The sequence below is a fragment of the Rhizobium sp. CIAT894 genome (assembly GCF_000172795.2).
Classification (GTDB): domain Bacteria; phylum Pseudomonadota; class Alphaproteobacteria; order Rhizobiales; family Rhizobiaceae; genus Rhizobium.
Window position 1 is genome coordinate 3,675,877 of sequence record NZ_CP020947.1, and the last position, 56,133, is coordinate 3,732,009.

The 56,133-nt window shown below is 61.6% G+C and carries 52 protein-coding genes and 1 pseudogene (1 of these 53 only partly in view); 34 read left to right on the top strand and 19 right to left on the bottom strand.

The genetic code is table 11. The features are described from left to right. The 6 genes from RHEC894_RS18170 to RHEC894_RS18195 all read right to left on the bottom strand — a co-directional run. Positions 1–756, bottom strand: the 5' end (the start) of a protein-coding gene (locus RHEC894_RS18170; RefSeq protein WP_085739038.1) for a methyl-accepting chemotaxis protein. Its footprint begins 1,053 nt before the window's first position; only the first 756 of its 1,809 coding nucleotides appear in the window; its start codon is at positions 754–756; its stop codon lies off the left edge, out of view. A gap of 249 nt (positions 757–1,005) precedes the next feature. Continuing rightward, entirely contained in the window at positions 1,006–2,703 is a 1,698-nt protein-coding gene (locus RHEC894_RS18175; protein ID WP_085738317.1) for a methyl-accepting chemotaxis protein, read from the bottom strand. Positions 2,704–2,734: 31 nt separating this feature from the next. Then, entirely contained in the window at positions 2,735–3,247 is a 513-nt protein-coding gene (locus tag RHEC894_RS18180; RefSeq protein ID WP_010066657.1) for a chemotaxis protein CheW, read from the bottom strand. Beyond that, a complete protein-coding gene (locus RHEC894_RS18185; protein WP_085738318.1) occupies positions 3,244–5,295 on the bottom strand; it encodes a chemotaxis protein CheA in 2,052 nt (683 codons plus the stop codon). The genes RHEC894_RS18180 and RHEC894_RS18185 overlap by 4 nt, the downstream gene beginning before the upstream one ends. After that, entirely contained in the window at positions 5,292–5,660 is a 369-nt protein-coding gene (locus tag RHEC894_RS18190) for a response regulator (RefSeq protein WP_010067413.1), read from the bottom strand. Before RHEC894_RS18190 ends, RHEC894_RS18185 begins: the two co-directional genes overlap by 4 nt. Continuing rightward, positions 5,657–5,986: an STAS domain-containing protein gene (locus RHEC894_RS18195; protein WP_085738319.1), complete on the bottom strand. Its 330-nt coding sequence runs from the start codon at positions 5,984–5,986 to the stop codon at positions 5,657–5,659. The genes RHEC894_RS18190 and RHEC894_RS18195 overlap by 4 nt, the downstream gene beginning before the upstream one ends. A 342-nt stretch (positions 5,987–6,328) precedes the next feature. Between RHEC894_RS18195 and RHEC894_RS18200 the strand changes: the two genes are divergently transcribed. Beyond that, complete coding sequence (locus RHEC894_RS18200; protein ID WP_206427927.1) at positions 6,329–8,071, top strand: chemotaxis protein; 1,743 nt, start codon at positions 6,329–6,331, stop codon at positions 8,069–8,071. A gap of 26 nt (positions 8,072–8,097) precedes the next feature. On the opposite strand, the gene RHEC894_RS18205 is transcribed toward RHEC894_RS18200, so the two are convergent. Further along, positions 8,098–9,180: a tetratricopeptide repeat protein gene (locus RHEC894_RS18205; protein WP_085738321.1), complete on the bottom strand. Its 1,083-nt coding sequence runs from the start codon at positions 9,178–9,180 to the stop codon at positions 8,098–8,100. Between the two features lie 10 nt (positions 9,181–9,190). Continuing rightward, positions 9,191–9,844, bottom strand: coding sequence for a thiamine phosphate synthase (locus tag RHEC894_RS18210; RefSeq protein ID WP_085738322.1), 654 nt, complete (start codon positions 9,842–9,844; stop codon positions 9,191–9,193). 107 nt (positions 9,845–9,951) lie between these two features. On the opposite strand from RHEC894_RS18210, the gene RHEC894_RS18215 reads away from it, so the two are divergent. Beyond that, complete coding sequence (locus RHEC894_RS18215) at positions 9,952–10,716, top strand: sulfite exporter TauE/SafE family protein (RefSeq protein WP_085739039.1); 765 nt, start codon at positions 9,952–9,954, stop codon at positions 10,714–10,716. A gap of 67 nt (positions 10,717–10,783) precedes the next feature. Continuing rightward, a complete protein-coding gene (locus RHEC894_RS18220; protein WP_085738323.1) occupies positions 10,784–11,044 on the top strand; it encodes a metalloregulator ArsR/SmtB family transcription factor in 261 nt (86 codons plus the stop codon). Between the two features lie 237 nt (positions 11,045–11,281). Here RHEC894_RS18220 and RHEC894_RS18225 read toward each other — a convergent pair whose 3' ends face one another. Next, complete coding sequence (locus tag RHEC894_RS18225) at positions 11,282–11,455, bottom strand: DUF465 domain-containing protein (RefSeq protein WP_085738324.1); 174 nt, start codon at positions 11,453–11,455, stop codon at positions 11,282–11,284. Between the two features lie 228 nt (positions 11,456–11,683). On the opposite strand from RHEC894_RS18225, the gene RHEC894_RS18230 reads away from it, so the two are divergent. The 8 genes from RHEC894_RS18230 (at position 11,684) to RHEC894_RS18265 (ending at position 18,591) form a co-directional block, all read left to right on the top strand. After that, on the top strand, positions 11,684–11,887 hold the full coding sequence (locus RHEC894_RS18230; RefSeq protein ID WP_003566445.1) for a YdcH family protein: 204 nt from the start codon (positions 11,684–11,686) through the stop codon (positions 11,885–11,887). 17 nt (positions 11,888–11,904) lie between these two features. After that, on the top strand, positions 11,905–12,399 hold the full coding sequence (gene purE / locus RHEC894_RS18235; RefSeq protein ID WP_085738325.1) for a 5-(carboxyamino)imidazole ribonucleotide mutase: 495 nt from the start codon (positions 11,905–11,907) through the stop codon (positions 12,397–12,399). Next, entirely contained in the window at positions 12,396–13,472 is a 1,077-nt protein-coding gene (locus RHEC894_RS18240; protein WP_085738326.1) for a 5-(carboxyamino)imidazole ribonucleotide synthase, read from the top strand. The genes purE and RHEC894_RS18240 overlap by 4 nt, the downstream gene beginning before the upstream one ends. Before the next feature lie 164 nt (positions 13,473–13,636). Then, the gene (gene ykgO / locus RHEC894_RS18245) at positions 13,637–13,762 is read left to right on the top strand and encodes a type B 50S ribosomal protein L36 (protein ID WP_003582204.1); all 126 of its coding nucleotides are present in this window, start codon (positions 13,637–13,639) and stop codon (positions 13,760–13,762) included. 111 nt (positions 13,763–13,873) lie between these two features. Beyond that, positions 13,874–14,482 (top strand): hypothetical protein, encoded by a 609-nt coding sequence (locus RHEC894_RS18250; RefSeq protein WP_085738327.1) that lies wholly within the window; start codon positions 13,874–13,876, stop codon positions 14,480–14,482. A 116-nt stretch (positions 14,483–14,598) separates the two neighbouring features. After that, complete coding sequence (locus RHEC894_RS18255) at positions 14,599–15,654, top strand: alpha/beta hydrolase (RefSeq protein ID WP_085739040.1); 1,056 nt, start codon at positions 14,599–14,601, stop codon at positions 15,652–15,654. Positions 15,655–15,756: 102 nt separating this feature from the next. Then, a complete protein-coding gene (gene ggt / locus RHEC894_RS18260) occupies positions 15,757–17,493 on the top strand; it encodes a gamma-glutamyltransferase (protein WP_085738328.1) in 1,737 nt (578 codons plus the stop codon). Between the two features lie 123 nt (positions 17,494–17,616). Further along, positions 17,617–18,591, top strand: a complete 975-nt coding sequence (locus RHEC894_RS18265) for a threonine/serine dehydratase (protein ID WP_085738329.1) — start codon at positions 17,617–17,619, stop codon at positions 18,589–18,591. A gap of 105 nt (positions 18,592–18,696) precedes the next feature. On the opposite strand, the gene RHEC894_RS18270 is transcribed toward RHEC894_RS18265, so the two are convergent. Both RHEC894_RS18270 and RHEC894_RS18275 read right to left on the bottom strand, forming a co-directional pair. Next, complete coding sequence (locus RHEC894_RS18270) at positions 18,697–19,503, bottom strand: phytanoyl-CoA dioxygenase family protein (RefSeq protein WP_085738330.1); 807 nt, start codon at positions 19,501–19,503, stop codon at positions 18,697–18,699. A 246-nt stretch (positions 19,504–19,749) separates the two neighbouring features. Further along, positions 19,750–20,637: a LysR substrate-binding domain-containing protein gene (locus RHEC894_RS18275; RefSeq protein ID WP_085739041.1), complete on the bottom strand. Its 888-nt coding sequence runs from the start codon at positions 20,635–20,637 to the stop codon at positions 19,750–19,752. Between the two features lie 117 nt (positions 20,638–20,754). Here RHEC894_RS18275 and RHEC894_RS18280 point away from each other — a divergent pair, with 117 nt between their 5' ends. From RHEC894_RS18280 to RHEC894_RS18290, 3 genes are read left to right on the top strand one after another with little or no spacing between them, the layout of a single operon-like run. Continuing rightward, on the top strand, positions 20,755–21,174 hold the full coding sequence (locus RHEC894_RS18280; RefSeq protein ID WP_085738331.1) for a tautomerase family protein: 420 nt from the start codon (positions 20,755–20,757) through the stop codon (positions 21,172–21,174). Continuing rightward, positions 21,171–21,575: a cupin domain-containing protein gene (locus RHEC894_RS18285; RefSeq protein WP_085738332.1), complete on the top strand. Its 405-nt coding sequence runs from the start codon at positions 21,171–21,173 to the stop codon at positions 21,573–21,575. Before RHEC894_RS18280 ends, RHEC894_RS18285 begins: the two co-directional genes overlap by 4 nt. Continuing rightward, positions 21,572–22,129, top strand: coding sequence for a DUF4865 family protein (locus RHEC894_RS18290; protein ID WP_085738333.1), 558 nt, complete (start codon positions 21,572–21,574; stop codon positions 22,127–22,129). The genes RHEC894_RS18285 and RHEC894_RS18290 overlap by 4 nt, the downstream gene beginning before the upstream one ends. A 2-nt stretch (positions 22,130–22,131) precedes the next feature. Here the strand turns inward: RHEC894_RS18290 and RHEC894_RS18295 are convergent. The 3 genes and pseudogenes from RHEC894_RS18295 to RHEC894_RS18305 form a co-directional block, all read right to left on the bottom strand. Further along, positions 22,132–22,766, bottom strand: a pseudogene (locus RHEC894_RS18295) (LysE family translocator). A 124-nt stretch (positions 22,767–22,890) separates the two neighbouring features. Beyond that, positions 22,891–24,330, bottom strand: a complete 1,440-nt coding sequence (pyk, locus tag RHEC894_RS18300) for a pyruvate kinase (RefSeq protein WP_085738334.1) — start codon at positions 24,328–24,330, stop codon at positions 22,891–22,893. Next, complete coding sequence (locus RHEC894_RS18305; RefSeq protein ID WP_089152718.1) at positions 24,330–24,815, bottom strand: DUF1036 domain-containing protein; 486 nt, start codon at positions 24,813–24,815, stop codon at positions 24,330–24,332. The genes pyk and RHEC894_RS18305 overlap by 1 nt, the downstream gene beginning before the upstream one ends. A gap of 202 nt (positions 24,816–25,017) precedes the next feature. Between RHEC894_RS18305 and RHEC894_RS18310 the strand changes: the two genes are divergently transcribed. From RHEC894_RS18310 to RHEC894_RS18320, 3 genes are all read left to right on the top strand, one after another. Next, positions 25,018–25,806: an N-formylglutamate amidohydrolase gene (locus tag RHEC894_RS18310; RefSeq protein ID WP_085738336.1), complete on the top strand. Its 789-nt coding sequence runs from the start codon at positions 25,018–25,020 to the stop codon at positions 25,804–25,806. A gap of 48 nt (positions 25,807–25,854) precedes the next feature. Next, entirely contained in the window at positions 25,855–26,160 is a 306-nt protein-coding gene (locus RHEC894_RS18315) for a DUF1244 domain-containing protein (RefSeq protein ID WP_010068865.1), read from the top strand. 89 nt (positions 26,161–26,249) lie between these two features. Next, positions 26,250–26,513, top strand: a complete 264-nt coding sequence (locus RHEC894_RS18320) for a DUF2312 domain-containing protein (protein ID WP_003585771.1) — start codon at positions 26,250–26,252, stop codon at positions 26,511–26,513. A 164-nt stretch (positions 26,514–26,677) separates the two neighbouring features. On the opposite strand, the gene RHEC894_RS18325 is transcribed toward RHEC894_RS18320, so the two are convergent. Together RHEC894_RS18325 and RHEC894_RS18330 are read right to left on the bottom strand one after the other, a co-directional pair. Further along, positions 26,678–28,519, bottom strand: coding sequence for a DUF882 domain-containing protein (locus RHEC894_RS18325; protein WP_085738337.1), 1,842 nt, complete (start codon positions 28,517–28,519; stop codon positions 26,678–26,680). Positions 28,520–28,697: 178 nt separating this feature from the next. Continuing rightward, positions 28,698–30,245 (bottom strand): sigma-54 dependent transcriptional regulator, encoded by a 1,548-nt coding sequence (locus RHEC894_RS18330; RefSeq protein WP_085738338.1) that lies wholly within the window; start codon positions 30,243–30,245, stop codon positions 28,698–28,700. 207 nt (positions 30,246–30,452) lie between these two features. Between RHEC894_RS18330 and RHEC894_RS18335 the strand changes: the two genes are divergently transcribed. From RHEC894_RS18335 to RHEC894_RS18390, 11 genes are all read left to right on the top strand, one after another. Continuing rightward, complete coding sequence (locus RHEC894_RS18335; protein ID WP_085738339.1) at positions 30,453–32,306, top strand: M3 family oligoendopeptidase; 1,854 nt, start codon at positions 30,453–30,455, stop codon at positions 32,304–32,306. A 377-nt stretch (positions 32,307–32,683) separates the two neighbouring features. Then, the gene (locus RHEC894_RS18345) at positions 32,684–33,838 is read left to right on the top strand and encodes an aminodeoxychorismate synthase component I (RefSeq protein WP_085738340.1); all 1,155 of its coding nucleotides are present in this window, start codon (positions 32,684–32,686) and stop codon (positions 33,836–33,838) included. Then, complete coding sequence (locus tag RHEC894_RS18350; protein ID WP_085739043.1) at positions 33,835–34,464, top strand: aminotransferase class IV family protein; 630 nt, start codon at positions 33,835–33,837, stop codon at positions 34,462–34,464. The genes RHEC894_RS18345 and RHEC894_RS18350 overlap by 4 nt, the downstream gene beginning before the upstream one ends. A 2-nt stretch (positions 34,465–34,466) precedes the next feature. Continuing rightward, positions 34,467–34,751 (top strand): YciI family protein, encoded by a 285-nt coding sequence (locus tag RHEC894_RS18355; RefSeq protein WP_085738341.1) that lies wholly within the window; start codon positions 34,467–34,469, stop codon positions 34,749–34,751. A gap of 174 nt (positions 34,752–34,925) precedes the next feature. Further along, positions 34,926–36,377 (top strand): homospermidine synthase, encoded by a 1,452-nt coding sequence (locus RHEC894_RS18360; protein ID WP_085738342.1) that lies wholly within the window; start codon positions 34,926–34,928, stop codon positions 36,375–36,377. A 168-nt stretch (positions 36,378–36,545) separates the two neighbouring features. After that, positions 36,546–36,920 carry a hypothetical protein gene (locus RHEC894_RS33425; RefSeq protein ID WP_085738343.1) on the top strand — a complete coding sequence of 125 codons (375 nt, stop codon included), beginning with the start codon at positions 36,546–36,548 and terminating at the stop codon, positions 36,918–36,920. 26 nt (positions 36,921–36,946) lie between these two features. Next, the gene (locus tag RHEC894_RS18370; protein WP_085738344.1) at positions 36,947–37,267 is read left to right on the top strand and encodes a hypothetical protein; all 321 of its coding nucleotides are present in this window, start codon (positions 36,947–36,949) and stop codon (positions 37,265–37,267) included. A gap of 170 nt (positions 37,268–37,437) precedes the next feature. Continuing rightward, positions 37,438–39,378: a bifunctional metallophosphatase/5'-nucleotidase gene (locus RHEC894_RS18375; RefSeq protein ID WP_085738345.1), complete on the top strand. Its 1,941-nt coding sequence runs from the start codon at positions 37,438–37,440 to the stop codon at positions 39,376–39,378. Between the two features lie 123 nt (positions 39,379–39,501). Next, positions 39,502–40,536, top strand: coding sequence for a ferrochelatase (gene hemH / locus RHEC894_RS18380; protein WP_085738346.1), 1,035 nt, complete (start codon positions 39,502–39,504; stop codon positions 40,534–40,536). 184 nt (positions 40,537–40,720) lie between these two features. Then, positions 40,721–41,755: an SPFH domain-containing protein gene (locus tag RHEC894_RS18385; RefSeq protein ID WP_085738347.1), complete on the top strand. Its 1,035-nt coding sequence runs from the start codon at positions 40,721–40,723 to the stop codon at positions 41,753–41,755. Between the two features lie 3 nt (positions 41,756–41,758). Next, a complete protein-coding gene (locus RHEC894_RS18390) occupies positions 41,759–42,214 on the top strand; it encodes an NfeD family protein (protein WP_085738348.1) in 456 nt (151 codons plus the stop codon). Between the two features lie 14 nt (positions 42,215–42,228). On the opposite strand, the gene RHEC894_RS18395 is transcribed toward RHEC894_RS18390, so the two are convergent. Continuing rightward, positions 42,229–43,224 (bottom strand): KpsF/GutQ family sugar-phosphate isomerase, encoded by a 996-nt coding sequence (locus RHEC894_RS18395; protein WP_085738349.1) that lies wholly within the window; start codon positions 43,222–43,224, stop codon positions 42,229–42,231. A gap of 143 nt (positions 43,225–43,367) precedes the next feature. Here RHEC894_RS18395 and RHEC894_RS18400 point away from each other — a divergent pair, with 143 nt between their 5' ends. Next, complete coding sequence (locus RHEC894_RS18400) at positions 43,368–44,906, top strand: outer membrane beta-barrel protein (RefSeq protein ID WP_085738350.1); 1,539 nt, start codon at positions 43,368–43,370, stop codon at positions 44,904–44,906. A gap of 184 nt (positions 44,907–45,090) precedes the next feature. Here RHEC894_RS18400 and RHEC894_RS18405 read toward each other — a convergent pair whose 3' ends face one another. Beyond that, positions 45,091–45,942, bottom strand: a complete 852-nt coding sequence (locus RHEC894_RS18405; protein ID WP_010066723.1) for a LysR family transcriptional regulator — start codon at positions 45,940–45,942, stop codon at positions 45,091–45,093. A 133-nt stretch (positions 45,943–46,075) separates the two neighbouring features. On the opposite strand from RHEC894_RS18405, the gene RHEC894_RS18410 reads away from it, so the two are divergent. From RHEC894_RS18410 to RHEC894_RS18420, 3 genes are all read left to right on the top strand, one after another. Further along, positions 46,076–48,526 carry an FAD-dependent oxidoreductase gene (locus tag RHEC894_RS18410; RefSeq protein ID WP_085738351.1) on the top strand — a complete coding sequence of 817 codons (2,451 nt, stop codon included), beginning with the start codon at positions 46,076–46,078 and terminating at the stop codon, positions 48,524–48,526. Further along, on the top strand, positions 48,523–50,976 hold the full coding sequence (locus RHEC894_RS18415) for an FAD-dependent oxidoreductase (RefSeq protein WP_085738352.1): 2,454 nt from the start codon (positions 48,523–48,525) through the stop codon (positions 50,974–50,976). Before RHEC894_RS18410 ends, RHEC894_RS18415 begins: the two co-directional genes overlap by 4 nt. 162 nt (positions 50,977–51,138) lie before the next feature. Further along, entirely contained in the window at positions 51,139–52,374 is a 1,236-nt protein-coding gene (locus RHEC894_RS18420; RefSeq protein ID WP_085738353.1) for an aromatic ring-hydroxylating dioxygenase subunit alpha, read from the top strand. 70 nt (positions 52,375–52,444) lie between these two features. On the opposite strand, the gene galU is transcribed toward RHEC894_RS18420, so the two are convergent. Continuing rightward, complete coding sequence (gene galU / locus RHEC894_RS18425) at positions 52,445–53,332, bottom strand: UTP--glucose-1-phosphate uridylyltransferase GalU (protein WP_085739044.1); 888 nt, start codon at positions 53,330–53,332, stop codon at positions 52,445–52,447. 202 nt (positions 53,333–53,534) lie between these two features. Between galU and RHEC894_RS18430 the strand changes: the two genes are divergently transcribed. Continuing rightward, entirely contained in the window at positions 53,535–54,758 is a 1,224-nt protein-coding gene (locus RHEC894_RS18430; RefSeq protein ID WP_085738354.1) for a lytic murein transglycosylase, read from the top strand. Positions 54,759–54,897: 139 nt separating this feature from the next. Beyond that, positions 54,898–56,130 carry a DUF459 domain-containing protein gene (locus tag RHEC894_RS18435; protein ID WP_206427872.1) on the top strand — a complete coding sequence of 411 codons (1,233 nt, stop codon included), beginning with the start codon at positions 54,898–54,900 and terminating at the stop codon, positions 56,128–56,130. Positions 56,131–56,133: the final 3 nt, after the last annotated feature.

Here is a 56,133-nt window from a genome sequence, read left to right on the forward strand (position 1 = left end):
CGTCATGGTGTTGATCATGTCGACCAGATCCTTGATCTCGTCATTGCTCTTGATCTCGACCTTCTGATTCAGGTCGCCGATCGCGACAGCGCTGGCGACATTCATGATCTTGCGCAGGCCGCTGTTGACGCCGAGCGCGATCCACAGCGCAGCCGCAAAAGCGATGACGGAAGCGCCGATCGCCATGCCGATCAACATGTTCTTGGTCGAACTATACAGAACATCGGTGTCGCTATCGGCCTGCGCCATCGACTTCTGTTGAAGCGCGACGAGTCTTCCAAAAACGTCCTCCATTTCCACGACAAGGGCGCGAACCTCCCCCGAGGAAAGCGCCACGGCGCCTGCTCTGTCACCGCTCTCCTGTATGGAGGCGACTTTGTTGGAGCCTTCGTCGAAGCGTTTTGCAAGCTCGACCAGCCTATCCCAGCTGGGCTTTCCCTCGGCGGTTGCGAGCTGCAGGCCGCTCGTTACGAGGGTAAGCATTTCATCCACGCTTTTCGCCGAATTCTGATAGTCCTTCCTGGCGATTTCGGGATCCGCTTCCAGAAGGGCGTTCTTCTGCCAGCGGACGGCATCGAGCTCGGCAGTTTGCGCTTCCAGAGCCAATTCCAGCCTCTTTGCAGGGCCAGCGATAACGTCGCTGACAGCGTCGTTCAGCGAACTGAGGCTGATGATTCCATAAACCGCGCTGCCCACCAGCAATAATATGACAAAGCCGAAGGCGGCTGCGAGTTTAAGTTTGATTGTAATACGCATCTCAATATCCTCTCTGAGAGCGAAGCAATAAATATGGTCCAGGCGGCGCAGCATCATGCGGCAAATAAATTCCGGTAGGCGAAAACATGCCGCGGAAGGAAGTAAATATACTTCAGTGCCGGCTCCCCCGAGCCGGAAGTCTATGTCGCGGGCCAGGCTGGCCGGCCCGCGACGGTTGCAAACGGGATCGGAGAAAGACGTCCCGTCCCCATGAGGGAGAAAGCGGTCGAGCACCTCAGCCGCGGAGCATTATGCGCTCTCCCTGAAATCGTCGTCACCAGCGTCAGGGCCGCCCATCGACATGTCGAGAGCAAAGCCCTTGAGACGCTGCTGCTGAGCCGAAACCGTCTGGCCGCGGCCCTGCGGCGCCGGTTTGCGGGCAACGGCCGGGGCCCTGAGCCCCTTAGCCGCAGTTTTTGGCTGCACCATGTGAGCGACGGGCCGCGTGCTGCCTGCCGTATCGACCTTGAAGAAGGCAATCGAGGCCTGCAGCTCTTCGGCCTGGGCGGCGAGTTCCTCGGAGGTTGCCGACATCTGTTCGGAGGCGCCGGCATTCTGCTGCGTCACCTTGTCGAGCTGCTGGATCGCTTCGTTGATCTGCGAGGCGCCGATATCCTGTTCGCGGCAGGCAGCGCTGATTTCGGAGACCAGCTCGGCCGTCTTGCGGATGTCGGGCACCAGCCGGCCGAGCATGTCGCCGGCGTCCTGGGCGGCCTTGACCGTATCACCCGACATCGAGCTGATTTCGGCGGCGGCCGACTGGCTGCGTTCAGCAAGCTTGCGCACTTCCGAAGCGACCACCGCAAAGCCCTTGCCGTGTTCGCCGGCACGCGCCGCTTCGACAGCCGCATTCAGCGCCAGCAGGTCCGTCTGGCGGGCGATTTCCTGGACGATACCGATCTTCTGGGCGATCGTGCGCATGGCATCGACAGCACGCGTCACAGCCTCGCCGCTGATTTCGGCATCCTTGGCCGACTGCCGGGCGATCTTCTCCGTCTGGGCGGCATTGTCGGCATTCTGCTTGATGTTGGCGGCCATCTGCTCCATCGAAGCGGAAGCCTCTTCAGCGGAGGCTGCCTGTTCGGTCGCGCCCTGGGATACCTGTTCCGAACTTGCAGAAAGCTGCTGGCTGCCGGAAGAGACATTGTCGGCGGCCGACAAGGCGTCGGCAACAACACCGCGCAGGCGTTCGATCATGGTGTTGACGTTGCCCAGAAGCTCGCCGATTTCGTCGTGGCTGGTGATCTCGGCCATCTTCGTCAGATCGCCTTCGGAGACTTCGCGAACCACGGTGTTGGCGCGGCCAAGCCCCTTGCTGATCGTGTTAGCGATCCAGAAAGCGGTGAGAGCAGCGATCAGCAGGGCGGCGGCGGCGACCGCAACCATCGTCGTGCGCGTCGTCTCGTACTGGTTCTGGGCGCCATCGTCGGCAGCCTTCATGCGCTGCTTTTCAAGCGCCAGGATTTCGCTGAGCGTCGCGTCGATGTCGTTGGCAGCCGCCCGCGCGGTCGTGACGGAAATGGTGTTTGCGCCTTCGGCATTACCGGCCTTCACGAAATCGCGGATCTGATCGTCGGCAGCATCGAAGGTCTTGGAAAGTTCGGCAATGCGCGCCCAGCGCGACTTGCCTTCTTCCGTTGCCAGCGCCAGCACCTGGCTGAACGCACTGGCGAAGTCCTTGCGCGCCTGGTCGCCCTTCGTGATCGCGCGGGTCGTTTCGTCTGCGCTGCGCGCCGTAAGCAGGTTCTTCTGCTGGCGGATCGCCTCAAGCTGGGCAATATTGATCTGCTGCGCGAGATCGAGGCGGGCCGCCGGGCCGGCGAGAAGCCTGTCGATGGTGTCGTTCAGCGATCCAAGGCTGAAAACACCGTAAGCGGCAGTGCCCACGAGCATCAGAATGATGAAGGTGAACGCGGTCACCAGTTTCGTCTTGATTGTCAGTCGCATCGTCAAACCCCCATTTTGAATTCGTCCAGCGTCAGGTCACGGCTCCCGCCGCTTTGTGCCTGGATGAAAAAATTGCGTGCAGATTGGGGAGAATGATGAACTCTCCGCCCCTCTTCACCAGGCAGTTGATGTAGTCGGCGCGCCAGCGCATGCCGACGCTCGGCGGTGCCTCGCTCGCGGATTTTGCCAGCGTCGTTACCTCGTTCACCTTGTCGGTTCTGAGCCCGACGAGCGTCCGCTCGCCCTGTAGATCGATCTCGATGACGATGAAGCGGCTGTCGATCGTGGCCTCCGCCGCCTCCATCCCGAAGGCAAGACGCAGGTCGGCCAGCGGAATGACCTTGCCGCGGAAGTTGATGACGCTGGCGACGAAAGGCTGGCTTCCCGGCACCGCGGTCTCCGGAAGCAGGTCCAGGATTTCCTGGACGATGACCGCTTCCAGCGCGAAAGTCTCGCCGTTGAGATCGAAGGTCAGCACCTCGACTTCCTCGGCATGGCTCCAATGGTTGTCGAATCGTTCGACTGTTGCTGCTTTTGCACTCATCCTGCTACCCGCAATTGCGCCTCCTGCTGCTGACCCGCGGCAACCAGGTGCCCGACGTCGAGAATGAGGGCGACGCTGCCGTCGCCGAGAATGGTGGCGCCCGAAAAGGTCGCGACGTCGTTGTGCAGTTTCGACATCGACTTGATGACCGTCTGGTGGTCGCCGATGATCTGGTCGACGACGAGGCCGACACGCTCCGTGCCCGTGGAGATGACGACGACCTTCTGGTGCACGTCGGGCTTGGTGCCAGTGCGGAAGAGGTCGCGCAGGCGAAGGAACGGCACCAGGCTGTCACGCAGCGAGATGAAGCTGCGGCCGCGCGAGCGCAGATCCTCTTCCAGCGACAATTCGAGGCATTCCTCGACCGCCGAGAGCGGGATGACGTAGCGGCCGGAACCGACACGCACGAGCAGCCCGTCGATGATGGCAAGCGTCAGCGGGATGCGCAGCGACACTTCCGAACCCTGTCCCGGCACGCTGACGATGTCGATCGCGCCGCGAAGCTCTTCGACCGTCTTCTTGACCACGTCCATACCGACGCCGCGGCCGGACAGATTGGTGATCGCCGCAGCCGTCGAGAAACCGGGGGCGAAGATCAGCTGCAGCAGCTCGGAATCGGAAAGAGGCTGGCCGGGATGGATGAGACCGGAAGATTCCGCCTTGGCGCGAACACGTTCGCGATCGATGCCGCGACCGTCGTCCTTGATCGAGATAATAACCTCGCCGCCGGCCTGGCGGGCCGAAAGCGTCACGGTGCCGGCTTCGGTCTTGCCGGCGGCAAGACGGTCGCCAGGCATCTCGAGGCCATGATCGATTGAGTTGCGCACCAGATGCACCAGCGGATCGGCCAGCCGCTCGATGACCGTCTTGTCGACTTCGGTGGTCTCCCCCTCCATCACCAGTTCGATCACCTTGCCGGTCTCACGGGCGAGATCGTGGACGAGGCGGCGGAAGCGGGAGAAGAGGGTTGCCACCGGCACCATGCGCAGCACCATCATCGTGTCGCGCAATTCACCGGAGAGGCGCTCGATTTCTTCCGAAACGGAGCGCAGCGCGATATCGGCGCTGGCGCTGGCAAGCTGACTGAGGCGCGATTGCGCGATGACAAGCTCGCCGACACGGTCCATCAGTTCGTCGAGACGCTCGGCCGGAACGCGGACATTCTCGGCCGACTTCGCCTGGCTGGCCGGCGCGGACGCCTCGCGCCTGGCCGGAACCGCCTCGACGGGACGAAACTGCGGGACGGCAGCCAGCGGAACCGGCACGGCTGATACGGCGGCGATGGGAACAGGTGTCGGCTTTACTTCGACCGGAGCGGCGGTTGCCCCTGCCGCGCAGCCGATCTCCTCGACACTGATTTCCATATCGTCGAGCACGAAGATGAAGACGTCGTCGATCGCCGAGCGGTCCTGCTCGCTGGTCAGCGTCACATCCCAGGTAATGTGGAGTTCCGTCGGAGTGAGCTCGTCGAGAGGCGGAATGGCTGATGTATTGGCGCGCACGGTGCATTCGCCGAGGTCGCGCAGCTCGTCCAGCAGGCCGAGCGGATTGGTGCCGTTGGCCATCGAATTGGCCGGCAGGCTGAAGCGGATGCGCCAGCTGTTCTTTTTCTTTGCCGGGGCTTCGCGCACGACCGCGGGTGCGGAAACAGCTGCCAACGCTGGAGCGGGCGCCTTGCCGCCGACGGCGGCCTGCAACTGCGCCAGAAGTTTCTGGCCGGTATCGCCATGATCGGCATCCGGCTGGTCGACGAGGGCGCGCATGTGGTCCTGGGTGGCGAGAACGGCGGCGACCAGTTCGCTCGTCGCCGCGACCTCTCCCTTGCGGACGCGGTCGAAAGCCGTTTCGCAATGATGAGTGAAGGCTGCGAGCGCCTCGAAGCCGAACATCGCGCCGGAGCCCTTGAGCGTGTGCAGCCCGCGGAACACGGCATCGACGAGGTCCTTGTTGCCGAGATCGTGGGTCAGATCGAGAAGACCGGCCTCGATCGCTTCGAGGCATTCGGCTGCTTCCATGCGGAATACGGCGACCGGATCGAGCGTACTCATCTTCCGAGGACCTTTTTGACGATCTTCACCAGATTTTCCGGGTCGAAGGGCTTGGTCAGCCAGCCCGTTGCACCCGCTGCCTTGGCGCGAGCCTTGAGATCGGCGTCGGATTCCGTCGTCAGGAAGATGATCGGAACACCGGCCTGCCCGGGCAGCTTCCGCAGTTCCTCGATCATCGTCAGCCCGTCCATGACCGGCATGTTGAGATCGGTCACGATCAGATCGAAGCTGCTGCTCTTGGCCTTCGCGAGGCCTTCCGCCCCGTCGGCGGCCTCGGTGACGCTGTAACCGGCATTCGACAGCGTGACCTTGGTGGTCAGGCGGATGCTGGCGGAATCATCAACAGTCAGGATATTTGCACTCATAACGCTACCTCTTTATGCAACCAGAACTTGGCATCTTCTTGATCGAAGGATTCGATGAAACCTGCGCGCTCAAGTACCTTCAGGACCGAGCCGCGAGCAGGTGTAGAAAGCTTGAATGTCTTCCCGTCAGATTTTGCTTGGCGGCGCGATGACTCTATGAGTTGAACGAAACTCAGATCCGCTTCCGCACTTTCGGGAATGTCGATAACGATTGTATCGCGACCCTGAAATGCATCAGAAAACTTTAAATATAGTTCGGATACTGAGCGAATACTCAGCACGTCCGGCAAATTTATAGATTCGTGATATTGTTTAGGAGTATCCAACGCAGCCTCCCCGGCCAGAGAAATACTTGATGACCTTGAAAGGACTCTCACGGCAGCGTTAATGCAGGGTAAACAGCGGTTGTATGAAACTACCGTATAACGAGTCTCGAGACTCCCAATTCTCATGGGGAATAAGTTGTATTATTCTCTCAGAATTTAGAAATAAATAAAATAAAAGCAACAAGTTAAGCAAAATTAACCCTTGGCGGATCCGGCACGGCGCCCCATCCACATCTTTCGTTAATCACAACGCTGACGAGTCCGGCGCGTTTACCGGACGTTTCCATCCTGCCCGTAGAAATAGAGTCAGATTAGCCTATGTTTTAAGAAAAGGTACAAATGTTGGCACACGCTCTGGTATCGCCGAACGCTGCAGCCTACACATCCGGACGGGACATCGGCCGGACCCTGGAATCCGCCCGCAGCCGGGTCGAGGAACGTTTTCTCGAAGGTGGCACGGTGCTGCTCTCGGTGATGGATGTCCTCAACCGCCTGCTGAATTCTCTCGAGGGCGTCACCGCGGCGCTGGACAATGGAGAGTCGAGCGATACCGGTGCCGACCTCCGTGCCACGGTGGAGAGCCTGACGGCGCTGCCCGTCATCGAAGAAAATCGTCAGCAGGCACTCGTCTCGCTGGCGCAGACCGGCAGGGAGCTACGCAAGTACGTCTCCGACATGCAGGAGACGATGCGTTATCTCAGAACCTTCGCCGTCACCGTGAAGATCACCGGCGCCGGCCTTCCTGAATTCGCCGGCTTCGCCCAGGAGATTCTGGAACGAATCTATTCCGGCACCGATGAGGTCAACCGGTTCGCCACGCATCTCGATAGCCTCGACAAGGAGGTCAAACTCGCCGCCTCCTTCGGCGCCAGCGTCTCCAAGGGCTATGCCGATACCGTTCCGGCCGTCGCTGCCGCCCTGCGCGACGATGCCGCCAAGATCGCCCAACACCGCAAGAATCTCGGCGTCGTCGCCCGCGAGGTCGGTGCGATTGCCCGCGGCGTCCAGAGCAAGGCTGCCTCGACGCTGTCTGCCCTGCAGATCGGCGATATTACCCGCCAGCGCATCGAGCATGTGCAGGCCACCCTTTCGCTGCTTGAGGAATTCTTTGCCGGCGAAGACGGCGCAAAGCTCGATGCCGGTGCCCGCAAGCGCCTGCAGAACGTCATCCACCATCTGACCGCAGCGCAGATGAGCGATATGTGCGCCAATTTTCAGCGGGATTCGGAAAATGTCGTCACGACGATCGCCAGTTTCGATCACGACATGCGGGAGATCCTCAAGCTGCGCGACCGGATGAGCGGTGAGAGCGGCGAAGCCGGCGGCAATTTCATGCGGGCGCTGGAATCCAGCGTTTCGGCCGCCCACGAAATCGTCCAGCAAGTCGACACGGCAAGCCGGCAGGCCGACCAGGTGAGCCAGTCGACATCAGGGACGGCCGCCAAACTTTCCGAATCGATCGCCAACATCCGCGCCGTCAAAACCGACATTCATTACATGGCCTTGAACACCAACCTGCGCTGCAGCCGCCTCGGCGAGGAAGGCAGGTCGATCAACGTCGTCACCGCCGAGCTGCGCATCTTCGCCGGCAAGCTCGACGAATCCGCCGACGCCATCGTCACCGGCCTGCCGGCGCTCGAAGCCGCAGCCGGGTGCGTCGCCCCCGCCACCGATGTCGGGGCCGGCGGCCTTGGAGAAAGCCTGACGTCGGCCGTCGGCAACATCCGCTCCGCGGCCAACATGATGGAAAACGAGCTGAAGGTGCTCGCCGAGAACGGTCGTGAGGTCGCCACCAAGATCAGCCTGCTGATCGGCAAACTCGATTTTCAGCGCGATCTCGGTGAGGTCTTTGCCCGTTGCGCCGATCTGCTCGAAAGCGCCGCCGGCACCGAGGTCGCCGATATCTCGGATCTCGCCGAGGCAATCGCACCGCTCGACCGCAAGATCTTCAAGGCCTACACAATGGTCCAGGAGCGCAACATTCATCGCGACATCTTCCCGGCAAACGACGACAGCGCCCCCGCCCCTGTCGAGACCGCCAAACCCGAAAACGACGAGGACCTTTTCGCCGACGCGCTTTTTTAAAAGCGCTCGATGAGAACGCGCGGCGGCTATCGCCGCCGGAACTTGTTGGCGGCCTCGATTGCCGCCTTCTGTTGGTCGTCCTCAATGCCCAGGTAGAAATCCTCGAGCGACGGATCGGCAAGCCCGGCCCGGCGCGACAGCACATACCATTTCGCCGCCTCGACCGGGTCGGGCGGCGTGCCGATGGCGTTGATATAGAGATGGGCGAGCTTGTTCTGCGCTGCGACATTGCCGCCATTGGCGGCAAGTTTCAGCCATTCGAAGCCCTTGACGTAGTCCCTCGGCCCGCCGACGCCATTGACGAGCCAGATGCCGAGATCGAGCTGGGCCGTGTCGAAACCGGCGCGCGCAGCGCGCGCCATCCACTCGCGGGCGAGCTGCTTCTTTTCTTCCGGCAAGTCCTTCAGCGTCGCATAGATCTGCGCCACGGCATATTGCGAATCGGCAATGCCCTGCTCGGCCGATTTCTCGTAGAATGGCAGCGCGAGCTTCAGTCCCTTCTCGCCGGGATTGTCGGCGACGAGGAGTTGCGCCCAGTTGAATTCCGCCGAAGGATTGCCGGCCTCGGCCGCCTTGTGCATGAAGTCGTCGGCCTTGGCTTTGTCGCGCGGCACGCCCTCGCCTTCCATCAGCATCAGCGCATATTTGAACATTGCCGCCGCATCGCCGCCTTCGGCCGCCTTGCCGTACCAGAAGGCCGCATTTTTCACGTCTTTCTTGACGCCGAGACCTTGCGAGAGAATCTCGCCGATCAGCGTCTGCGCCGCGGCATCGCCGAGTTGGGCGCGCGGCAGCGCCTTGTCCATTGCCGTCAGGTAGTAACCGCGCTGGAAGGCGCCGTAAGCCTCGTCGACAGGTCCCTTGTAATCCTTTTCCGGCGGCAGATCCGGCAGCTTCGCACCCATGCGGTCGAACACGCCGACACCATCGGAGGGCCGCACGACCGGGCCGGAAGGCCGGTCGGTGCGGAAAGTCGAGGTCGGCCCGGAGCTTGGCTGGTTTATGACGCTATCGGTTGCTTGCGCCAAGGCGATATCCGGCCCGGCCGCGAAGAGGGCGGCCATGCTGGCAAGGGCAAATTTCAACAGGCGGGCGGTCTGGATCGGCATGAGCGCGATTTCAATCCTCAAACCGTGGCGCTTTTTCGTCAAGCAACGCGTTGATTTCGGCGACGATAGATGGCGCCCGGGCGGGCTCGCCGAAGACCGCCAGCCGCAGCGCCACGAACTCCGCTCCGGTCTCGGCGACGGCAAGCGCCGAGGCCGGATCGGTGCCGCCCATGACGATGCAGGGAATCTCGATCATCGAGGCCCACCATTCGCCGAGCGCAAGGTTCTTCGGATGCGCCTCGGGCTTGATATCGCCGTCGAGCTTGCCGAAGAAGATATAGTCCGGCCTGACTTCGCCGATCTCGAGCGCTTTGTGACGGTCGGCCGCGTTGCCGCCGCCGACGATCAGTTTCGGCGCGTGTTTATCGATCGCCTCCGAAAGCGCCTCCGCATTGCCGGAAAGATGCAGGCCATCGGCCTTCGCCCGGCCTGCAACACGGCTGTCGCCTGATATCAGCGCCGCCGCTCCGGCATCCTGGATCAGCGGCACCAGCTTCTCCGCATGTTTCTGGAAGGTGCCGTCGTCGAGCCCATATTGCGGCACGATCACCGAGGCGACATCGCCGCCCTTCAGCGCGTCGGCGACAATCCTCGTCTGTTGATCGGCATCGGCAATATCCGGTGCGATGAGCACAAGGCGGCAGCGGTTTTCCGGTTCGGTCATGAGGTCTTTCCGTTTCCTGCGAATTTCCCCTCGAAATGAGGGAGCCGCACTCGTTTTGTGTGAGTAGTTCCGTTAGACGAGGCTTGCAAGAGGAGGACGTCGAAAGCATGCCGCAGGATTTGTCATTCTACTACGCCGCCGTGCCTGCCGTTCTGCTGGTGGGCCTCGCAAAGGGCGGCATGGGCGACGCTTTGTCGCTGATCGGCCTGCCCTTCCTCGCCCTCGTCGTCTCGCCGGTCGAGGCGGCGGCGATCCTTCTGCCGATCCTGGTCTTCATGGACATGATCTCGCTCGTCATCTGGCGCAAGCACGGCGACTGGGCGACGCTGAAGATCATGCTGCCGGGCGCCGTCTTCGGCATCGCGCTGGGCTGGGCGACCTCGGCACTCGTTCCGGGCAATGTGCTGCGCATCGTCATCGGCGCGGTGACCATCCTCTTCTGCCTGCGCTATTTCTGGAACAATTACGGCCCGGGCGCCGACAAGATAGTCCCGCCGCGCGGCCAGCGACCGGTGGCCGCCGGCCTCTGGGGCACGTTTTCCGGTTACGGCAGCTTCGTCGCGCATGCGGGCGGCGCGCCCTTTCAGATCTATGCCCTGCCGCTGAAACTGCAGCCGCGCGAATATACCGGCACCAGCGTGCGCTTCTTTGCGATCCTCAACGCCATCAAGCTGATCCCCTATTTCGCGCTCGGCCAGCTCGATACCCAGAATCTTGCGACCTCCGCGACGCTTCTGCCCTTCGCTCCGCTCGCCACCCTCGCCGGCGCCTGGTGCGTGCGCCGCATGAGACCGGCGATCTTCTATCCGTTCATGTATGCGATGGCCCTGATCGCTGCGTTGCTGATCGTGCGCGAGGGCCTTGGCTGGTAAGGGCTCCAGCACGCTGCATTGCACAATTTCCTTGCTGCGGCGGCCGGTTTGACGTAGCGTTCCCGTTATGTCGAACACGGACCCTTTCTCTGCGATTGCCGATCCGAACCGGCGTTTTCTGCTGGAGGAGTTGCGCCGCGCACCACGGACGGTCAACGAACTCGCCGAGGGCCTGCCGATCAGCCGCCCCGCTGTTTCGCAGCACCTGAAGGCGCTGCTCGACAGCAACCTCGTCTCGGTGACATCGGAAGGCACGAAACGCATCTATACGGTCAACAACCGCGGTTTCGACGCCCTCAATTTATGGCTGGATCAGTTCTGGGCTTAAGGCCTGCCCGGCTAAAGCGCGTCGCGATCTTTCAGATTAGCTCCTTGCGCTTCAGATCGTTGCGCTTCAGGTCCTTGATTTACGCACATCCCTATCGCAAAAGCGCCAACCGCGATGCTGCAGGCATCGGGCTGGCGCAAATCTGGTGTGAAATCACCGGTTCTTGCTGATTTTAGGCGGAATGGATGGATTTACCTTTTCTTTCGCAAGACGATCGACCGGCGACCCTTGGGAAGATCAGTGGACGGATGACTTGAGACGCTGAATCTCGTCCTTGATGCGCAACTTGCGGCGCTTGCATTCGGCAATTTCCGTATCGGAGATAGAGGGAGCTGTTCTGAGCGTGTGCAACTCTTCCTCGAGAGCGACATGTTTTTTCTGGAGTGATTCAAGATGAGCTTCAACTGTCATTTGACCCTTCCTTCCTCTTACCCTCCCCGGCCATCAGCGTCGGGGATCAAGGTGTCAACGGCGGGGACTGTGACATATTTTTGACGGCTTGTCGAAGGCCAAAAGATGAAGACTGGATGGCAATTTCATGATCAAGACTAACTAGCCGTTACCTGTATTTGGTGATAGGAGCTTGCGGAAATCATCGGCAGATCGGACAAGATCCGAGGACGATAACGGGGAATGCATATGGCCGATCAGGAACAGGCGGAAATCAGGCTGACGGTAGCACGGCTGCGCCAGGAGCACGAGGATTTCGACGCCGCGATCAACGCCATGATCCAGATCGGATGCGATGCTCTGCGGATCCAGCGCATGAAGAAGAAGAAGCTCGTCATCAAGGACAGGCTCTCCAAGCTGGAAGATCAGATCATCCCTGACATCATCGCTTGAGAGGGGTAACGACAACGATGACAGACAGACCGTCCGTCGCCATCATCATGGGCAGCCAGTCCGACTGGGAGACCATGAAGAACGCCGCCGACACGCTGGAGGCGCTGGAGATCCCTTATGATGCGCGCATCATTTCGGCGCACCGCACAGTCGACCGGCTGGTCAATTTTGCCAAGGGCGCACGGGCGGAAGGCTTCAAGGTCATCATCGCCGGCGCCGGCGGCGCAGCCCATCTGCCTGGCATGACCGCATCGATGACGCCGCTGCCGGTTTTCGGCGTGCCGGTCCAGTCCAAAGCCCTCTCCGGCCAGGACAGCCTTCTTTCCATCGTGCAGATGCCGGCCGGCATTCCGGTGGGAACGCTCGCCATCGGCAAGGCCGGCGCGGTCAACGCCGCCCTTCTTGCCGCCGCTGTCCTTGCCCTCGCCGACGACGAAATCGCCGACCGGCTCGACGAGTGGCGCGAGCGCCAGAGTGCTGCCGTCGCCGAATACCCGATGGACGACCTATGACGGCAAGAACGATCGGCATCATCGGCGGCGGCCAGCTCGGCCGCATGCTGGCCATTGCCGCCGCAAGGTTGAATTTTCGCACGATCATTCTCGAGCCGCAGACCGACTGCCCGGCCGCCCAGCTCGCCAACCGGCAGATTGTCGCCGCCTATGACGATCCGGCGGCACTGGCCGAACTGGCGCATGCCTGCGATATCGTCACCTACGAATTCGAAAACGTGCCCGTCGCAGCCGCCGAAACGCTCTCTGCAAGCGTGCCCGTCTATCCGCCGCCGAAGGCGTTGGAAGCCGCTCAGGACCGCCTCGTCGAAAAACGCTTCCTCAATGGCTGCGGCATATCCACCGCCCGCTTCCACGCAATCGACAGCCAGGCCGATCTCGAAATGGCGCTTCAGGATTTCGGCGGCCAGGGTGTATTGAAGACCCGCCGTCTCGGTTATGACGGCAAGGGCCAGAAGGTTTTCCGTTCGGAGGCCGACAGCGCTGATGGCGCCTATGCCGCGCTCGGCGCCGTGCCGCTCATTCTCGAAAGCTTCATCGCCTTCGAGCGCGAAGTCTCGATTATTGCCGCCCGCGCCACGGATGGTACGGTCGTCTGCTTCGACCCCGCCGAGAATGTCCACCGCAACGGCATCCTCCACACCTCGACGGTTCCCGCCGCAATCTCCGCGCAGACAGCGGAAGCCGCACGCCGATCGGCCGAAACGATCCTCGCCGCGTTGAACTATGTGGGCGTCATCGGCATCGAATTCTTCGTGCTTGCCGACGGCGGCCTGATCGCCAACGAGATGGCGCCGCGTGTGCACAACTCCGGCCATTGGACGGAGGCGGCCTGCGTCGTCAGCCAGTTCGAACAGCATATCCGCGCCGTCGCCGGCCTGCCGCTCGGCAATGCCGATCGCCATTCCGACTGTGTCCTGCAGAACCTGATCGGTGACGATATCCTTGCCGTTCCCGACTGGCTTCAGCGCCCCGATACGCTGGTTCATCTCTACGGCAAGACCGAATGGCGCCCCGGCCGCAAGATGGGCCATGTCACCACCTTGGCGCCGAAATCCCCGGTTTCCAGGTGAGAAAACACCTCTGCGCCTTGGGAAAAACACCGTCATGTGGTTGACACGGTGGAGGTGACGGGGTATCTGCTCCCCCACCTAAAGAGCGCGCCCGACGGCGCGCTTTTGATTGTTAAAGATACGGGCGAATGTGAATTCCCCCATAGAGATCGCGGATCAGAAAAATGAAGATCAAGAATTCGCTCAAGTCGCTCAAGGCTCGTCACCGTGACAACCGTCTGGTTCGCCGCAAGGGCCGCATCTACATCATCAACAAGCTGAACCCGCGCTACAAGGCTCGTCAGGGCTGATTTCGCGCGTCCGGATCGCCTTGCCGCGCCACTTGCGCCGGCGAATATATCCGGGGGATCACTGCGGTGATCACGTCAAATTTGTTTGATCTTCGGCGTTGGCGGGCTAGTATGTCCGCCATGCGCTTTTTTGCTTTGACGTCAGCGGCGCTGCCGCTCATCTTTTTCATCCCCAGCTTTCCGGCCGTTGCGGCGGAAAAGGACGTTATCGTCGAGCAGGCGGATGTCAATTCTTCACCGAAGCAGCACCTCGACCAGCTCTTTGCCCAGCTGAAACGCGAGCGCGACCCCGACAAGGCCAGCAGCATCGCCAATGAGATTCGCACGGAATGGAACGATTCCGGTAGCGCCACCGTCAATCTGCTGATGCAGTGGGCCGACAAGGCGATCGAGGAAAAGCGCAATCCCGCCGCCCTTGATTTCCTTGACGAGGCGATCGCGCTGAAGCCCGATTATGCCGAGAGCTGGAACCGTCGCGCCACGCTGAACTTCGTCATGGGCAATTATCGCAAGTCGATGTCCGACATCGAACGTGTGCTCGATCTCGAGCCGCGCCATTTCGGCGCGCTCTCCGGCATGGCGGCGATCCTCAGCAATTCGGGCAACGACCAGCTGACCTTGAAGGCTTGGGAGCGTTTCCTCGATGTCTATCCCGCCGAACGCACCGCGCAGGAACAGGTCAACACGCTGTCGGAAAAACTCGCCGGCAACCGCACGTGATCCTCGGGGCGTGATCTTGATCTCCGGCAAAGCCGCGCAATTTAGAACTGTAGACGGGAAAAGACGCAGTGCGTCCGCTCTCGGCAAAACAGCCGCAACTATCGCCCGTTAAGATCATGCTTGCAGAAGTTTCCGCTCTTCTCGCTCCGCTCGCCGCCGCCATCGGTTACTCCTCCTACAAGGCGCGACAATTCGAACGAACCTATCCGAATATCGGCGAACTGACGGATGTCGGCGGTTACCGCATGAATGCCGTCCATATCGAGCGTCCCGAAAATGCCGATCTGCCGGCGCTCGTCTTCATTCATGGCGCCAGCGGCAATCTGCTCGACCAGGTCGTCGCCTTCCGCGCCGCGCTCGAGGGTCGGGCGGAAATGCTCTTCGTCGATCGTCCCGGTCACGGTTATTCCGAACGCGGCGGTCCCGATAATGCCGTTCCCTCCGGTCAGGCCGATGCGATCGCCAGGCTGATGGAAAAGCGCGGCATCGAAAAAGCTATCATCGTCGGCCATTCCTTCGGCGGCGCGATCACCGCCGCCTTCGGCCTGCGCCATCCCGAAAAGGCCGCCGGCCTGCTCTTTCTCGCACCCGCCACCCATCCCTGGCCGGGCGGCATCGACTGGTACTATCATGTCGCCACCGCACCGATCGTCGGCTGGCTGTTCAACCACGCGATCGTCGTGCCGCTCGGGCTGAGCCGGCTGGAACGCGGCACGCTGAATGTTTTCCGCCCCAATCCGCGTCCGGTCGATTATATCGAGAAAACAGGTCCGTCGCTGGTGCTGCGGCCGGGCGCCTTCCACAACAACGCCGCCGATTTCAAAAGGCTGCTCGCCTATGTGAAGGAACAGTCGCCGCTCTATGCGCAGATCACCGCACCGACCGTCATCATAACCGGCGATAGCGACGCGATCGTCTGGGAGCACCTGCATTCGCGCGGCCTGGCCCGCGACATAGCAGGCTCCGAGCTCATCACCGTTCGCGGCGTCGGCCACAAGCCGGATTATCTCGCAACCGATGTCGCCATCGCCGCCATCGAGAAGATATCAGGCAAACCGCGCGACCTGCAGGCAATTGCCCGCCGGGCCGAGGAGAGGCTCGCCGCCGCATCCTCTGATCGGACGGTCGCGACGGCGCCGTCGTTGCGGCCAGAGGCCCTGCACGGCGCATGACCTCGCGAGCTTCGGAACTCGTCACATAAAACCAATCCCTTGCATTGCCTGAGGCTGCCGCAGCCCCATATGTTTCCATCATTGTCCATAGGAGGGGAAATCATGGGCCGTCTGCATCTCGGGACGATCTCCGTCATAGCGGCGCTGTCGCTGAGCCTGACGTCGGCCTTCGCCGCCTCGCCCACCCCTGTCGAGGCAGAGCACGGCATGGTCGTCACCGCCCAGCATCTGGCGACCGATGTTGGCGTCGAGGTGCTGAAGAGCGGCGGCAATGCTGTCGATGCAGCCGTTGCCGTCGGTTATGCGCTGGCGGTCGTCTATCCCTCGGCCGGCAATCTCGGCGGCGGCGGGTTCATGACCATCCGCCTGAAAGACGGCACCAAGACCTTTCTCGATTTTCGCGAACGCGCGCCGCTGGCCGCCACCAAGACCATGTATCTCGATGCCAAGGGCGATATCGTGCCGCGCGCCAGCCTCGACGGCTATCTCGCCGTCGGCGTGCCCGGCTCGGTGATGGGCTTCGAAACCGCGCGCGAGAAATACGGCACGAAATCGCGCCAGGATCTCATCGCACCGGCACTCCGCTTCGCAAACGAAGGATTCACGCTGGAGCAGGGCGACGCCGCAAGCCTCGCCGGCAGCGCCAAGCGCCTCGCCAAAGACGAAACGGCAGCAAAGATCTTCCTGAAACCCGACGGCACTCCATATGCATCGGGCGAAAAGCTCCAGCAGCCCGACCTTGCCGCGGTCCTGGCAGGCATTTCCGAAAAGGGGCCTGACGCCTTCTACAAGGCCGCGCCCGCCGAGGCGATCGTCAAGGCGAGTCAGGCCAGAGGCGGCATTCTTGCCAAGGAGGATTTCGAGCAATATGCCGTGCGCGAATTGAAGCCGGTCGAGTGCAACTACCGCGGCTACGACATTATCTCCTCGCCGCCGCCTTCCTCCGGCGGCGTCATCATCTGCGAGATCCTCAACGTTCTCGAAGGCTATCCGCTTTCCTATCTGGGCTATGGTTCAGCCGACACCGTGCATGTGATGGTCGAGGCCATGCGCTATGCTTATGTCGATCGCAATGCTGCGCTCGGCGACCCCGACTTCGTCGACAATCCGGTGGCAAAGCTCATCGACAAAACCTACGCCAAAGAAATCGCAGCCAAGATCGATCCCTACAAGGCCGGCACGTCGGCAAACATGAAACCGCTCGGCGGCAAGGAAAGCACCGAGACGACGCATTATTCGATCATCGACGACGAGGGCAACGCCGTTGCCGTCACCTATACGCTGAACGGCCCCTTCGGAGCGGCCGTCGTGGCGCCGGGCACCGGGGTGCTGCTCAACAACGAGATGGATGATTTCACCTCCAAGCCCGGCGTGCCGAATCTCTACGGCCTCGTTCAGGGCGAGGCGAACGCCATCGCTCCGAAGAAGACACCGCTCTCCTCGATGAGCCCGACAATCGTCACCCGCGACGGCAAACCCTTCATGGTGATCGGCAGCCCCGGCGGCTCGCGCATCATCACGATCACGCTGGAGGCGATCCTCAATGTCGTCGACTTCGGTATGGACATCAGCCAGGCGGTCAATGCCCCGCGTATCCACCATCAATGGCAGCCCGATAAAATCTATCTCGAACCCTATGCGCTTTCGCCCGATACGGAAAAGACCCTCGCCGCCATGGGCTACAGCTTCGATGGCGGCAATGGCGGGCCGGTCTGGGGCCCGGCCGCCGGCATCCTCGTCGGCGGCAAAAGCCTTGCCGCCATCGAAAAGGGCGGCGGCGCCAGATACAACGGCGCCATGGACAGTCGCGCCACGGAAGGCTCGGCGAACGGTTATTGATGATTGGCTGCCTGCGGGCGGCATCCGCGACCTCCATTCATGTCACCGTGACAAAGTCGCCGTTCACAATTGTTTTGCCGCGCCCTATGCATGGACGAACCCCGCAAGCAGGACGATTCCCGAATGGCCAGCATTGAAATGATTGTCGCCGCCCGTGCCCGTCTGCGCGGTCATGCGAGACGCACGCCGCTTCTCTCGTCTCCCTTCCTCAACGAGATCGCCGGCCGGCGACTTTTCGTCAAGGCCGAATGCCTGCAGCATTCCGGCTCCTTCAAGTTTCGTGGCGGCTGGTCGGCCGTCTCCGGCCTCGATCCGGAGGTGCGCTCGAAAGGCGTCATCGCCTTCTCCTCCGGCAACCACGCCCAGGGTGTTGCGCTTGCAGCCAAGCTGCACAATGTCCCCTCCGTCATCATCATGCCGGGCGATGCGCCGAAGCTGAAGATCGCCAACACCCGCGCCTTCGGCGCCGAAGTGGTGCTCTACGACCGTGTCAACGAGGACCGCGACGCGATCGGCGCTAAGCTCTCGGCCGAGCGCGGCCTGACGCTGATCAAGCCCTTCGACGAACCGCTTGTCATTGCCGGTCAGGGCACGACCGGTCTCGAAATCTCCGAGCAGGCCGAAGAGGAAGGCGTGACATCGGCCGAAGTCCTCGTGCCCTGTGGCGGCGGCGGGTTGACCTCCGGCATTGCGCTCGCCCTCGAAGCCAGCGCCCCCGGCTTTCGCGTCCGCCCCTGCGAGCCGAAGGATTTCGACGACACCACCCGCTCGCTCGCCTCCGGCAGGATCGAACGCAACGTCTCGGTATCCGGCTCGATCTGCGATGCGATCGTCACGCCGCAGCCGGGCAACATCACCTTCCCGATCCTTAAGCGCCTTGCCGGCCCCGGCATCGTCGTCACCGACGAAGAGGCGCTGCGCGCCATGGCGCTCGCTTTCGTCAGGCTGAAGATCGTCGTCGAGCCCGGCGGTGCGGTGGCGCTCGCCGCCGCTCTCTTCCACGGCGAGACGCTGGAAAGCGACACGGTCGTCGCCATCACCTCGGGCGGCAACGTCGATGCCGATATTTTCGCCATGGCGCTCGAACGCTACGGCTGAGTGGACGAAGACTGGCCGGCACCACCGCCGGACAATCCCGTTATCCGCAGTAGACGCGGAGGTGAATGCACCCGGCCTGTGACGGCTGGATGCAATCTGTTCCCGCTACGTCTCCTGAAGCGCTCGGCGGATCGCGATCTCGACCGGCGAATAGGCGCCGTCTTCCCGTTCGAGCCGAAAAGGTTCGAAAGGAGCAAGACCGGGCTGCGCCATGAAGCGCGGCTGCGTACCGCGATGCATTTGCGCTGCATGGACGAGGAAAGGATGGCACAAATAGACGGTGCCCGCCTCCCCCGTCGCAAGTGTGCGCGGACGCTCTGCACCCATGGTTTCGAGATACATGCGCGATCGGCCCGCTTCGCCTGCGGGCGCGAGATAGCGCGCCATATCCATGTGCGAACCCACTCGAATGCGTGTCGGCGCATCTTCCTCGCCGACATCGGAAAACAAAAACAGCATCAGCAGCGCCCGGCCGCGGGAAGTAATGTTGACCCGCCAGGCGGAAAAATCCTGCTGTTCGTGCGGGTCGCAATCGTCGCCGGGAAAACTCAGATCGACATGCCAACCGGCATCGCCGGGATCATCGGGATGCGGAAATCGTACCGGGAAGCTGCCAAGCCCGTCGCGCGGCACCCAGCGCCCGACACCGACCAGTTGGTCGAAGGCCGCATGCAGGATCGGCGTATTGGCGGCTGCCGCAAACGGCCCTCCGCCGTAGCCGGCAAGCCAGACGACCGGCCGCGTCCATGTCGAGGGGTCGTCTGGAACACAAGGCATATCGCGCCACATGATGGCACGTGCCTCTTCGGCCAGCTCACTGGGAAAAGCATGGTCGATCCGGACGAATCCATTCTCGATGAATCCTTCGATCTCGGCTGCGGTCAGCGCCGGCGGATAATGTTCGTCAGTCATGAAATCTCTCTGTCGCAAACCCTTCCAGAGCCGGTTCCTGGACGGAGGGTTGTTTCGCTCCACGACCAAGCGCCAGCCGAAGGCTGGCATGCGGTCGCGTCTTCCATTGCCCGGGAAGGCACACGTGCCCCAGGCGCCGCCGTCAGCGGCTCAAGAAGAAGACCGAAGCGATATTGACAGTGAGCATCTTCATAATGGTCCAAGGCTACAGGCATGCAACCGAGGGGTCAATGCCGAGATATCAACCTACCCGCGCAGGGCGCCATGCACCGACTGCAGCACGAGCTCGCCGAGCCGCGCCGCGGCCGGCTGCAGTTCGGCTTCTGCCCGATGCAGGACCAGACCGAGCTTCGGCAAGTCGGGCAGGCCGAGCGCCTCGGGCGGAAGCGGCCGCAGTTTCGCCGGCAGACCGATCGGCGTGCGAATGGTCAGACCGAGACCTGCCGCGGTCGCCGCCCAGAGACCACCGAGGCTGGGGCTGACGAAAGCCAGCCGCCACGAGATTCCCGCCTCATCGAGTGCTTTGGTCGCCGCACTGCGCAGCAGGCACGGCGCCTCCAGCGAGGCGAGCGGCATCGGCTCGCCGCTTGTGGCGTGCCAGGCCGGCGGCCCCTCTGCAGGCCCGATCCAGCACATCGGCACGTCACCGATCCGCTCGCAATGCGCCGTCAGCATTCCGTCGCTCCAGGCAAGCGCCAGATCGAGCTTGCCCGAGGTGACGCGTTCGATGAGTTCGGCATTGCGAACCACCCGCGCCTCGATCCGGACCTTCGGATGGGCGCGCGCGAAGCGGCCGAGTACCTCCGGCAGAAGGGTCTCGCCGAAATCCTCCTGCAGGCCGAGCCTCACCCAGCCCTCCAGCTCGACACCGTGGACAGCGGCCGCCGCCTCGTCGTTGAGTTCCAGCAGCCGCCTGGCATAGGCAAGCATCGTCTCGCCGGCATCGGTCAGCGCCAGCCCACGTCCTGCCTTGCGGAAGATCGGCGTGCCGGCCTGCTCCTCCAGTTTCTTCAGCTGGGCGCTGACCGCCGAGGTCGAACGCCCGAGCTTCTCTGCCGCCTTGGCGAAATTGCCGAGTTCCATGCCGGTCGAAAAGGTGCGAAGCACATCGAGATCGAAGATCGTCCGTCGCATCATATAATCCTATTTTTCAGGATCATTAATCCATAAAATTCTGATTTTCAGCATAATCGTGCCGTGCGATGGTTCAACTGTCAAGGCCGGCGAACGGCCTGAACCATGGAGAACCCGATGCCCTTCGTTCGAATTTCCCTTCGCAAAGGCAAGTCGCAGGACTATCTCGGCGCGCTCGCCGACAACATCCAGCGCGCCTTGATCGAGACCTTTGACGTGCCCGAAAACGACCGTTTCCAGGCCATCCATCAGCACGATGAGAACGAGCTGATATTCGACCCCAGCTATCTCGCCGGCCCGCGCTCCGACGATTTTGTCTACATCTCGATCACCATAGGCAGACCGCGAACAGCGGAGATGAAGGCCGCGCTCTATCGCCGGCTCGTCGATCTTCTGGCGCAGTCGCCGGGTCTGCGGCCCGAAGACGTGATGATCGTCATCAGCACCAGCGCCCCGGAAGACTGGTCCTTCGGCAACGGCATCGCCCAGATGACCGACCCCGATTGGCGGCTGCGAGCGGCCGGAGGCCCGCTATGAGCGCGTCGAACCCGAAGGCAATGACCGTCAGGCGCCCCGGCACCGCGGTCCGCTCGCCGGAGGGCGTCGCAACGGCGCCCTTCTGGGTCGAGATACTGCTCGAAGGCGGCGCCGACGGCGAGAACACGGCCATGCGCGCCACGCTCGATCCCGGCACCATCACCCGCTGGCATACGCATCCGAAGGGCCAGTTACTCTATGTGCTTTCGGGTCATGGATTGGCGCAGAACGAGGGCGGCCCGATCGAAGAATTGCGTGCCGGCGACGCAGTCTGGTTTGCGCCCGGCGAGCGCCACTGGCATGGCGCCGCCGATGACAGCCCCTTCAGCTATATCAGCATCCAGGTGGCGGAAAACGACAGCATCGTCGAATGGCTGCATCAGGTGGAGGCACGCTTATGATCGCCATGCAATACAGCTTCACCCTGCCGGCCGATTACGACATGTCGATCATCGACCGCCGCATCCGCGACAAGGGTCCGCTACTCGACGGCTTTCCCAATCTCGGTTTCAAAGCCTATCTCAGCGCCCGCAAGGGAGAGTTCGGCAGCCGCGACAATCTCTATGCGCCCTTCTATCTCTGGCGGAAGCCGGAAGGAGCGAGCGACTTCCTCTGCAGCCCGGGATTCGATACGCTCGCCGGCGCCTTCGGCTGGCCGCAGGTGAGGACCTGGATCGTGTGGCAGGCAGAAGTCTCGGCCGATCTCGCCGCGGCCAGATTTGCCACGCGCGATATCCTGCAAATGCAGCCCTACGCGCCGCTCGCCGACATCCGCCGCGCCGACAGCGCGCAGACGGAAGCCGAGATTGCGGCGGGCGAGGCACTCGCCTCCGTCTGCGGTTTCGAGCCCACGACATGGACGCGGGTGCGCTTCAGGCTATGGCGAGAGCCTCCCGAAATCGACGCCGAGACGCAGGCCTATCGCGTCGGTCACCTGTCCCTGGCTCGACCTTGAACTCAAACCGTTGCCCGGCGATAGAAGGCGAGCGACCCGGCAAGCGCCAGCAGCGCCCCGCCGCAAGCCCGCTCCAGCCATAGGGCGCCTGAGGTCTTCAGAAAACGCACGGCCTGCGAGCCGAAGAAGGCGTAGCCAAACATGATGAGGAAATCGAGCGCGGCAAAAACCAGTGCCAGCAGCGCATATTGCGTTGCCTGCGGCAGGGTCGGGTCGATGAATTGCGGCAGGAAGGCTGAGAAGAACAGATAGCCCTTCGGGTTGGTCGCCGCGACCATGAAACTCTTCAGACCGATCGAGAAGGGCGATGTCGCGCCCGCAGGCGCCCCGGACTTCAGCGCCGCATCGATCGTGCCCTTCGAGCGCAGCAACATGATACCGAGAAAGGCGAGATAAGCGGCACCGGCCCATTTCAGCATCGAAAACCAGAATTCCGATGCCGCAAGCAGCGCTCCGAGCCCGATCGCCACAGCGCCGATCAGCACGAAATCGGAAAGCACCGCGCCGATCATGCCGGCAATCGCCCGGCGCAGGCCATGGCGCGAACAGTTGGTCAGCGCCAGCAGCACCGTCGGCCCGGCGTTGCAATGCCGACGAAGGAAACAGCTGCAAAAGCGGCAAGCGTGACGATATCCATGACGATCCCTCCCAATCCAAGGCTCGAAACTTGCACGCACAGCAGCCCTTGGCAATGCCGTTCCGTCAACGAAAAAGCCCGCCGCCTCTCTGAGGCGGCGGGCTTTTAAAGGGATGCGATCGGATCAGATGCCGCTCTGGCCGTCGGAGCCGATATAGGCGATGCGGATCATGTTGGTGGCGCCGGGCGTGCCGAGCGGCACGCCGGCCGAGATGATGATGCGATCGCCCGGCTTGCCGAAGCCTTCGTCGGCGACGATGCGGCAGGCGCGGTTGACCATATCGTCGAGATCGGTCGCGTCATGGGTAACGACGCAATGCAGGCCCCAGACGATGGCCAGGCGGCGCGCCGTCTTGATGATCGGCGACAGCGCCAGGATCGGCACCTGCGGACGCTCGCGCGAAGCGCGCAGGCCCGTCGTGCCCGACGAGGTGTAGCAGACGATTGCCGACAGCTTCAGCGTTTCGGCGATTTGACGGGCGGCAAGCGAGATCGCATCGGCACCGGTTGCTTCCGGCTGGGCGCGCTGGGCATAGATGATACCGGGATAATGCGGCTCGCGCTCGATGGCGGTGGCAATCGAGGCCATGGTCGAGACGGCTTCGACTGGATAATCGCCCGATGCCGATTCGGCCGAGAGCATGACGGCATCCGCGCCTTCGAAGACGGCGGTCGCGACGTCCGAGACTTCGGCGCGCGTCGGCACCGGCGCCGAAATCATCGATTCCAGCATCTGCGTGGCGACGACCACCGGCTTGCCCGAACGGCGGCAGGCACGGATCAGTTGCTTCTGGATGCCGGGAACCGATTCAAGCGGCATTTCGACGCCGAGATCGCCGCGGGCGACCATCAAGGCATCGGAAAGCTCGATGATTTCCTCGATGCGCTCGAGCGCCTGCGGCTTTTCGATTTTCGACATCAGGCCGACACGGCCACGGGCGATCTTGCGCACTTCCGCAAGGTCGTCGGGACGCTGGACGAAGGACAGTGCTACCCAGTCGACATCGTCGGTGGCGAGCACGGCGTCGAGATCGGCGCGGTCCTTATCCGTCAGCGCGCCGACGCCGAGCAGCGTGTCGGGAAGGCTGACGCCCTTGCGGTCGGAGATGCGCGTGCCGGAAATAACTGTCGTGACGATGCTCTTGCCGTCGCATTTTTCTGCGCGCAGGGCGAGTTTGCCGTCGTCGATCAGCAGGCGGTGGCCGGGCTGCACCGACTCCAGGATCTCCGGATGCGGCAGATAGACGCGGTTCTGATCGCCGAGCGCTTCGTTGTTGTCGAGCGTGAAAGTCTGGCCCGGTTTCAGATCGACCTTGCTGTCGACGAATTTGCCGACGCGCAGTTTCGGTCCCTGCAGGTCGGCGAGGATGCCGATCGGCCGGCCGGAGCGCGCTTCGACCGAGCGGATACGCTGGATCAGCGTGCGCATCACATCGTGGCTCGCATGGCTCATATTGATGCGGAAGACATCGGCACCGGCCTGGTGCAGCTTCTCGATCATCGATTCCTCGGCGGAGGCTGGCCCGAGGGTGGCGAGGATTTTAATTTTGCGATTACGCTTCATCAATTCTGGCTTTCTTGCGTCCCTGGGGTGTCGGAGAGTTGGACCATCCAGCTGCCCTGGCGGCCCGTGTCGTATTCCTTGAATCCCATCTTCTGGTAACCCCGGGCATAACAATCCTGCACACCCGTGATCTTGAACTCGTTTTCCGCCACGCACATCTGCACGTCACCCGTCCAACGTCCTCCCCGGGCAGCGTCCTCTGCGTAGAGGTAATAATAACGCGATTGCAATTCGCCCTCGATCAAGGTGGCGCAGGTCGTTGCCGGCACCTGCCACCAGCCTTCCGTCATCCAGCCATCCTTGGCTCGATAGCCGATCGCGACGCCGACGAGGTTTTGCGTTCCATTGCAGACGCGAAAATCGGCGCGTGCGGCATCTGCGATGAAAAACGGCATGATGGCTGCAAGAGCGAACAAAGCGAGACGGACCAGCGGTCCGGACCGCGTGAGGAAACTTGGCGCGGCTTGGATCAACACGGCTCCCAAATAGCTCCACGGTTATTCGTATCGGTGTCTTCTTGCGCCGCCGTCAAGCGAAAGTCAACGCAATGCTAATCGATTATATTTCCTTTCACAAACCACCCGCCGAGGGCGCGGCTCAACCTCTGTCCGCCTGCGGCGCTTGAACGTGGCGCAGACGCATGCGATCACTGCGCCGACTGCGCAAAATGATGAACGGCAATTCCTGATGGATGACTTCCAATCTTTCGAAATCCTATCCGGTAAACATGACAAAGGCATGGTGATCCTCGCAGATCACGCGATGAACCGCCTTCCCGCCCGATATGGCCGGCTCGGTCTGCCCGAGGCGGCCTTCACCCGCCACATCGCCTATGACATCGGCATCGAGGGTCTGACGCGGCAGCTCTCGGCAAAACTCGGCGTGCCCGCCGTGCTCGGCGGCTTTTCGCGCCTGCTGATCGACCCGAACCGCGGCGAAGACGATCCGACGCTGATCATGAAAATATCGGACGGCGCCATCATACCAGGCAATCATCCGATCACGCCGCAGGAGTGGAACGACCGCATCGAAACCTTCCACCGCCCCTATCACGAAGCCGTCGCCGCAACGATCGACAAGGTGGCCAACACCACCGGCCGGGCACCGCTGGTGCTGTCGCTCCACTCCTTCACCCCCGCCTGGAAAGGCACCCCCCGCCCCTGGCACGCCGCCGTGCTTTGGGATAGCGACCGTCGCGCCGTCGGTGCGCTGCTCGACGGCTTGCGCGCCGATCCCGATCTTGTCGTCGGCGACAACGAACCCTATGACGGCGCGCTGAAGGGCGATACCATGTACCGCCACTGCATGATGACAGGCATTCCGCATGCGCTGCTCGAGGTGCGGCAGGACCTGATCGCAGACGAGACCGGCATATCGGCATGGGCCGAACGCCTGGCGCCGATCTTTGCGGCGATGAATGCCGATACCGCCTTGCACGGATACGACGTCCACCTGTCACGCACCGGCCCCTATTGATTTGCAAGGCCCTACCGAAAGAAAGGGCCCCATTGAAAGGAAAGCGAGATGACCGAGCTCAGCAAGGAGCAGCAGACCGAATTCGAGGCCGCCGCTTTCCGCCGCCTCATCGCCCATCTTCGCGAACGCAGCGACGTTCAGAACATCGATCTGATGAACCTGGCCGGCTTCTGCCGCAACTGCCTGTCGAACTGGTACCGCGAAGCGGCCGAGGCCGAAGGCGTCGCCGTTACCAGGGACGAATCGCGCGAGATGGTCTACGGCATGCCTTATGAAGACTGGAAGAATCTTCACCAGAACGAGGCCTCGCCTGTGCAAAAGGCTGCTTTTGAACTGAACAACCCACACAAATAGCCTGGTTGACCGACAACAGGCTTGACCGTGACGCCGCTTCGCGGCAGTCACGTGCATTCAAAATTGACCATCCCAATCAGGAGAACACGATGTCTGATGCTCATGGCGTCGCCCGCGACCAGCTTCGCGCTTTCATCGAGCGCATTGAACGGCTGGAAGAAGAAAAGAAGACCATCGCCGACGACATCAAGGACGTCTATGGCGAAGCCAAGGGAATGGGCTTCGACACCAAGATCCTGAAGAAGGTCGTGGCGTTGCGCAAGAAGGACGAGCAGGAGCGCATGGAAGAGGAAGCCATCCTCGACACCTACCTCCACGCGCTCGGCATGATCGAATCGCCGCCGGAAGGCTGATCGGCCTGACGTACCGATGTCGACCAAGCCGCTGGAGCGATCCGGCGGCTTTTCTTTTGCATAGAACGCGCCTGGCCAAACGGCCACGTCGCCCGGTTCGAAGCGGTCAAAAGAAAAACCGCCGGATCGCTCCGGCGGTTTTCGATATTTTATGATCGGCCGCCTCAGTTCGTGTTGAACTTGCGCACTTCCATGAAATTGACTGCCGTGCCGCTGAAGCGGGCGGGATCGACCGAAGCGGTCTTGACGTTGAAGCCCTCGGCATAGACGGATGTCGGCTGGGCGCGCATCGTCTGGCTGACGAAACGCGGCGCCTTGACCTGCTTGGAGGCCATTTCGAGGCGGGCATTGGTCAGTGCCCACTGCGAAATCATCTTCTGCGTCAGTTTCGGCTCGGTCCGGACCGTCGTGCGGCTGGCATCGGCCGCGGCGGCTTCCTTCTGCGTCGGGCGGCCGCCCTTGGCAGGCAGGCCCTGGGCCACAGCACTTTCGGCCGCCGGTTCGTCGAAGCCGTCGCCAAAGCTTGCCGATTTGGTCGGCGCCAGGGCTGCGAGCTCAAGCGGCGGTTTTGCGGCAGGAGCTTTTTGCGGCATCGCGGCGTTGATCGCCTGCTCTACCGTCATCTCAGGCGCGTGCGAGGCGACCTGGTTTTCGACACCCTTGTTCTGCTGGTCGAGCGCCTCGGCAACCGCGGGAGACAGCGCGTCCTGATCGGCTTCGTCGGCCTCGGCTTCCGGATCGGCATCTGCCGCGGCAAGAAGGTTCTCGGCAACGGCAGGGCGTTCGATCGGCGTCGGAACCGGCATCCCCGCGCCCGCCAGCATGCTGGGATCGGCAGAGGCAAGTTCGGCGTCGCCGGGTGCGCGGCGCTGGCCGAGAAGCGAGGGAACCGGAATACTGTAGCCGCTGAGATCGGCAAATTGCTGCGGCTGGGCCTGATCGGCCGGAAGCGCTGCGGCAAGAGCCTGCTGCGCGGCATTACCCGAAGACGGCGCTACCAGCGCGCTCGCCATTTCGCTGCCGGCAGGCTGGTTGCTGAATGCCGGGCGAACCTGCGGCACCGGCGCGTTCACATCGGCAACTTCGGTCTGCTGCGGTTCGGCAGGCGCCGGCTCGGCCTTCGGCGGCGTTGCCTTGGCAACGGCGACAGGCGTCGAATCGTCGCTCTCGTCTTCCTGCTCGTCCGCTCCGCCGCCGAAGAGTGCTTCGAACAGCGTCTTATGCTTCGGCGTCGATTCGGACGCGCTGGCGATCTCGATCTGCGTGCCGCTGACACGGCGCTTGTAATCGGCCATCGCCTGCTGGTAGCCCGGCAGTGGCTTGCCGTCGGCCGGAATATGAATGGTGTTGCCGTTCGGGAAAAGCCGGACGAGTTCGTCGCGGCTCATGCGCGGCCAGGCGCGAACGCCGCCGACATCCATGTGCACGAAGGGCGAACCCGATTTCGGGTAGAAGCCGACGCCGCCGACCTGCATCTTCATGCCGATGCCGCGCAGCGTCGCCAGCTTCACGTCGGGGATGAAGAAATCCATCGCCTTGCCGAGCATGTGCTGGCTCTTTTCGGCGACGCCTGAGTTACGCGAGCGGCCGCGCAGCATCTCGTTGGTCCCCGGCGAACGGAAACCGCAGACGACGTTGATATAATCCTTTGAACCGCTCTGGCGGTAAACTTCCCAGATCAGGTCGAACAGGCGCGGATCCATCTTCGTCGGCTGGTTCTTGCGCCAGTCGCGGAGGAAGCGGTTCAACTGCTCCAGACCCTTGGGGTCGAACTTGCCGTTGCGCTTGTAGGTGATGACGGCTTTTTCGCCGGTATGGATGAAATAGAGCTTGAGGCTGCGGGTGTCGCCGGCTGCCTGGGAAGGTGTACTGACGAATACCGGTGAGGAAACCGCGAGCGCAAGAAGGGCGGCCGCTGCCGTCCTTACTGCCTTTCCGCAGATGTCGGCGCACAAAGAACGCCAGCTCAAGCGCGAAGGCTTGGAATTCCCATTCAGATTCGGCAACTCGATCCCCGTCAGACAGACAATGTCCCGTACTGTCTCAGATGACTGTCAAATGCGGTCACACGATGGCAAAAATGCCACACATGATCAACCTTTTCTTTACATAGTGAACGAGCCACTAACAAGTGGTTTATGATCAGTAACAAATCGTGGTTGCCTTAGTCTTAATAAAATGCGCTTAAGCCGCATCTTTCTGGGGATTGTCTGGGTCTATACCGTAGTCCTTGAGCTTGCGATAAAGTGTGGACCGGCCGATGCCAAGCTTGCGCGCCACTTGACTCATCTGTCCACGATAGAATTTGAGCGCGAATCGGATGAGTTCCTCCTCGACATCGGCAAGCTTGCGCACGTCGCCGGCCGGATTGACGCTGGCAATCGCATTTTCCGAAGATTCTGACAGGCGGTGATGGTGCACCTCTCCGGAGATCGACGCCCTGAAATCCTCACCATAATTGTCGTCGGGATCGAGTCCGGTATTGTCGGCAACGAGCGCCAGGTGATCCACGACTTCGTATTCCGGAAGCTGGGCGGCGATCTGCGGGAAATCTCCCTCGGTCAGCTCCGCTCCTTCGGCCAGAACGACCGCGCGGAAGATCGCATTTTCGAGCTGGCGGATATTGCCCGGCCAGTCATAGGCGGTCAGCAACGCCAGCGCGCCTGCATTCACCGTCATGCGCCGGCCGTTCTTCTGCTCGCTGGAGAAGCGGTCGGCAAAGACGCGCACCAGATGCGGAATGTCTTCCTTGCGTTTGCGAAGTGCGGGAATGGTGATCGGGAAGACGTTGAGGCGATAGTAGAGATCCTCGCGGAAATGGCCGTTTTTGACCTCCTCGATCAGATCCTTGTTGGTCGCCGAAATCAGCCGGACATTGACCTTGTGTGCGGTGCGCGCACCGACGGTCTCGATCTCGCCCTGCTGCACGGCGCGCAACAGCTTCACCTGCACCTCGAGCGGCAGATCGCCGATCTCGTCGAGGAAGATGGTGCCACCGTCGGCTTCCATGAATTTGCCGATATGGCGCTCGGTCGCGCCTGTGAACGCGCCCTTCTCGTGACCGAAGAGGATGCTCTCGACGAGATTATGCGGGATCGCCCCGCAATTGACCGTGACGAACGGCTTGTTCGAGCGGTCGCCACCGGACTGAATGGCGCGCGCCACCAGCTCCTTGCCGACGCCGGATTCACCTTCGAGCACGACGGGAATGTTGGACTGCGCCGCCCGCTGGGCGAGATCGATGACGCGGATCATCGCCGGGCTTGCCGAGACGATGTCATCGAAACCGACCGCGCCTGAGCGCGACCGGCGTCCGGCCCGCGCCTTCACCTCGCGCTGATCGAGCTTCATCGCGTTCGAGATCGAGGTGGCGATGCGTTCGGGCGAGACCGGCTTGACGACGAAATCGAAGGCGCCGGCGCGCATTGCCTGCACCACGGTCTCGATACCGCCCTGTCCCGTCTGCACGATAACCGGGATCTGCGTGCCGAATTCGTGAAGCGCCTCGAGGAATTCGAGGCCGGTCATCTCCGGCATCATCAGGTCGAGCACGATGACGTTGAAAAGGCCGCTGTCGCGTTTGACCATTTCAAGGCCGATCCGGCCGTTTTCCGCCTGGTGCACGACATGGCCGTGACGCTCGATTGCGTTCTTGAGCAGGCGGCGCTGCACCGGGTCGTCCTCGACCACGAGGATTTGCCCTGCTCCCTTGAGCTCATTGTAACCGGTCATTGTCGCTCCACTTCATGCGAAACCCTGGAGCGCACTCTGACAGAAAGGCTTGAACATCCAGTTTTGAGAAATAATTGCATTTTAACGATTGCGACAGGTCGTTTTCGTGCCGAAGCGACGCCTTTCATGCACGGAAAGACCCTTGATACGGGACCTTCTCACGCCTATTCAAACAGACCTGTTATAAAGTGGAGAGGAATTGTGCCCATGAAAATCAAGCTCCCGCATGCCGGCCTTCATTTGTCGCCAGCAGCGCCAGCTGGGGCCGCCGATCCGGCGCTCGGCGATCTGCCGGTCTGGAGGCTGCAGGATCTTTACCCCTCTGCCACCTCGACCGCCTTCGTCGCCGACATGGAAAAGGCCGGCAAGGCCGCGATCGCCTTCGAAGAAAAATGGAAGGGTAAACTCGCCGACGCGGCAACGAAGACCGGCGCCGATGGCATCGGCGCCGCGCTGAAGGAATATGAGGCGCTGGATGACATCATCGGCCGCCTCGGCTCCTTTGCCGGCTTGACCTATTTCTCCGACACCACCAATCCGGCGAACGGCAAGCTCTACGGCGACGTACAGGCCAAGATCACCGAATTTTCCGGCCACCTGCTGTTCTTCGCGCTCGAACTGAACCGCATCGACGACTCAGTGATCGATGCCTGCATGACCAATGATCCCGCTGCGGGACATTACCGCCCCTGGCTTATCGACCTCAGGAAAGACAAGCCTTACCAGCTCGACGACCGGCTGGAACAGCTCTTCCTCGAAAAGTCGATGACATCGGCCGCCGCCTTCAACCGCCTCTTCGATGAAACCATGGCGGAACTTCGCTATGACATCGATGGCGAGAAAGTGCCGCTCGAAGTAGCGCTGAACCGGCTGCAGGAAAAGGATCCGGAAGTCCGCCGCAAGGCGGCCATGGCGCTTGCCGAAACCTTCAAGGCCAATATCCGCACCTTCACGCTGATCACCAACACGCTTGCCAAAGACAAGGAGATCGCCGACCGCTGGCGCGGCTTCGAAGACATCGCCGACTCCCGACACCTGGCAAACCGCGTCGAGCGCGACGTCGTCGACGCGCTGGCAGCCGCCGTCCGCGAAGCCTATCCCCGCCTTTCGCACCGCTATTATAAAATGAAGGCGAAGTGGCTCGGCATGGAGCAGATGAATTTCTGGGACCGCAACGCGCCTCTTCCGGAAACCTCCAGCGCCGTCATCTCCTGGCCTGAGGCGAAGGATACGGTGCTTTCGGCCTACGGCAATTTCGCCCCCGAGATGGCTGATATTGCCAGGCGCTTCTTCGACGAGCAGTGGATCGACGCCCCGGTCCGCCCCGGCAAGGCGCCCGGCGCCTTCGCCCATCCGACGGTTCCCTCGGCCCACCCCTACGTGCTCGTCAACTACATGGGCAAGCCGCGCGACGTGATGACGCTCGCCCATGAGCTCGGCCATGGCGTGCATCAGGTTCTCGCCGGCGCGCAAGGTGCGCTGATGTGCCAGACGCCGCTGACGCTTGCCGAAACGGCATCCGTGTTCGGCGAGATGCTGACTTTCCGCGCCCTTCTGGAAAAGACCAGCGACAAGCGCGAGCGCAAGGCGATGCTCGCCCAGAAGGTCGAGGACATGATCAACACGGTCGTGCGCCAGATCGCCTTCTACGAATTCGAGCGCAAGCTGCACACCGCCCGCAAGGCAGGCGAACTCACCGCCGACGACATCGGCGAACTCTGGCTCTCCGTCCAGTCGGAAAGCCTCGGGCCGGCGATCAATATTTCCGAGGGTTACGAGACTTATTGGGCCTATATCCCCCACTTCATCCACTCGCCCTTCTATGTCTACGCCTATGCCTTCGGCGATTGCCTGGTAAATTCGCTCTATGCCGTCTACCAGAAGGCCGAGAAAGGCTTCCAGGAAAAGTATTTCGAGCTCCTGAAGGCCGGCGGCACCAAGCACCACTCGGAACTCTTGAAGCCTTTCGGCCTCGATGCCACCAATCCGTCGTTCTGGAGCCAGGGCCTGTCGATGATCGAAGGGCTGATTGATGAGTTGGAAGCGTTGGATAAGGCGTAAGGCTAGGCCAGACTTTAGAGCGCGTGCCATGGTGGGCTATTGACCCGCCAACGGCATTCTGCAACCTCCACGAGGAACCATGACGGCAGTCCCCTCTCCCTCATTCCTGTGCTCGTCACAGGAATCCAGCGCGCCCAAGTCCTTGGGCGCAGGAGACTTCTTATCTACTGGAAATGAGTCATTCACGGCGCAGAAGCGCCGTGGCTGGATTCCTGTGACATCCGTTGGGCGAAGCCCTGAGGCCACAGGAATGAGGGAGGTGGGTGTTGCTCCGGTCTCGGCCTGCCGCGAGGAAACCACGAGCTTCGCATCGCCCAGCGTTGCAGCCATCAAAACTATCGCAAGCGTCGGATAACCAAGCAAGATGCGGCGCAATCATGTCTGACCCCTACATTCTCTTCCACGACGACACATCAGGCGAGGTGATGCTTTTCGCCGAGCCGGCAGAGATCATCATCGCCAGGACACGCAGCGAATTCTTCGCCGGCCTTGCCCGTATGGAAGAGGCCAGGGCCGAGGGCAAATGGCTTGCCGGCTACATCGCCTACGAGGCCGGATATTTCTTCGAGGAAAAACTCGCTGCCTTTGCCGGGGAAGACCGCGAAACCCCGCTCCTCTGTTTTGGCGTTTTCGACGCTCCGCAGCCGGACACGAACCCACTCGCCCAGCCGAAACAGCGCCTTGAAAACGAGGAATTCCTTACCGCCCCGAAAGCGGCTTGGGATTTCCCTCTATATAAAGAACGCTTCGACCGCCTTCACAATCATCTGCGGCTCGGCGACGCCTATCAGGCCAACCTCACCATGCCGGTCGAGGCCCGCTGGAACGGCGATCCCCGCGCCGCCTTCTGGTCGCTGATCGAACGCCAGCCGGTTAAATACGGCGTGCTCGTCGATCTCGGCGGCCCGGTCATCCTGTCGCGATCGCCCGAACTCTTCTTCCGCACCGATGAAGACGGATGGATCGAGACCCATCCGATGAAAGGCACGGCAAAACGCGGCGCCACCGCCACTGAGGATGCCGAAATCATCGAGGCCATGCGCAGCGATATCAAGACGCAAGCCGAAAACCGCATGATCGTCGATCTCCTGCGCAACGATATTTCCCGCATCACCGAGGTCGGCACGCTCGACGTGCCGAAACTCTTCGACATCGAAACCTATCCGACCGTCCACCAGATGGTGAGCCATGTGCAGGCAAGGCTGCGCCCCGGCCTTTCGATCCGCGACATCTTTTCCGCCCTCTTTCCCTGCGGCTCGATCACCGGCGCGCCGAAGATAAGGGCAATGGAAATCCTCCATGCACTCGAAGATGTCCCGCGCGATGCCTATTGCGGCGCGATCGGCATGATTTCGCCGACCGGCGCCATGCGGTTTTCCGTCGCCATCCGCACCATCACGCTTTTCGAAGGCGGCAGGGCCGTCTTCAATGTCGGCGGCGGCATCGTCTTCGATTCCACCGCCGAGGCCGAATATGAGGAGTGCCTGCTCAAGGCCCGCTTCGCCGTCGGCGACCAATGGATCGCACGATGATCGATTTTTCGCTGATCGAGACGCTGCGCTGGCAGCCCGGCGAAGGCTTCATTCGCCTGCGGCTGCATCTCGCCCGGCTTTCCCGCTCCGCCCGCCGTCTTGGTTTCCCGCAGCCGATCGATGCCGTGGCAAAACTCGAAGAAGCCGTTGCAGGCGCTGCCGGCCCGCTGCGCCTTCGCCTGACCTTCGACGCGCAGGGCCGCATCGCGGTGACGAGTGCTGCCTTCATGCCCCTGGCGCCGGATACCACCTGGACCGTACGCTTCGCCGAGACCCGGCTGAATTCCGCCGACAGACTGCTGCGCGTCAAGACCACGCATCGCGCCGTCTACGAGGCCGCGCGCGCCGAATATGCGACTGCCGAGGCCGATGAAGTCATCCTCTTGAACGAGCGCGGCGACGTCTGCGAGGGCACCATCACCTCCATCTTCCTGGATGACGGGACCGGCATGCTGCGCACCCCGCCGATCTCCTGCGGCTTGCTTGCCGGCGTGCTGCGCACCGAACTCATCTGCGCACGCAAAGCCCGTGTCGGCCGCCTGACACTTGCCGATCTCGATGCCGGCAAAGTTTATATCGGCAATTCGCTGCGCGGCCTGATCCGCGCCAACCTCGTCAGGAACTAACCATGTTCATTCTCTCCCTCACCTATCTCAAATCCAATGAAGAAGCCGATCGGCACATGGAGCCGCACATGGCCTGGGTAAGGGAGGGTTATGCCAAGGGCTGGTTCCTCGCCTCCGGTCGCAAGGTGCCGCGCACCGGCGGCGCGATCCTGGCGATCGGCGACCGCGCCGCGATCGAAGCCTATGTCGCCGCCGATCCCTTCACCATCCACGGCGTCGCCCAATACGACATCACCGAACTTGCGGTGACGACGACGGCCGAAGGGCTGGAAATCCTGAAACGCTGATTTTTACGGGAGCCGGCCGGACATCCCGTCCGCCCGATATTTACCCTTTCCCGGTCAACGCTCTTTATTGTGACGCGGTTTTATGGTTAGAGCCGGTCACTTCGCAATTTCTGCGGCAATCTCACAAGAATTCTTCGGGCTGAGCGCCTTCGTCCCCTTCCACAGGAGAAAAGAATGACGGAACAGAACTATCCGGTATATGCCGAAATCACCGGTCCGATCGTGATGATCGGCTTTGGCTCCATCGGTCGCGGCACCCTGCCCCTGATCGAGCGCCATTTCAAATTCGACAAGAGCCGGATGGTCGTCATCGACCCGCGCGAAGAGCCCTCCGACATGGAGATCCTGAAGAAGCACGGCGTTCGCCACATCAAGGAATATGTCACAAAGGACAATTACAAGGAGCTGCTGAAGCCGCTGTTGACGGAAGGCGAAGGCCAGGGTTTCTGCGTCAACCTCTCGGTCGACACCTCCTCGCTCGATCTCATCAAGCTCTGCCGCAAGCATGACGTGCTCTATGTCGACACCGTCGTCGAACCCTGGCTCGGCTTCTATTTCGACAAGGGCATGAGCAATGCCGACCGCACCAACTATGCGCTGCGCGAAACCGTGCGCAAGGAAAAGGCGAAGAACCCGGGCGGCGCTACTGCCGTTTCCACCTGCGGCGCCAATCCGGGCATGGTCTCCTGGTTCGTCAAGCAGGCGCTTGTTAACCTCGCCAACGACACCGGCCTGAAGTTCGAGGAGCCGGACCAGCACGATCGCGAAGGCTGGGCCAAGCTGATGAAGAAGCTCGGCGTCAAGGGTGTCCACATCGCTGAGCGCGACACCCAGCGCACCAAACATCCGAAGCCGCTCAACGTCTTCTGGAATACCTGGTCCGTCGAAGGCTTCATCTCCGAAGGCATGCAGCCGGCCGAACTCGGCTGGGGCACGCATGAAGAATGGATGCCGAAGAACGCCAAGAAGCACAAGAAGGGCAACAAGGCGGCGATCTACCTGGAGCAACCGGGCGCCAACACCCGCGTGCGCACCTGGTGCCCGACGCCCGGCCCGCAATACGGCTTCCTCGTCACTCACAACGAATCGATCTCGATCGCCGACTACTTCACGGTCCGCGACAAGGACGGCGAAGTGACCTTCCGCCCGACCTGCCACTATGCCTATCATCCGGCCAACGACGCCGTGCTGTCGCTGCATGAGATGTTCGGCAATGGCGGCACGGCCCAGCCGGTCCATCACGTTCTCGACGAGGACGAACTGGAGGACGGCATCGACGAACTCGGCGTCCTGCTCTACGGCCACGAAAAGAACGCCTACTGGTATGGCTCGCGCCTATCGCTCGAAGAAACCCGCCGTATCGCACCCTATCAGAACGCCACCGGCCTGCAGGTCACTTCAGCCGTTCTCGCCGGCATGGTCTGGGCGCTGGAAAACCCGAAGGCCGGCATCGTCGAGGCCGACGAAATCGACTACAAGCGCTGCCTCGAAGTGCAGATGCCCTATCTCGGCCCGGTTGAAGGTCACTATACCGACTGGACCCCGCTCGACGGCCGTCCGGGCCTCTTCCCCGAAGATATCGACACCAGGGATCCCTGGCAGTTCAAGAACATTCTCGTTCGCTGAGACTGTCAGTGCAACTTTGAGATGCCCGCCGCAAGGCGGGCATTTTTGTAACGCCGGCTGTATAAATGCCGCCCGCCGTCTTCCGAGTCTTGCCATCCCGGTAGGCGCACGCCATGTTTTGCCGGAAACACAGCGGGTCCGCCGCGCCGATTCGCCGGGAGAAGCCTTATGAAAATCAGAACTGGTCTCGTTCTTGTCGGTGCAGCGGCCGCTCTTGCCGCCTGCGTTGGGTCAGGACCTCGTCCCCTGCCGGTTGCAACCGCGCCGGTCGCTACAAATTCCGTTGAAGGCGCGTGGTCAGATGCGAACGGCTTAACGTCTACCTTCACAAGCGGACAGTTCGTAACCCGCACGAACGATGGAACAAATACACAGATGGCATCGGGGACATATACGACCGGCCCCGATGGGATTATTCAGATAAATCTGTACTCGAATATCAAAAGAACTAGTTCCCTGGTTAATTGTGCTTTGATCGGATCAAATCAGCTGAATTGCACCACGGCAACAGGTTCGCAGTTCACGCTTTCCCGCCGAGGCTGAAAGATGAGGCGATAGGCTTAGCACACATGCGGGCCTTCGCCTTTTACCTCGTCCTGCTGCTCGCAATGCCGCTCGCGGCACTTGCCGTCGTTTTACCGGCCAACGTCTATCGTGCGCAGGGCATCGCCGCTCCCGATTGCGACGGGCCGCTGCAGGTGCTGATCTTCGCCGTACCCGCCACCCTGATCTATGGCGCAGGCACACTCCTTGCCTACCGGGCCGGACGGCGCTTTCACCGCCTCGTTGCCTTCCTCTGCTTGAGCGTCGCGCTCGCCACGGTTCCGAATATTGCCGAGGCCGTGCACGAACTCTACCGAAACGCCGCCGATGGCGAATGCCGGGGTTAACCCCTGGCTTTTTTGCCCCGCCCCCTTGGAAAGCGCCCGGCCTGGCCCAGCTTTCTCTTGCGGTCACCCATCGTCTGATGGAACATCCGCCCGCCGGGAAACTGCCTCGGCGGATATGGAAGGGATCGGCGAGGATCGGGGGATCTCTCGCCTCAATCAGGAGAACAGGGATGACGAAGTCTTTCAGCTTCGGTCTTTTGACCGCGTCCATGCTGGCGCTGAGCGCGGGCGCCGCCTTTGCGGATTACGAACTCGATATTCTTCATATCAACGATTTCCACTCGCGCATCGAATCGATCAACAAGTTTGACTCCACCTGCTCGGCCGAAGAAGAAGGCAAGAACGAATGCTTCGGCGGCGCTGCCCGCCTGAAGACCGCGATCGACCAGCGCCGTCAGGCGCTTTCCGGCAAGAATGTCCTCCTGCTGAATGCCGGCGACAATTTCCAGGGCTCGCTCTTCTACACGACCTACAAGGGCGCCGCCGAAGCCGAATTCCTGAACCTGATGAAGTTCGACGCCATGACCGTCGGCAACCATGAATTCGACGACAGCGAAGACGGGCTTGCGACCTTCCTCGACAAGGTGCAATTTCCCGTCGTGACGGCCAACGTCAAGGCGACAGCCGCCTCCAAGCTCGGCGACCGCATCAAGCCCTCGCTGGTGCTCAATGTCGGCGGCCAGAAAATCGGCATCGTCGGCGCCGTGACCAACGATACGGCAGAACTTTCCTCCCCCGGCCCGAACGTTACGATATCAGATGACGTCCAGGCGATTACGTCGGCCGTTCAGGATCTGAAGGGCCAGGGCGTCAACAAGATCATTGCGCTCACCCATGTCGGTTATCCCCGCGATCTCGCTTTGATCGCCAAGATTCCGGAGGTCGATGTCGTCGTCGGCGGCCACTCCCATAGCCTGCTCTCCAATACCGATCCGAAAGCTGAAGGCCCCTACCCGACGATGGTCGACAACCCCGGCGGCTACAAGGTGCCGGTCGTTCAGGCCGCCTCCTACAGCAAGTATCTCGGCGATCTCGTCGTCAATTTCGACGACAACGGCGTCGTCAAGGATGCCAAGGGCGATCCGATCCTGATCGATTCCAGCTTCACGCCCGATCCGGCTGTCGTTGCCCGCATCGCGGAACTCGCCAAACCGATCGAGGAACTGCGCAAGAAGGTCATCGGCTCCGCCGAAGCCCCGATCGATGGCGATCGCAAGGTTTGCCGCGTCAAGGAATGCTCGATGGGCAATCTGGTGGCCGATGCTATGCTCGATCGCACCAGGAACCAGGGCGTCACCATCGCCGTCCAGAACGGCGGTGGCCTGCGCGCGTCGATCGACGGCGGCGAGGTCACGCAGGGCGAGGTCATCACCGTCCTGCCTTTCCAGAACACGCTCGCAACGTTCGAGCTGACCGGTACCGATGTCGTCAAGGCGCTCGAAAACGGCGTCAGCCAGATCGACCAGGGCGCCGGCCGCTTCCCGCAGGTCGCCGGCCTGAAATTTTCCTTCGACCAGTCCAAGCCTGTCGGCAGCCGCGTGAGCGATGTCCAGGTCAAGGATGGCGACAACTTCGTTCCGATCGCTCCGGCCAAGAGCTACAAGGTCGCCACCAACAACTTCATGCGCTCAGGCGGTGATGGCTATTCGGTCTTCAAGGAGGGCCAGAACGCCTATGACTTCGGCCCGGATCTTGCCGATGTCACCGCCGCATATCTGGCCGCCCATTCGCCCTACAAGCCCTATACCGATGGCCGTGTCACCGAAATCGGCGCGACTGTAGCCCAGGCGCCCGCTGCCGAACCGGCTGCTCCTGCCCCCGCGGCACCGGCCGCACCCGCACCGGCCGCCGAACCTGCCCCTGCTGCGCCTGCCCCGGCCACGCCGGCGACACCCGCACCTGCTTCGGAGCCAGCACCGGCGCCGGCAGCTTCGGCACCTGCCGCGATGACGCCGTCCACCCACGTCATCGCAGCCGGCGACACCTTCTGGGATCTCGCCGTGACCTTCTATGGCGACGGCACGCTGTGGCGGAAGCTTTCGGATGCCAATGGCAAGCCGAACCCGCATTACCTGACGGTGGGCAAGGAGATCGAGGTTCCCGCCAAGTAAGACGATTTGTCCCGATGCCATCAGCCGGTCCGGGCTTTCCCGGGCCGGCTTTTCTTCCTATAGGGTGAACCATGATCCCAAGGCTGCGTATAAGCCGACGGAACAAAGAGCGTTGGGGCCAGAATGACAGCAGATATTTCACTCCGTCCGGCGGACCATCCGGCCGTCAAGTCAGGCAGGATCGGCGTCCTGCTGGTCAATCTCGGCACGCCCGACGGCACCGATTACATCTCGATGCGCCGTTATCTCAGGGAATTCCTGACCGATCGCCGCGTCATCGAATGGTCGCGCTGGAAGTGGTATCCGATCCTGTTCGGTATCGTGCTCAACAGACGTCCGCAGAAGGTCGGCAAGGCCTATGAGCTGATCTGGAACAAGGAGAAAAACGAAAGTTATCTCCGCACCTACACACGCAACCAGTCGGAGCGGATGACCGAGCGCCTGAAGGATCTCGCCGACGTCAAGGTCGACTGGGCAATGCGTTACGGCACGCCGTCGATCGCCTCGCGCATCGAAGCGCTGAAGCAGGAAGGCTGCGACCGCATCGTGCTTTTCCCGCTTTATCCGCAATATGCGGCGGCGACGACCGCGACGGTCAACGACAAAGCCTTCCAGAAACTGCTCACCATGCGCTGGCAGCCGGCGCTGCGCACCGTGCCCGATTATCATGATGACGAGGCCTATATCGAGGCGCTGGCAAAGTCTGTCGAGAACCATCTTTCGACACTCGACTGGAAGCCGGAAATGCTGCTTGCCTCCTTCCATGGCATTCCGATGTCCTATTTCAAAAAGGGCGATCCCTATTACTGCCAATGCCAGAAGAGCGGCCGGCTGCTGCGCGAGCGGCTGGGGCTGACCAAGGAAAACTTCATGGTCACCTTCCAGTCCCGCTTCGGGCCGGAGGAATGGCTGCAGCCCTATACCGACAAGACCGTGGAGAAGCTCGCCCAGGACGGCGTCAAGCGCATCGCCGTCATCAATCCCGGCTTCGTCTCCGACTGTCTGGAAACGCTGGAGGAGATCGCCGAACAGGCTGCCCACTCCTTCCATGAGAATGGTGGCGAGAAGTTCGCGCATATCCCCTGCCTCAACGACAGCGAGGATGGCATGACGGTGCTGGAAAAGGTCGTTCGCCGCGAGTTGCAGGGCTGGGTCTGAGAGACTCTCGAGAGAAAGCTGCGCCGGCCAAGTCGCCGGTGACGGCCGGGTGACGTAGCCGAGGCGGAACCTCCTTTGCACTTGGAGCCGGGGCGGTTGCGCCCTCATTTCTTCCTCGCAAATAACGTGCTAACTCACCACATCAGTTGGGCAGGCGCGCATGCGCCGATAGGAGGAATTCTTCATGCTGTTCGGCGGCTTCGACATCGTCGTGATCGTGCTTGTGATCTTCGTCATCCTGGTGCTTTTTGCCGGGATCAAGACCGTGCCGCAGGGCTACCGCTATACGATCGAGCGCTTCGGGCGCTATACCCGCACGTTGGAGCCCGGCCTCAACCTCATCACTCCCTTCATCGAGCGTGTCGGCGCTCGGATGAACGTGATGGAGCAGGTGCTGAACGTGCCGACCCAGGAGGTGATCACCAAGGACAATGCCTCGGTTTCTGCCGATGCCGTCGCTTTCTTTCAGGTGCTGAACGCCGCCCAGGCCGCCTATCAGGTTTCCCATCTCGAAAACGCCATCCTCAATCTCACCATGACCAACATCCGCTCGGTCATGGGTTCCATGGATCTCGATGAACTGCTCTCCAACCGCGACGCGATCAACGACCGGCTGCTGCGCGTCGTCGACGAGGCCGTCCAGCCCTGGGGCATCAAGGTCACCCGCGTCGAAATCAAGGACATCCAGCCGCCGCGCGACCTCGTCGATGCGATGGCCCGGCAGATGAAGGCGGAACGAGAAAAGCGCGCGCAGGTGCTGGAGGCCGAAGGTTCGCGAAATGCGCAGATCCTGAGAGCCGAAGGCGCCAAGCAATCCGCGATCCTCCAGGCCGAGGGCCAGCGTGAGGCCGCCTTCCGCAACGCCGAAGCCCGCGAACGCCTGGCCGAGGCCGAAGCCAAGGCGACGAAGATGGTCTCCGAAGCGATTGCCGCCGGCGACGTTCAGGCGATCAATTATTTCGTCGCCCAGAAATACACCGAGGCGCTTACCTCGATCGGTTCGGCCCCCAATTCCAAAATCGTGATGATGCCGATGGAAGCCTCTTCGATCCTGAGCTCGCTCGGCGGCATCGGCGCCATTGCCCGCGAGGTCTTCGGCGATGCCGGCAATCCGCCGGCCCCGCCCGCGCCGCCACGCCCGCGTCCCGCACCCGTGCGTTCGACGCCGCCGATCAATCCGCCGAACCCCAATCCCTTCAACCCTGATCCGGAGCGATAAGCCATGCTGGCGAAGATCGTCGCCGAACTCGGTCCGTGGAGCTGGTGGGTCGCAGGCCTGGTGCTGCTTGCCGCGGAAATGATCGTTCCCGGCTTCTTCCTGGTCTGGATCGGCCTTGCCGCCCTGATCGTCGGCGCGCTGTCGCTGCTCTTCTGGGAGAGCGCCTTCTGGGTCTGGGAGCTGCAGGCAATCCTTTTTGCCGTGCTTGCCGTTGCCTCGACCTTCGCCGGCCGGCGGCTGACGCTGCGCAATGCCACGACCGACGAACCCTTCCTCAATCAGCGCGGCGCCAGCCTCGTCGGCCGCACGGCCACGCTGCACGAGCCGATCCGCGAGGGCCGCGGCCGCATTCGTCTCGACGACACACTGTGGCAGGTGATGGGACCCGACCTTCCCGTGGGAACGCAGGTAAAGGTGGTTTCGAGCAACGGCCGCGACCTGAGAGTCGAGCCAGTCTGATCAGAGGGTTCTGATCAGGCGACGCCGATCCGCAGCAGGTCGTGGAAATGCACCAGCCCGACCGGACGGTTGTCGTCGTCGATAACGATCAGCGCACCGATGTGATGCTGGTTGAGCAGCGCGAGAGCAGCCGTCGCCAGCACCGTCTGCTTCACCGTCTTCGGCGTCTTGGTCATGATATCGTCGACGGCAAGCTCGGCGAGATTACGCGACAGATTGCGCGCCATGTCGCCTTCCGTGACGATGCCGCAGAGCCGCCCATCCGCGTCGAGCACGCCGACGCAACCGAAATGCTTACGCGACAGCACCGTGACCGCCTCCGGCATCGGTGTGCCCTTGGCAACGAGCGGCAGCCGCTCACCGGTATGCATGATATCGGCGACATGCATCAGGCTGGCGCCGAGTTTTCCACCGGGATGGAAGACGTGGAAATCGGTCGCGGTAAAGCCCCGTGCTTCGAGCAGCGCCACAGCCAGCGCATCGCCGATGGCAAGCTGCATCAGCGTCGAGGTGGTCGGCGCCAGGCCGTTTGGGCAGGCCTCCTGCTCGTTCGGCACCAGAAGGATAATATCGGCGGCTGAGGCAAGCGAAGAACGGTCGCTGCAGGTGATCGCGATCAGCGGAATGGAGAAGCGACGCGTATAGGAGATGATGCTCTTGAGTTCGGCGCTCTCGCCGCCTTTGGAAATCGCCAAAACGACGTCGTCACGCGCGATCATGCCGAGATCACCGTGATTGGCTTCAGCAGCATGCACGAAAAACGCAGGCGTTCCGGTCGACGCGAATGTCGCTGCGAGCTTCGCGCCGATATGACCGCTCTTGCCGACGCCGGTGACGATGACCCGTCCGGAGATGTCGCCGATGGTCTCGACGGCACGGGTGAACGGGCCGGCCAATCCATCGTCAAAAGCCTGTTCGAGCGCTTCAAGACCGCGTCTTTCGGTCTCTATCGTGCGCTTTGCCGATTCAAGCACGCCGTTTTCAACGAGGTTTACCGCTCTTTTGTTCATGAAAATGCGTTAGACCTTTTCACTTTCCAAGTCCACCCCGCACACTTTCCGAAATGTGAACAGCGCCCGCCATCGGCAACGAATGATTAACCACGAGGCTTTACCTTTGGGTAAGAACCGAAAGCATGTCAGGCGCGAATTGCATGGGCCAACCAAAACAGACGAGCAGTGTGACGCCGCTCCGCGCCATGAGCCGTGCCGTCTGCTTTACTGCGTTCGGCAGCCTGCTTCTCGGCCAGACGCCGGCTTTCGCGCAGTCCGCTTCGTTGCAGTCGGCGACCAGCCGCGCAGTATCCTCCGAGAACAACCGCGCTACGACCGGTGCGGCATCCGAAGCCGGTTTCGATGACGAGAGCGACGGCTTGGCCGCGCCGGCGGCAAACAGTGCGGCCACAAACGCAGACGATGCCCAGAGGCCCGCCATACCGGACGCGCAATCCGGCGACGACATTACCGGCTCCATCCTCGACGAGGACATTCGCCGGCTGAACACCCGCGAAGCGCCGATCGACGAAACGCTGCCGCGCCGCAAGGCTGCCGAAAGCGCCTCGACGGCGGAAACACCGGGCATTCCGATCGGCACCTTCGTGCTGCGCCCGAGCGTCACCCAGAGCATCAACACCGAGACCACCAAGGACGGCAATACCAGAGAGCAGCGCTCCTTCCTCGAAACCGATGCGGCGGCGACGCTGACCTCAGACTGGGGCCTACACCAGCTGACGGTAACCTCGGAAGGCGCCTGGCAGAAGAATGTCAGCGGCGAAGGCGAGGAGCAGCCTTCCTTCAAGATCAACAGCGACCTCAGGCTGGATCTTCCCGACGATACGATCGCCCACCTCACCGCCGGTTATAATTTCTATCGGGAAGATACAGACGACCCCGACGCCATTGCCAATGCCGCGCAACAGTCCGACGTGCAGGAGTTCACAGCCGGCGCCTCCGTTCAACGCGATTTCGGCATCCTGCGCGGCACGACGGCACTGGCGCTGAGCCGCTCGATCTATTCCGATGCCACGCTTTCGAATGGCACGACCGTCACCTTGAGCGACCGCGACCAGACGACGGGCACGCTGCGCGGCCGCGTCGGCTATGAGCTGTCGCCCGCGCTCATCCCTTTCATCGAAGCCACGGTCGGCCGTACTCTCTATGACGAAACGCGCGACTCCGCCGGTTACGAACGTTCGGGCCACAGCTATGGCGCCAAGGCCGGCGTCGAAGTCGATCTCGGCGAAAAGCTCAAGGGTGAGGTCGGTGTCGGCTACGCGATGGCCGATTTTGAAGACAGCCGTCTGTCTTCGATCGATACCGCGACGCTCGATGCGAGCCTGCTCTGGTCGCCGATCCGCGGCACCGACGTCAATTTCGACCTGCAGACGAGCATCCAGCCCTCAACCACGGCGGGCGAGAGTGGCTACGTCTCGCACGCCTTGACCACGACGGTCACCCACCAGCTGCGCGACAATCTGGTGGGCACGATGATCGGCGGCGTCATATGGCGCGATTATCCCACTGACAGCACCATCAACGACGAACTCGTCTACACCGCGGCGACTGGGCTGACCTGGAATATCAACCGCTATCTCGATCTGACCAGCACGCTCGGCTACGAGCTGACCACGCGCAAGGACGGCGACGACTCGCAGCAATTCCGCGCCGGCGTTGGCCTGAAGCTCAAACGCTAGAGCATGATGCCGAAAAGTGTGAGCGGTTTTCGGGCGCATCATGCTCTAACTCTTTAATTTAGAACAGGATTCAGATTTAAGGCCGACCCGGCCTTAAATCATCCTGTTCTAGCGCAGCGGTACCTGCCCCAGACCACACGCAAAAGCGTCTTCCGAAATTGCTCCGAAGTGATCTGTCACCGGCTCAGGCTGATGCTATCAGATCCTGCAGGATACCAAGGATGCGACGGTGCTGATGGGCGTGGCGTGTGCGGATGCTGGTTGCGGCATAGACCGTCTGTTGAATGGATGGAGCGTCCTCTACCGGGAAAGCGACACCCTCCTTGGCAAGTCGCGCAGCGCTGCTTTTCATGAGGTAGGCAGCGCCCCCCAGCGTCGTCAGCAAATCCATGATGGCGATGTTCTGCCCCGACGCCAGCGGTGCTGCCGACAGATGCGGCAAAGCCAGTCTGTGGGCACGGTCGAAGGCCGGCGAATAGATGGCCTGGATATAGGTTTCGGGTCGAAGTGCGCCGACCGCACAGGCGACGGTACTGACCAGGTTATATGTCATTTCCCCGATCCTTTCGTAGTGAAGGTCGGGCAGGTAGTGCGGAGTATAGAGAACGGCCAGATCGAGATCTCCAACTGCGAGGTCTCGGTTCATCTGGTTCGAGTAGTCCGCTTCCAGGTAGATCGATGTCCCGGGCAGCTCGGCACGGACCGCGGAAAGCCAGCGCCCGGCAAAGATTTCGGCAAGGTCGTGTTGGATGCCAAGCCGCATGGATCGCTCATAGGCGCCCGCATTCTCGACCGCCCGGCTTGCCTCACGCCACTGGTATTGCAGGGCTTTCGCATGATCCAGGAAACGCAGGCCCGACGCCGTCGGTGCGGTGCCACCCTTGTTGCGAGTGAAGAGCTTTCGGTTGAACTGCGCCTCCAGCGCCTTGACGCGATGGGAAACGGTTGATTGCGTGATGTTCAGCCGCTCCGCCGTGCGGTTGAAGCTGCGGGTTTCCATCAGGTCGAGAAAAGTCTCGATGAGATCAATCTGCATGTTCTTTCCGGGCTCACTGCGCGAGGGCAATCTTCGCGTTATCTAATCGAATTCTTCGATCAATAAAGCAAGTTCCCTCCGCTTGATGCCGTTCCCGTTCGTTGCCAGACTTGCCTTCGAACGAGGAGCAGCCATGTCGAATTTGCCATCTCACGCGCGCGTTGTGATCATCGGGGGAGGTGCTGTCGGCGTTTCCGCACTCTATCATCTGGCCATGGCGGGCTGGACCGACGCGGTGCTCCTGGAAAAAAACGAATTGACGGCTGGATCGACTTGGCATGCGGCCGGCAATGTGCCGACGTTTTCTTCCTCCTGGTCGATCATGAATATGCAGCGCCATTCGGCCTCGCTCTATCGCGAGCTGGGCGCTCAGGTCGACTATCCGATGAACTACCACGTGACCGGCTCGATCCGGCTCGGCCACTCGAACGAGCGGCTGCAGGAATTCAAGCGTGTGGTCGGCATGGGACGCTACCAGGGCATGGACCTCGACATCCTGTCGCCCGAGCAGATCAAGTCGAAATATCCTTTTGTCGAGACCCATGACCTCATCGGCGCGCTCCACGATCCCCATGACGGCGACATCGATCCGGCGCAGCTGACCCAGGCCTTGGCGAAGGGCGCTCGCGACCTGGGGGCGAGGATCTTCCGCTTCTGTCCCGCAACTGGTGCGCGCAGGGAAAACGACGAATGGATCGTTTCCACCCCGGAGGGTGATATCCGCTGCGAATATGTCGTCAATGCCGCCGGCTATTACGCCCGCGAGGTCGGCAAATGGTTCGGCCGCGAGGTGCCGATGATGGTGATGAGCCATCAGTACATGCTGTTCGAAGAAATTCCTGAGCTTGCCGCCTGGTCGAAGGAGGCAGGCCACAAGCTGCCGCTGCTGCGAGACGTCGATAGTTCCTATTATCTGCGGCAGGAAAAGACCGGAATGAACCTCGGTCCCTATGAGCGCAATTGCAAGGCGCATTGGCTGACGGCCGACGATCCGATGCCGGAGGATTTCTCCTTCCAGCTTTTCCCCGACGATCTCGAGCGGCTGGAATGGTATCTCAATGACGCAGTCGAGCGCGTGCCGATCCTCGGCACTGCCGGCCTGTCGCGCATGATCAACGGGCCTATCCCCTATACGCCGGATGGCAATCCGCTGATCGGGCCGATGCCGGGCGTGCCGAATGCGTTTGAGGCCTGCGTCTTCACTTTCGGCATCTGCCAGGCGGGCGGTGCCGGCAAGGTGCTGGCCGAATGGCTGACCGAAGGCCAGACCGAATGGGACATGTGGTCCTGCGACCCACGTCGCTATACGCACTTTGCTTCCGAGCAGGATTACTGCGTCGCCAAGGGCATGGAAGTGTACGGCCACGAATACGCAATGCATTTCCCGAAACACGCCTGGCCTGCTGGCCGCAACAGGAAACTCTCGCCGATCCATGATCGGATCGCGGCACTTGGTGCGCAATTCAAGCCCTATAATGGCTGGGAGCGCGCCAACTGGTACGCCAAATCAGGCGATGACACGTCGGAACAGTCAACGCAGACGTGGAATCGGGCGGGGCCGTGGCAGAAACGGATCGAGGAGGAATGCCTGGCAGTGCGTGATGCTGCGGGCATTCTCGATCTGCCGGGCTTTTCCCGCTACCGCCTGCAGGGTGAGGGTGCACGCGACTGGCTGCTCGGCTTGATCACCGGCAAGGCGCCGAAACCCGGCCGCATCGGACTTGCCTATTTTGCCGACGACAAAGGCCGTATCGTCACCGAGATGTCGGTGATGGCGCTGGAAGAGAACCTTTTCTTCTTGACCACCGCGGCGACAGCGCAGTGGCACGATTTCGCATGGCTGGAGAAGCATCTGCCGAAAGACGCGCGATTCACGCTTGATGATGTGACGGACGATTTGGCCTGCCAGATACTGTCAGGGCCGCAATCTCGTGCCATCCTCGCAGACGTCACTGATGCGGATCTTTCCAAGCCGTGGCTGACGCACCAGTCCTGCCAGATAGCAGGCCGCCGGCTGCAGCTGGTGCGCGTTTCCTTCGTCGGCGAGCTTGGCTGGGAGCTTCACACGAAGGTGGACGACACGGCCACGGTCTTCGACGCGGTCTGGGCTGCAGGCCGGAAGCATGGCCTGAAGCCATTCGGCATGGAAGCACTCGACAGCCTGCGTATCGAGAAGGGCTACCGCGCCTGGAAGGGCGATCTTTCGACCGATTACACCATACTGCAGGGCGGGCTGGAGCGTTTCGTCGACTGGGCGAAACCCGATTTCAAGGGCAAGGCGGCACTCGAGCGCGAGAAGCAGCAAGGTGTGACGAAGCGCTTCGTCACGTTGGCCGTCGATGCCGGCGAATGTGACGCCCCCTATATGTCGACGCTCTGGCGCGACGGTCAGTTGGTCGGAGAGACAACGTCGGGCAACTGGGGTTACCGCGTCGGCAAGTCCGTGGCGCTCGGCATGCTGCGGTGGGATCTGGCGGTGCCGGGCACCGAGCTGGAGGTTGAAATCTTCGGCGACCGGTTCAAGGCCATCGTCCAGCCCGACCGGCCGTTGTGGGATCCCGAGAACGAAAGGCTGCGAGCATGACGAAACCCATCCCCCAAAAGGCACGCGCGGTGATCATCGGCGGCGGGGTCTCGGGCTGTTCCATCGCCTACCATCTGGCGAAGCTTGGCTGGACCGATGTCGTACTGCTCGAACGCAAACAGCTCACCTCAGGCACCACATGGCACGCGGCCGGCCTCATCGGTCAGCTCCGCGCCTCGCAAAACATGACGCGCCTCGCCAAATATTCCGCCGATCTCTACGTCAGGCTGGAGGCCGAAACCGGCATCGCCACCGGCATGCGCCAAAATGGCTCGATCACCGTTGCCCTAACCGAAGAGCGTAAGGAAGAGATCTACCGTCAGGCCTCGTTGGCCCGGGCATTCAAAATCGATGTTCGCGAGATTTCGCCGCAAGAGGCGAAGGCGCTTTACCCGCATCTCAACATCGGCGACGTCAAGGCAGCGGTTCACCTGCCGCTCGATGGACAATGCGACCCGGCAAACATCGCCATGGCGCTCGCCAAGGGAGCCCGGCAGCACGGTGCGACCATCATCGAAGGCGTGAAGGTCATCGAGGTGCTTGCCAGGGATGGGCGAGTCGTCGGCGTCGTCTGCGAGCAGGCCGGCGAGCGTTTCACGATCGAGACGGAAAATGTCGTCAACGCCGCCGGCATGTGGGGCAGAGATCTCGCTCGGCAATCCGGCGTCGCCCTGCCGCTGCATGCCTGCGAGCATTTCTACATCGTCACCGAGCCGGTTGGGGGGCTGAAGTCTCTGCCTGTGCTGCGTGTGCCGGACGAGTGTACCTATTACAAGGAAGATGCCGGCAAGATGCTCATTGGCGCCTTCGAGCCGGTCGCCAAGCCCTGGCCGCCGGCGGGTGAGGCGATCCGCGAGGACTTCTGCTTTGACCAATTGCCGGAGGATTTCGACCACTTCCAGCCGATCCTCGAAATGGCGATCAACCGGATGCCGATGCTGGAAACTGCCGGCATCCACACCTTCTTCAATGGACCGGAGAGCTTTACGCCCGACGATCGCTATTACCTCGGCGAAGCACCGGAACTGAAAGGCTATTGGGTGGCGGCCGGATACAATTCGATCGGCATCGTATCTTCCGGTGGCGCCGGTATGGCGCTTGCCCAATGGATGAACGACGGCGAGCCGCCCTTCGATCTCTGGGAAGTAGACATCCGCCGCGCCCAGCCCTTCCAGAAGAACCGGTTCTACCTGAAGGAGCGCGTGACGGAGACGCTCGGCCTGCTTTACGCGGACCATTTCCCCTATCGGCAGATGGCAACCGCGCGCGGTATACGCCGCTCGCCGATCCATGAGCACCTTGCGGCGCGTGGCGCCGTGTTCGGCGAAGTGGCCGGCTGGGAGCGCGCCAACTGGTTCGCCCGGGAAGGGCAAGAGCGAAAATATGAGTATAGCTGGCGGCGACAGAACTGGTTTGAAAACCAGCGCGAGGAACATCTGGCAATCAGGACCGGCGTCGGTCTCTTCGACATGACCTCCTTTGGCAAAATCCGGGTCGAAGGGCGCGACGCCTGCCGTTTCCTGCAACGGCTCTGCGCGAACCAGATAGACGTGCCCGCCGGCCGTATCGTCTATACGCAGATGCTGAACCGTCGTGGCGGCATCGAAAGCGACCTCACCGCAACCCGGCTGACCGAAACCGCCTTCCTGCTCATTGTCCCGGGTGCGACACTGCAGCGTGATCTTGCCTGGCTGCGCCGGCACGTGACCGATGAAAATGTCGTGGTTACCGATATGACGGCCGCCGAAAGCGTGCTCTGCGTGATGGGTCCGACGTCGCGTCAGCTGATGCAGAGGATCAGCCCTGACGATTTCTCCAACGACGCCCATCCCTTCGGCACTGCGCGGGAAATCGAGATCGGCATGGGACTGGCTCGCGCTCACCGCGTCACCTATGTCGGCGAACTCGGCTGGGAGCTCTATGTCTCCACCGACCAAACCGCCCACGTTTTTGAGGCGTTGGAACTGGCAGGCCTGGACCTCGGTCTGAAGCTTTGCGGCATCCACACGCTCGATAGCTGCCGCATCGAAAAGGCGTTCCGCCATTTTGGCCATGACATTACCGATGAGGATCATGTGCTGGAAGCAGGCCTCGGCTTCGCCGTCAAGACCGGCAAAGGGGAGTTCATCGGCCGCGATGCCGTCTTGCGCAAGCAGGAAACGGGCGTTGATCGCCGGCTGGTGCAATTCAAGCTCACAGAGCCTGAACCGTTGCTCTTTCACAACGAGGCAATCATCCGCGACGGAGAGATCGTCGGCACGATAACCTCCGGCAATTACGGCCATTTCCTCGGCGGTGCGATCGGGCTGGGTTACGTGCCCTGTAAGGGTGAGAGCGCGGCGGAAGTGCTCGGCTCATGTTACGAGATCGAGATTGCAGGAACGAGGGTGAGAGCCGAGCCATCGCTTGCACCGATGTATGATCCGAATTCCGCGAGGGTCCGGATGTGACGACGGACATATCGCTATTTGCCGCGGACATTCTTCTGCCACCTCGTGACACCTCGAGGGCACGATCGATAGCCATGCGAACTCATCGGCCGGCTTGGAAACTATCTGCGCTTTTTGTCCTTGCCCGTGCTGCGAAGAGTGCGACTTTCCGGAGACATTCCCATGCTGGCACCTGAAACCAGAACAATGGCTGCGCCATCGGACGACGGCATCGATCAGCTCATTGCCGCTCATAAGCCGGGCCACGGTCTTGCCCGGCCATTCTACATGGATCCGGACATTTATGAGCGTGATCTGGAGCGCGTGTTCCGCCGCCATTGGCATTGCCTCGCGCATGAGAGCGTTGTTCCAAATCCGAATGACTTCGAAGTGTTTCGGATGGCCTCGGAACAGGTGATCGTCACGCGACATGCCGATGGAACAATTCATGCGCTGCTCAATGTCTGCCGCCATCGCGGCGCCGAGGTCTGTACCCGGGATAAGGGCAATGCCCGTGTCTTCGTCTGTCCCTACCATGCCTGGAGCTATGGCAATGACGGAAGCTTGAAGGCAGCAAGGCTGATACCAAAAGATTTCAAGCGGGAGGATCATGGGCTGAAGACGCTGCATGTCCGTGTGGTCGAAGGCTTGATCTTCATCTCCTTCGCAGACGACCCGCTCGATTTCTCCGAGGTCGAGAATCTGCTTCATGCGACCTGCGGCCAATATGGCTGGGGGCAGGCTAAGGTGGCGCATCGGCAGACCTATCCGGTCGACGCCAACTGGAAGCTGGCGGTGGAAAACTATGTGGAATGCTACCATTGCGGCCCGGCGCACCCCGAATATTCGCAGACCCACGCGCTGGAACAGCCGCTGCACATGATTGAGGCGCTGAACGCCTCGATGGAGGAGCGCACATGCGCCCTCGGCATCGAGGTCGGTTCCGGCGATCACTGGCAGACATCCGCGACGGGCAGAGAAGCCATCCATGCGTTCCGCTATGCGCTTTATGACGGTGTTAAGACCGGCAGCCAGGACGGCTCGCCGCTCAGCATGCTGATGGGCCGATTTACCGAATTTGATGGCGGCGTCACCTCCGTCCATCTCGGCGGCACCTCATTTCTGGTCTGCTATCCCGACTACGGTATGATCTACCGCTTCATTCCGAAGGGCCCGAGAGCTTGCGAGATGGAACTGATCTGGCTCGTCAACAATGAAGCCCAGGAGGGCAGAGACTATGATCTCGCCAAGCTCATGTGGCTCTGGACGGTGACGACCGACGAGGACAAGGCCATCATCGAGCACACGTCGCGCGGCGTTCTCTCGCACTATTTTGTGCCGGGACCGATCGCGCCGATGGAGCAGAACGAACTGCGCTATATCAACTGGTATCTGGACGAGATCAGTCGGCCGAACTGACCGAATTCTAAAGCCGCGCGCATCCGCTCTGGATGCGCGCGGCTCTTTTACTTGATACGCTGGGGAAGCCCTATCTCAGGCTCGCAAGCAATTCCTTGAAGCCGCCTTCGACCGACGGACGGATGTCAGCACGTTCGAGGGCGTAGGCGACGTTCGCCAGGATGAAGCCGTCCTTGGCGCCGCAGTCATAGGTCGTGCCGCGGAAGTGGTAACCGGCAAAATCCTGTTCCTTCAAGAGCTTCAGCATGCCGTCGGTGAGCTGGATTTCGTTGCCGGCGCCGCGCTCCTGGGTTTCGAGGATCTTGAAGATCTCCGGCTGCAGGATGTAGCGGCCGTTGATGAAAAAGTTGGAAGGCGCCGTCCCCTTGGCAGGCTTTTCCACCATGCCGGTGATTCGGAAGCCTTCGCCGATCGCATCGCCGACACCGACGATGCCGTATTTATGCGCCTGGTCGGGCGCGCATTCCTCGACGGCGATGATGTTGCCGCCGCTCTGGCCGTAAAGGTCGATCATGCCCTTCATGCAGCCTTTGTCGCCCTTCATGATCATGTCGGGCAGCAGCAGCGCGAAGGGTTCGTCGCCGACGATCTCGCGAGCGCACCAGACGGCATGACCGAGGCCGAGCGGCTCCTGCTGGCGGGTGAAGCTCACCGTACCGGCCTTCGGCAGTTGCTGGGCGAGAAGGGTGATCTCAGCCTTCTTGGCGCGCTCGCGCAGTGTCTGCTCCAGCTCGAAATGAATATCGAAATAGTCTTCGATGACGTGCTTGTTGCGTCCGGTGACGAATACCAGATGCTCGATCCCTGCTTCGATCGCCTCGTCGACGACATATTGAATGATCGGCTTGTCGACGACGGTCAACATTTCCTTCGGAACAGCCTTTGTCGCCGGCAGGAATCGCGTCCCCAACCCAGCCACCGGAAATACTGCTTTACGAACTTTGTTGTGTTGAGCCACACCGGCCTCCTGCTTCGACATATCGCTTTGGAAATAGGGCTTTTTAGCCTTAACTAGTATAGAATTGCTACTGTTTTGCAATGGTGACCGCAGCCGGTTGCCATGGTAAAGAATTTGTTGACTCCGTTCCTGTAGTCTCGGTTCTGGCGCGGACATGATGCCTCGCTGTCCCGAAAACTGATGATGACGGATACGACTGTCGATGACCCAGAATCACAAAAACTCCCTTCGTGGTCTTGCTCTCGCCCTCGTTGTCGCCGTCCAGGTTGGACTGGTCCCCGACAACGCAAGAGCTGATTCCCGGTTCCAGAAATGGATCGCGGATTTCTACCAGACTGCCGCTCAGAGTGGCATCAGTAAGGCAACTTATCAAAAGGCCTTTTCCGGGGTGACCGAGCCCGACCAGACGGTGCTCGAAAAGGCAGCCTATCAGCCGGAATTCACCTCGAAGATCTGGGACTATGTCGATTCCCGCGTCAATCCCTACACCGTCAAGATCGGCCGCGAGATGGCCGTCAAGCACGCACGAACGCTCGCTGCGATCGAACAGCGATTCGGCGTCGACAAGACCATTCTGCTCGCCATCTGGTCGATGGAATCCAATTACGGCGCGATCCTCAACAAGGACGACCGGCTGCACTACGTGCCGCGCGCTTTGGCAACACTTGGCTATGCCGATCCGAGCCGCGCCAAATTCGCCAAGAAGCAGCTGATCGCTGCGCTGAAGATCCTGCAGAACGGCGATGTGCCGGCACGCGAGATGACCGGCTCCTGGGCCGGCGCCATGGGCCACACCCAGTTCATCCCGACAAGCTACCTGCTTTATGCCGTCGATGCCGACGGCAACGGCCATCGCGATATTTGGAACTCCGTGCCGGATGCGCTGGCGACCTCGGCCAATCTCCTGATGAAAAACGGCTGGGACACCGGCAAGACCTGGGGCTACGAGGTCGTCGTTCCCGCAGCCGCCGCCAAGCAGGTCGGCAAGACCCACACGCTGGCCCAGTGGGCGGCACTCGGCCTGACGCGCCCGAACGGCAAGGCCTTCCGCGAAAGCGCCACCAAAGCCATGTTGAAGATGCCGGCTGGGCCGAGTGGCCCGGGCTTCCTGATGACCGCCAACTTCTTCACCATCAAGAACTACAATGCCTCGGACAGCTATGCGCTTGCCGTCGGCCTGCTCGCCGATCAGATCGCCGGCTACGGCGGCATGCAGCAGCGCTGGCCGCGCCCGGACGGCGCCCTCGACATCACCGAGAAATTCGAGCTGCAGACCCGTTTGAAGACGCTCGGCTATTACAATGGCGAGGTCGACGGCAATTTCGGCTCGGGTTCGAAGGCGGCCATATCGGCCGTGCAGTCGCGCATCGGCATGCAGCCGGACGGCGAGCCCTCGCTGCCGCTTCTCAACGCACTTCGTCGCTAGCGCATCGGCCCGAAAATCGGAATCGATTTTCGGAAAACGGGATGCGCGGCTATCGCCAAAAGCTAAGCTCGGATTGGAAGCGGCAGAACCGCGACCTACATAATAGCAGGAGTGGACGCTGGCCTACCCCGCGTGCAAGATGCCGGCAGATGCGGAACTGCCCATGACGAAGAAAACAGATCGGACCCCAATCCGTTGGCTTGTGCTCGCCTTGGCGGCGGCTTCGCTATGCCTTGGCGCTGTCGCGCCGGCGCATGTCGCCGAAGCTCAGGAGCAGCGCTATCAGCGCCGTTCGATCCTCGATTTCTTGCTCGGCCGGCGCTATCTCGACGATGGGCCTCAGGCTCCCGACGCACCGCAGCCGAAGCGCCAGCAGCACAAAAAACCGCCGGCGCCGAAGGCCGTGGTCAATACCCGCACCGCGCCGCCCGTGCGGACTGTGCAAGAGGAGCCTGCGGTACAGAAGCTCGGTGACGCCAAAAAGATCCTGATTATCGGCGACTTCCTGGCCAGCGGCCTCGGCGACGGCCTCACCGCCGCCTTCGAGACCTCGCCGGGGGTCGTTGTCGAAGCCCGCGGCAACGTCTCATCGGGTCTCGTCCGCGACGATTATTACAACTGGCCGGAACAGCTGCCGAATATGATCGACGAACTGAAGCCGGCAATGGTCGTCGTCATGATCGGCGCCAACGATCGCCAGCAGATGATGACCGATACAGCCAAGGAGAAATTCCGCACCGACGGTTGGTTCAGCGAATACCGGCGCCGTGTCCTTTCTTTCGGTAAGGAGGTCACCGACCGCAAGGTCCCGCTGCTCTGGGTCGGCCTTCCCGCCTTCGAATCCGATCAGATGACGGCCGATGCCGTTCAGCTGAACCAGCTCTACCGCAACCAGGTCGAAAGCATCGGCGGTGAATTCGTCGACATCTGGGATGGTTTCGTCGATGAAAACGGCAATTTCATCGTCACCGGTTCGGATGTGAACGGCCAGCAGGTGCGCCTGCGCACCTCCGATGGTATCAACCTGACCCAGGCAGGCCGGCGAAAACTTGCCTTCTATGTGGAAAAACCGGCGCGGCGTCTTCTCGGCACGCAGGCAAGCCCGGATCTGGTTCGCCTCGACTCCAGCAATCTGCCCGGTCTCGGCCTTCCCGCCAATCCGGTCGAACATACCGTGCCGATCAGCTTCTCCGATCCCAATCTCGACGGCGGCGCCGAGCTTCTCGGCGCGCGACCCCCGCCGATGGTTTTGACGCGGTCGCCGCGCGATCTCCTGGTCGAGCAGGGCGAAATGACGCCACCCCCTCCCGGCCGAGTCGATGATTACCGCCTGCCGGCGGCCAAGACACCGGACGAAGTCTCGGTGAAATAAGAA

What these genes read in the sequence shown, in the direction of transcription:
- ykgO (WP_003582204.1), top strand. Translation starts at nt 13,637, where the DNA reads ATGAAGATCAAGAATTCGCTCAAGTCGCTCAAGGCTCGTCACCGTGAC.
- RHEC894_RS18225 (WP_085738324.1), bottom strand. Translation starts at nt 11,455, where the DNA reads ATGACAGTTGAAGCTCATCTTGAATCACTCCAGAAAAAACATGTCGCT.
- RHEC894_RS18430 (WP_085738354.1), top strand. Translation starts at nt 53,535, where the DNA reads ATGACCCAGAATCACAAAAACTCCCTTCGTGGTCTTGCTCTCGCCCTC.
- RHEC894_RS18410 (WP_085738351.1), top strand. Translation starts at nt 46,076, where the DNA reads ATGTCGAATTTGCCATCTCACGCGCGCGTTGTGATCATCGGGGGAGGT.
- RHEC894_RS18205 (WP_085738321.1), bottom strand. Translation starts at nt 9,180, where the DNA reads ATGCCGATCCAGACCGCCCGCCTGTTGAAATTTGCCCTTGCCAGCATG.
- RHEC894_RS18330 (WP_085738338.1), bottom strand. Translation starts at nt 30,245, where the DNA reads ATGACCGGTTACAATGAGCTCAAGGGAGCAGGGCAAATCCTCGTGGTC.
- RHEC894_RS18390 (WP_085738348.1), top strand. Translation starts at nt 41,759, where the DNA reads ATGCTGGCGAAGATCGTCGCCGAACTCGGTCCGTGGAGCTGGTGGGTC.
- hemH (WP_085738346.1), top strand. Translation starts at nt 39,502, where the DNA reads ATGACAGCAGATATTTCACTCCGTCCGGCGGACCATCCGGCCGTCAAG.
- RHEC894_RS18435 (WP_206427872.1), top strand. Translation starts at nt 54,898, where the DNA reads ATGCCGGCAGATGCGGAACTGCCCATGACGAAGAAAACAGATCGGACC.
- RHEC894_RS18320 (WP_003585771.1), top strand. Translation starts at nt 26,250, where the DNA reads ATGTCTGATGCTCATGGCGTCGCCCGCGACCAGCTTCGCGCTTTCATC.
- RHEC894_RS18270 (WP_085738330.1), bottom strand. Translation starts at nt 19,503, where the DNA reads ATGACTGACGAACATTATCCGCCGGCGCTGACCGCAGCCGAGATCGAA.
- RHEC894_RS18290 (WP_085738333.1), top strand. Translation starts at nt 21,572, where the DNA reads ATGATCGCCATGCAATACAGCTTCACCCTGCCGGCCGATTACGACATG.
- RHEC894_RS18180 (WP_010066657.1), bottom strand. Translation starts at nt 3,247, where the DNA reads ATGAGTGCAAAAGCAGCAACAGTCGAACGATTCGACAACCATTGGAGC.
- RHEC894_RS18350 (WP_085739043.1), top strand. Translation starts at nt 33,835, where the DNA reads ATGATCGATTTTTCGCTGATCGAGACGCTGCGCTGGCAGCCCGGCGAA.
- RHEC894_RS18310 (WP_085738336.1), top strand. Translation starts at nt 25,018, where the DNA reads ATGGATGACTTCCAATCTTTCGAAATCCTATCCGGTAAACATGACAAA.
- RHEC894_RS18345 (WP_085738340.1), top strand. Translation starts at nt 32,684, where the DNA reads ATGTCTGACCCCTACATTCTCTTCCACGACGACACATCAGGCGAGGTG.
- RHEC894_RS18210 (WP_085738322.1), bottom strand. Translation starts at nt 9,844, where the DNA reads ATGACCGAACCGGAAAACCGCTGCCGCCTTGTGCTCATCGCACCGGAT.
- RHEC894_RS18215 (WP_085739039.1), top strand. Translation starts at nt 9,952, where the DNA reads ATGCCGCAGGATTTGTCATTCTACTACGCCGCCGTGCCTGCCGTTCTG.
- RHEC894_RS18415 (WP_085738352.1), top strand. Translation starts at nt 48,523, where the DNA reads ATGACGAAACCCATCCCCCAAAAGGCACGCGCGGTGATCATCGGCGGC.
- RHEC894_RS18370 (WP_085738344.1), top strand. Translation starts at nt 36,947, where the DNA reads ATGCGGGCCTTCGCCTTTTACCTCGTCCTGCTGCTCGCAATGCCGCTC.
- RHEC894_RS18360 (WP_085738342.1), top strand. Translation starts at nt 34,926, where the DNA reads ATGACGGAACAGAACTATCCGGTATATGCCGAAATCACCGGTCCGATC.
- RHEC894_RS18280 (WP_085738331.1), top strand. Translation starts at nt 20,755, where the DNA reads ATGCCCTTCGTTCGAATTTCCCTTCGCAAAGGCAAGTCGCAGGACTAT.
- RHEC894_RS18420 (WP_085738353.1), top strand. Translation starts at nt 51,139, where the DNA reads ATGCTGGCACCTGAAACCAGAACAATGGCTGCGCCATCGGACGACGGC.
- RHEC894_RS18315 (WP_010068865.1), top strand. Translation starts at nt 25,855, where the DNA reads ATGACCGAGCTCAGCAAGGAGCAGCAGACCGAATTCGAGGCCGCCGCT.
- RHEC894_RS18275 (WP_085739041.1), bottom strand. Translation starts at nt 20,637, where the DNA reads ATGCGACGGACGATCTTCGATCTCGATGTGCTTCGCACCTTTTCGACC.
- RHEC894_RS18355 (WP_085738341.1), top strand. Translation starts at nt 34,467, where the DNA reads ATGTTCATTCTCTCCCTCACCTATCTCAAATCCAATGAAGAAGCCGAT.
- RHEC894_RS18335 (WP_085738339.1), top strand. Translation starts at nt 30,453, where the DNA reads ATGAAAATCAAGCTCCCGCATGCCGGCCTTCATTTGTCGCCAGCAGCG.
- RHEC894_RS33425 (WP_085738343.1), top strand. Translation starts at nt 36,546, where the DNA reads ATGAAAATCAGAACTGGTCTCGTTCTTGTCGGTGCAGCGGCCGCTCTT.
- RHEC894_RS18400 (WP_085738350.1), top strand. Translation starts at nt 43,368, where the DNA reads ATGGGCCAACCAAAACAGACGAGCAGTGTGACGCCGCTCCGCGCCATG.
- purE (WP_085738325.1), top strand. Translation starts at nt 11,905, where the DNA reads ATGACAGACAGACCGTCCGTCGCCATCATCATGGGCAGCCAGTCCGAC.
- RHEC894_RS18395 (WP_085738349.1), bottom strand. Translation starts at nt 43,224, where the DNA reads ATGAACAAAAGAGCGGTAAACCTCGTTGAAAACGGCGTGCTTGAATCG.
- RHEC894_RS18190 (WP_010067413.1), bottom strand. Translation starts at nt 5,660, where the DNA reads ATGAGTGCAAATATCCTGACTGTTGATGATTCCGCCAGCATCCGCCTG.
- RHEC894_RS18175 (WP_085738317.1), bottom strand. Translation starts at nt 2,703, where the DNA reads ATGCGACTGACAATCAAGACGAAACTGGTGACCGCGTTCACCTTCATC.
- RHEC894_RS18230 (WP_003566445.1), top strand. Translation starts at nt 11,684, where the DNA reads ATGGCCGATCAGGAACAGGCGGAAATCAGGCTGACGGTAGCACGGCTG.
- pyk (WP_085738334.1), bottom strand. Translation starts at nt 24,330, where the DNA reads ATGAAGCGTAATCGCAAAATTAAAATCCTCGCCACCCTCGGGCCAGCC.
- RHEC894_RS18265 (WP_085738329.1), top strand. Translation starts at nt 17,617, where the DNA reads ATGGCCAGCATTGAAATGATTGTCGCCGCCCGTGCCCGTCTGCGCGGT.
- RHEC894_RS18240 (WP_085738326.1), top strand. Translation starts at nt 12,396, where the DNA reads ATGACGGCAAGAACGATCGGCATCATCGGCGGCGGCCAGCTCGGCCGC.
- RHEC894_RS18285 (WP_085738332.1), top strand. Translation starts at nt 21,171, where the DNA reads ATGAGCGCGTCGAACCCGAAGGCAATGACCGTCAGGCGCCCCGGCACC.
- RHEC894_RS18185 (WP_085738318.1), bottom strand. Translation starts at nt 5,295, where the DNA reads ATGAGTACGCTCGATCCGGTCGCCGTATTCCGCATGGAAGCAGCCGAA.
- RHEC894_RS18405 (WP_010066723.1), bottom strand. Translation starts at nt 45,942, where the DNA reads ATGCAGATTGATCTCATCGAGACTTTTCTCGACCTGATGGAAACCCGC.
- RHEC894_RS18255 (WP_085739040.1), top strand. Translation starts at nt 14,599, where the DNA reads ATGCTTGCAGAAGTTTCCGCTCTTCTCGCTCCGCTCGCCGCCGCCATC.
- ggt (WP_085738328.1), top strand. Translation starts at nt 15,757, where the DNA reads ATGGGCCGTCTGCATCTCGGGACGATCTCCGTCATAGCGGCGCTGTCG.
- RHEC894_RS18220 (WP_085738323.1), top strand. Translation starts at nt 10,784, where the DNA reads ATGTCGAACACGGACCCTTTCTCTGCGATTGCCGATCCGAACCGGCGT.
- RHEC894_RS18385 (WP_085738347.1), top strand. Translation starts at nt 40,721, where the DNA reads ATGCTGTTCGGCGGCTTCGACATCGTCGTGATCGTGCTTGTGATCTTC.
- RHEC894_RS18375 (WP_085738345.1), top strand. Translation starts at nt 37,438, where the DNA reads ATGACGAAGTCTTTCAGCTTCGGTCTTTTGACCGCGTCCATGCTGGCG.
- RHEC894_RS18250 (WP_085738327.1), top strand. Translation starts at nt 13,874, where the DNA reads ATGTCCGCCATGCGCTTTTTTGCTTTGACGTCAGCGGCGCTGCCGCTC.